A 57,671-nucleotide genomic window follows, 5' to 3' on the forward strand; every position below is an offset into this window, starting at 1 on the left:
GCCTGGGTGTCGGCCACCGGGATTCCGGTCTTCGTGGCGAAGGTGCGCAGCTGCTCACTGGCCTCGGAGTAGATGACGCCGCCACCGGCGATCACCATCGGCCGCTTCGACGCCTTGATCATCTCCGCCGCACGGGCCAGTGCGGCCGGCTCGGCCGGGGGACGGCGCACGTGCCACACCCGCTTGTCGAACAGCTCCACGGGCCAGGTCCATCGCTCCGCCTGGACGTCCTGCGGCATGGCGATGGTGACCGCACCGGTCTCGGCCGGATCGGTGAGCACCCGCATGGCATTGAGCAGCGACGGGATGAGCTGCTCGGGCCGGTTGATCCGGTCGAAGAAGCGCGAGACGGGCACGAAGCAGTCGTTGACGGAGATGTTGAGGTTCGTGGGGTCCTCCAGCTGCTGCAGCACCGGATCGGGCATCCGTGTGGCGAACTGGTCCGACGGGAAGAGAAGCACCGGCACCCGGTTGGTGGTGGCCAAGGCGGCTCCGGTGACCATGTTGAGCGAGCCGGGTCCGATGGACGCGGTGCACATCCAGGTCTGCATCCGGTTGGTGGCCTTGGCGAAGGCGGCTGCCGCGTGCACCTGTCCCTGCTCGTTGCGGGGCATGATGTACGGCATCGCGTTCTCGCCATCGGCGGGGTCGATCTCGTTCTGCAGCAGGGCCTGGCCGATGCCGGCGACATTGCCGTGGCCGAAGATGCCGAAGGCGCCGGGGATGAGGCGCTGCTCGACGCCGTCGCGCTCGGAGTACTGGTTGGACAGGAAGCGGATGGTGGCCTGGGCGACGGTCAGGTCGACGGTGCCGCGGTAAGCGTCATTGCTCACGATGTTCTCCTAGGGTCAGTTCGTGAAGGGCAGGCGAGGATCGATGTCCTGGTCCTCCCAGGTACTGCGAATCCAGTGGTGCTGGGGATCGTCGATCGCCAACCAGACCTGGTCCTCGGCGGGGCCGGCCATCACGTTGAGGTAGTAGAGGTCGTACCCGGGCGCCGCGACGCAGGGGCCGTGCCAGCCGTGCGGGACCAGGGCAATGTCCCGGTCGTGCACCTCGGCCAGCAGGTCGATGGGGCGCTCGGGCGTGCCGTAGGTGCGGTGCAGGGCGAAGCCGGGGCCGTCAGGGCCGGCGGTCACCTCGAAGTAGTAGACCTCCTCCAGCTCGCGCTCCACGTCGCTGAACTCCTCGTGCTTGTGCGCGGGGTAGCTGGACCAGTTGCCGCCGGGGGTCAGCACCTCACAGACCAGCAGGTGGCTGGTGGGCACGCCGTTGTTGAGGGCGTAGTTGTTGACCTGGCGGGAGCAGTCACCGGCACCGCGCAGGTCCGTGCGGACCTGGTCCTTCCCGTAGTGGGCGACGGGAAGGTCCTGGGTGGCACGCGCCGTCGGGATCGCGAAGCGGCCACCGGCCACCGAGGTGATGACCAGGCGCTTGTTGCGCGGCACGTAGACGTAGTCGGTGACGCCCTTGAAGACACTCTCCCGCCCGGCCAGCTCGAATCGCTGGCCCTCGACCTCGACGGTGCAGCCGCCCTGCAGCGGGAGGACCAGCACCTCGTCGGGACCGGTCTGCAGCTCCTGGCTGGCTCCGGCGTCGAGCTTGACGACCTTGATGCCGGACCAGGCCCAGCCGGCCCGCTCCGGGGTGACGTCGGCCTCGAACTGGCCGTGGCCGCTCTCCCCCGCGGGGATGTAGATGTCGGGATTGGTGTTCACAGCAGTCCTACCGCCTCGTCAACAGCCGCCGCCACGTCTCCGGACGGCGGGAACAACAGGGATCTTCCAATGACCAGACCACGCACGGTGGGGATGGCCAAGGCCTTCTGCCACAGTGCGAGACTCTCGTCATTGTCCTTCTTGACCTCGCCGCCCAGGATCAGGGCGGGCAGGGTCGTCGCCGCCATCACGCGCTCCATGTCGGCGACGGCGGGAAGCTTCAGCCAGGTGTGGGCGGACGTGCGCCCCAGGCCCGACGCGATGGCGATGGACCGCATCACCGCGTAGGGGGTGAGGTCATTGCTGATGTGCCCGGCCATCCAGGTGGACACGAAGGGTTCCACCATGGCCATCAGCTCGAGTTCGGCCAGCTCATCGACGGCCCGGGCGCAGGACTCCATGGTGGCGACGCTGGCCGGATCCGCATAGTTGATCCGCATCAGCATCTTGCCGCCGTCCAGACCGGATTCCTTGACACCGCGAGCGTCGTAGCCGGTAAAGCGGTCGTCCATCTCGAACTTGGCGCCCATCAGGCCACCGCGGTTCATGGAGCCGTAGACCAGCTTGCCGTCGAGTGCCCCCAACAGGGCCAGGTCCTCCACCAGGTCCGCGGTGCCCAGGAAGCCGTGCACGCCGGGACGCCCCAGGGCCTCCACACAGCGTCCCAGCAACTCCTCGCGGTCTGCCATGGCCGTCTCGTCCCGGCCAACCACGAGCGCGCCTCGCGCCGGGTGGTCACAGGCAATGATCATGAGCTTGCCGCCGTCGGCCGGCATGGTGCCCCGGGGGCGCTCAGCAAGCACCCGGGCAATCCGGTGGGGGTCCTGGGCACGGATCTCGACGATCCGTTCGACCAATGACATCGCTCGTCCCTTCAGCACACTCCCGGCTCTCCTGTGAACCGGACTGCCTCAAGCCTGCCCCGCACTCCACTGAAGTGTCAATAGATTGTCAGGACAAATTATCGTTGTGCCTTTCGGCACGAAATGTCACAAGAGCCGGACATGACAGGTACCGTTTTCCCAGAGTTCACCACGGAAGGACACTCCCATGAGCGGCGACGTCTACACACCGGAGATCAATCTCGACCGGAACAGCCCCATCCCGCTCTACTTCCAGATTGCCGAGCCGATCGCAGCCGCCATCAACTCCCACGAGTTGCCCAGCGGAACACGCATCGAGGACGAACTGTCCATGGCCAAGCGGCTGAAGGTCTCCCGACCCACCGCCCGCCAGGCCCTGCAGCGACTGGTGGACCAGGGACTGGTGGTCCGCCAGCGTGGCGTCGGGACTCGCGTCGCGCCGGCCCTGATCCATCGCCCCATGGAACTGACCAGCCTGCACAGCGACCTGACGCGCGGCGGCCACCAGGCCACCACCAGGCTCCTGGACTATGCGGACCGGGAGGCCACAGCCGAGGAGGCCGAGACCATGGGGCTCGCGGGCGCCGGCACCGAGATCACGGAGATCCGACGCCTGCGGCTTGCCGACGAACACCCCATCGCGATCATGCGCAACCTGATCCCCCGCGAGCTGGCTCCGTCAGCGAGCGAGCTGGAGACCGGCGGCCTCTACGAGGCGCTGCGCAACCGCCATGTGCAGCTCTTCTCCGCGCGCCAGTCCATCGGCGCGCGCAATGCGAGCCTCGAGGAGGCAAAGCTGCTCGAGGTGAAGCGGGGAGCCTCGCTGCTCACCATGCGCCGCGCCACCAACAACGAGGCCGGCCAGATCGTCGAGTTCGGTGATCATGTCTACCGGGCAGACCGGTACACCTTCGACTCGACCGTGTTCACCTCCTGAGGCACCGCATCTCACCGCGATCCGGCAGGAAAGACCAAACAAATTCAAATTGTCCGGACAATCTATTGACTTGAGGGCTGGCTCGCATTTGAATGGAGGGGACCCGGTCACACGACGCGCCACCGACGACGCGGAACCCGGCAGTGACCGCCCCGATCCATCAGGAGGACCCCTCATGGCCATCGAATTCACACCTGGACCGCTGCTCGAGGCGACCCGCCAGTTCCCCACCGCCCTGTGGAATGACTCGGCGGATCCCGACGAGCTGGCCCAGTCGATCAGCTTCGGTGCCGTCGGCGCGACGTGCAACCCGTCGATCGCCTACACCTGCATCAACATGAAGAAGGACAAGTGGCTGCCCCGGATCAAGGAGCTCGCCGCCGAGATGCCGGAGGCCAGCGAGTCCGAGATCGGCTGGACCGTCGTGCGCGAGATGTCCATCGAGGCCGCCAAGATGCTCGAGCCGATCTTCGAGGAGCACAAGGGCCGCAACGGGCGCCTGTCGATGCAGACCGACCCCCGCCTGGCCCGCAGCTGGAAGGCCCTGGCCGACCAGGCCGAGGAGTTCAGCAACCTGGCTCCCAACATCATCGTGAAGATCCCCGCCACCAGCGTCGGCGTCAAGGCCATTGAGGAGGCCACCTACCGTGGCGTATCGGTCAACGTGACCGTCAGCTTCTCCGTCCCGCAGTGCGTGGCCACCGGCGAGGCCATCGAGCGCGGCCTCCAGCGCCGCGAGGCCGAGGGCAAGGACGTCTCCACCATGGGCCCGGTCGTCACCCTGATGGGCGGCCGCCTCGACGACTGGCTGAAGATCGTCGCCGAGCGCGAGCAGCGCTTCGTCGATCCCGGCGTCTTCGAATGGGCCGGCGTGGCCTGCATCAAGCGCGCCCACCAGGAATTCCAGAAGCGCGGCCTGCGCGCCCGCGTCCTGGTGGCGGCCTTCCGCAATGTCCTGCAGTGGTCCGAGCTGCAGGGTGGCGACCTGGTCGTCTCCCCGCCCTTCAAGTGGCAGAAGCGGATCAACGCGTCGGACTACAAGCCGGTCAACAAGATCGACGAGCCCGTCGACGAGCGCGTGATGGCCGAGTTGCTGAAGATGCCCGAATTCGTCCGTGCCTACGAGCCCGACGGCATGACCCCGGAGGAGTTCGACAGCTTCGGCGCCACCGTGCGCACCCTGCGCGGCTTCATGGAGGCCGACAACGACCTCGACGTCCTGGTGCGCAACGTGATCATGCCCGCCCCGTGACGATGGCCTGACCACACCAACTCCACAAGCCCTGGAGGGGCGCTGACCGCACGCGGTGGCGCCCCTCCGAACCATTTTCCAATCCACTCAACGAAGAACAGCAGAGGAAGTACGCAATGTTGCGCATCGCCGTCATCGGAGCCGGACGCATCGGCCACGTCCACGCCCGTTCCGTGGCCAACCACCCCGAGGCCCAGCTCGTGCTGGTCTGCGACCCGATCGGCGACGCCGCCGAGAAGCTCGCCTCCCAGTACGGCGCCCGCTCCTGCAAGGAGGCCGACGAGGTCTTCGCTGATCCCGAGGTGGACGCCGTCATCGTCGGCTCCCCCACCCACCTCCATCTGCCCCAGCTGATCGCCGCTGCCAAGGCCGGCAAGGCCGTCCTCTGCGAGAAGCCGGTGGCCCAGGAGGTCAGCCAGGTGGAGGCCGTCCAGGAGGAGCTGGACCAGATCACCACCCCGGTGATGTTCGGCTTCAACCGCCGCTTCGACCCCTCCTTCGCCGCAGTGAAGAAGGGCGTCGACGAGGGTGCCATCGGAGACCTGGAGCAGCTCACCATCATCAGCCGCGACCCCTCCGCCCCGCCCGCCAGCTACATCAAGGTCTCGGGCGGCATCTTCCGCGACATGACCATCCACGACTTCGACATGGCCCGCAACTTCCTGGGCGACATCGTCGAGGTCAATGCCTCCGGCCAGAACTTCGTGCCCGAGATCAAGGCCGAGGGCGACTTCGACGCCGCCGTCGTCGTGCTGACCGCCGCCGACGGCAAGGTGGCCACCATCATCAACAACCGTCGCTGCGCCTCCGGCTACGACCAGCGCCTGGAGGCCGCAGGGTCCAAGGGCGCCCTCTTCGCCGAGAACGTCCGGCCGAACACGGTGCGCCTCAACAATGCCGAGGTCACCAATGCCGAGGCCCCGTACCTGGACTTCTTCCTGGAGCGTTACGAGGCCGCCTACACCAACGAGTTGGGCGCCTTCATCGAGGCAGTCAGCACCAGCCAGACACCCCAGCCCGGTCTGAAGGATGCCGTCGAGGCCCTGCGCATCGCCGACGCGGCCACCACCTCCGCCCACGAAGGGCACCCTGTCCGTCTGGACGGCTGAAACCACACACCCCGTCGGGGCCGGGCTGGGCCCGGCCCCGACTTCTCAAAGGGAGCAAGGCCATGGGCCTCACCACGACGACTTGGCTGATACTGGGGCTGGTCGCCGTCCTGGTGGGCCTCGCCAAGACCGCGCTGCCCGGCCTCGCCGTGCTGGCCGCCGCCCTGATCGCCAGCATCCTGCCGGCCAAGGAATCCACCGGCACCCTGCTGTTGCTCCTGCTCGTCGGCGACGTGCTGGCCATCGGGCTGTACCGACGTGATGCAGACTTCGGGACCCTCAAGAGGTTGGTGCCCACCGTCCTGGTCGGTATCGCCGCCGGCGGCGTCTACCTCAAGCTCGCCTCCGACCTGGCCACCAAGCGCCTGATCGGCATCATCCTGCTGTTGATGATCGGCCTGACCCTCGCCGACATGTACCGCAAGCGGGGCCAGGTGACCGTCCACCGCCCCGAGAACGAGACCTCCCCAGTCAAGCGGGGCGCCTACGGCTCCCTGGCCGGCTTCACCACGATGGTGGCCAATGCCGGCGGTCCCGTCACCAGCATGTACTTCATGCAGGCGGGTTTCGACGTCGCCAGGTTCCTCGGCACCACCGCCTGGTTCTTCTTCCTCGTCAACGTGATCAAACTGCCCGTCTCGATCGGCGTCGGAGTGATCAACCCAGACACCTTCCGCCTGGACCTGGTGCTGGCCCCCGTGGTGGTGGTCAGTGGTCTGCTCGGCTTCCGGCTGGCCAAGGTCATCCCAAAACGCATCTTCGATCCCATCGTCATTGCACTCACCGTGCTCAGTTCCTGCTGGCTGCTCGTCTGAGGGCAGCACGACCCCCGAACCACCCCTCGAAAGGAAACCCCATGACTCGCGAACTCGGCATCGGCGTTGTCTCCCTCGGCTGGATGGGACGGTTGCACTCGGCCGCCTATGCCGCCCTGCCCATGCGCTACCCCGAGCTGGCCGTGAAGCCGCGGCTGGTGGTCTGCGCCGACCCCGTCGACTCCAACCAGACGGCTGCCCTGGAGCAGTACGGCTTCGAGAAGGCCGTCGCCGACTACCACGAGGTGATCGACGACCCGCAGGTCGAGGCCCTGTCCATCTGCGCCCCCAACTTCCTGCACCACGAGATCGCCATGGCGGCCATCAAGGCCGGCAAGCCCTTCTGGATCGAGAAGCCGATGGGCGTCAACGCTGCCCAGTCACGCGAGATCGCCGAGGATGCCCAGCAGGCCGGCCTGGTCACCGCCGTCGGCTTCAACTACCGCCACGAACCCGCCGTCGAGCGGATGCGCCAACTGGTGCGCGAGGGCCGCCTGGGACGTGTCACCAATGTGCGGGTCTGGCTGATCGCCGACTACGCCTCCGCCCCCGACGGCCCGCTGACCTGGCGTTACAGCAGGGAGAAGGCCGGTGCCGGCGTGGTGGGCGACCTGATGTCCCACGGTGTGGACCTGGCCCAGTGGGTCACCGGCCAGCGCGTCACCTCCGTCTCGGGCCTGACCGACACCTTCATCAACGAACGTCCCATCCCGCTGACCGCCGGAGTGGGCCATGCGAAGGTGGAACTGTCCGACCAGAGCGGTCCCGTGGAGAACGAGGACTACGTGGCCGTGCTGGCCACCTTCGAGAACGGCATCGTCGGCACCTTCGAGTCCAGCCGCGTGGCCGTCGGCCCCCGCGCCGAGTACGTGGTGGAGGTCTACGGCACCGAGGGCTCCGCCCGCTGGAGCTTCAGCCATCCCCAGGACCTGCAGCTGCTGATCCGCGGTGAAGGGCCTGCCACTGGCTACACCACCGCCATGATCGGCATGGAGGACGGCGACTTCGCCCGCTTCCAGCCCGGCCCCGGCCAGACGATGAGTTTCGATGACCTCAAGGTGATCGAGGCAGCCCAGTTCGTGCAGTCCGTGCTCACCGGCACACAGCTGGCCCCCAGCGCCGGCGACGCCTGGCTGGCCGCCGCGGCCGACGAGGCCATCGTGGCCTCCGCGGCGCAGAAGAGCTGGGTGGAGGTTCCGGCGGTGAGTGCCCCCACCACCTTCGCCTTCCCGAAGGACTGACGAGCGCCGAAGTACTGGCCCAACCGCCCCCCGGCATCGACACGATGCCGGGGGCGGTGCATTCCGGGGGCCGGATCGGGTAGCAGGGTACGAGGCGTAGAATGGCGACGTCGAGGCGATTCTCGACAGTCAACTCACGATGGCCGTGCGGTAGGGGCCATCGGCTCCTCCTGCGGCGTGCCCTGGAGGAGCCGAACAGATGACCGCCGTCCTGACCGCCACCGAGTCCAAGAAGACCACCCTCCCCCGCGCGGAGGTGCACCAGCAGCCCCTGATGCTTTGCGCAGCCGTCGTCCTGCTGCTGCTGGCACTGGTCCTCGCCGCCATGCTGACCGAGGCACCGCTCGTCGCACTCGCCGTGGCCCTGCCCCTGATCGCCGGAAGCTTCGCGACCCTCGTCGCCTCCCTCCGACGACACTTCTGAGACACAGCACCTCACGAGAGGCGATCGCGGCCGATCCCCTTGGGGAGCCCGATCCGGGCGGCGAAGATCGCCATCCAGCCAGCTCCGGCAACGGCCACTGCCCCGATGGCCAGCACCGCGGCCTGGACGCTCGCCGTCGCCACCAGCAGGGAGATCAGCAGCGGGCCACCGAGTACGCCGACATTGCTGAACAGGGCCCAGACGCCCAGGAAGCGCCCTCGACCCTGAGCCGGGCTGAGGTCCGCACCGATGGTCATGTTCACCCCGGCGCCCAGGCCATTGCCGACGGCCATCACGACGACGGCGAGCACCATCCCCGGGATCCCCAGCCAGCGGGTGAGTGGCACCATCAGCAGGAATCCGGAGCCGTAGACCAGCAGGCAGGTGACCAGGATCACCGCCCGCCCCAGGCGGTCCTTGAGGTAGCCGCCGGGGAACATCAAGACGATCTCGATGGCCGCCCCCACGGCGATCAGCAGGGAGATGGATGACTCGTCCAGCCCGACGCTCACTCCCCACAGCTGCACGATGACGGGTTGGGCAACGCGCGCGACGGCCAAGGTCGTGATGGCGACGCCCGCCAAGATGACGGCACTCCAGCGCACCCCCACCATCAGCGTGGCCTCGACAGGCTCGGCCGGCGAGTCCCCGCTCCCGGCCAGCGAGCTCTCCATCCCGTTCCCCGAGCTTGTCGAGGGGCCCTCGGCCACCGCCCCCGTCGGGCTGTACAGGATGGCCACCGCGAGCACGGCGCACGCCACGCTCAGCACGTAGACGCTCCACAGCGGCAACCACAGCAGCAGGACTCCACCGACCAGCGGGCCGATCAGGTTCCCGACGCGCATCGTGCCGCCCAGAGCGGTCATGGCCCGGCCCACCTCATGGGCTTCGACGTGGTCGGCGGTATAGGCCTGCCGGGCCAGGCTCCAGACATTCATCGCGGGGGCGCGGCCGAAGGATGCCGCCATGAACAGGGCCAGTGCGCCGCGCCCACCCCAGGCCAGGGCCGCGACGGTGACCAGGGTGAAGGACCCGATCACGGTCGTCGCCAGCAACATCGCGTGCTTGTCGCCCACGCGGTCGATCAGCCGGCCGGCGTGCACCGTCGTCGCCAGACCAATGCCGCCCAGGATGGCGACGATGGCCGCGGCCAGCGAGGCCGAGGCCCCCAGCTGCATCGCGGCCAAGACCTGCACGGGGACCGTCGCCCCACCCGCGACGCCGATCAGCAGCGACGGTGCGAGGATCGGCCAGAAGAGCCGTCGGTAGAGGGTGGGTGCGCGCACTCCGCCAACTCTGCCATGAGCCGCGATGGAGGGATCAGACCTGCAACTCGTGGGCCAGGGCATCCAGCTCGGCGCCGCCGGCCATCTCCCCGGTCAGCTGGTTCAGCGTGATCGACTCCTTGGTGCCGTCCAGGCTCACCCTGCCCAGTTTCAGCACGACGAAGTGGTCCCCCACCAGCCAGGCATGGTTCGGGTTGTGGGTGATGAAGACCACCGCGACACCGGCCTCCCGAGCGCGTGCGATGTACTTCAGCACGACGCCGGACTGCTTCACGCCCAGTGCCGCAGTGGGCTCGTCCAGCACCAGCACCTTGGCGCCGAAGTGCACGGCCCGGGCGATGGCGACGCACTGCCGCTGCCCGCCCGACAGGGAGCCGACGGGAGTCTCCAGGTCCGGGATGTCGATCCCCATCCGCCGCATCGCGTCGGAGGTGATCTCCTTCATCCGGGCGATGTCCAGCCGCCCGAAGGGCCTGCGGGTCAGTTCGTTGCCCAGGAAGAAGTTGCGCCACACCGCCATCAGCGGGGCCAGCGCCAGGTCCTGGTAGACGGTTGCGATCCCGGCCGCCTGCGCATCGCGCGGCGAAGTGAAGCGCGTCGAGCTGCCGTTGACCAGCAGTTCACCCTGGCTGTGTTCGTGCAACCCGGCGATGATCTTGATCAGCGTGGACTTGCCGGCGCCATTGTCACCCAGCACACAGGTGACCTCGCCTGCGCGGGCGACGAGGTTCACCCCGCGCAGCGCCTCGACATTGCCATAGCTCTTCCCCGCGTCACGCAGTTCCAGGATGGGGGCCTCGACAGGCTCGGCCGCCGTGCTTGCGTCGGATGCCGGCGAAACGGCGTCTTCCTGAGACGAGCGCAGCTCCGAGCCTGCGAGGAGCGAGGCGCGCGAGTCCTGCGGGGGGTCCAAGGGGGGTCGTCCCCCCTTGCTTGGTACCGAGCTCATCGCTGTTCCGCCTTTCGCTTCAGCCAGACGTTCAGCAGCGTGGAGGCCAGCAGCATCACGCCGAGGAAGGTCTTGAACCAGTCGGGATTCCAGCCGGCGTAGTTGATGCCCAACTGGGTCATGCCGTAGATCAGGGCACCGACGGAGGCACCGACCACGGACCCGAATCCGCCGTTCATCAGGCAGCCACCGATCACCGCGGCGATGATGTAGATGAACTCCTTGCCGATGCCCTCACCGGACTGGACGACGCCGTAGCCGAAGAGCAGGTGCATACCGCTGAGCCAGGCGCAGAAGGCGACGAAGAGGTAGAGCGCCACCTTGGTGCGGCGCACCGGGACGCCCGAGGCGCGCGCGGCATCCTCGTCGCCGCCGACGGCCAGCACCCAGTTGCCCTGCCGGGTGCGCAGCATGATCCAGGCGCCCAGCATGGTCAGCAGCAGCCAGAAGAGCAGGGTGATGCGCAGCGTGATGCTGTGCCCCGCCACCTGCAACGCGAACTGCGAGGCGAAGACGCGACGGGCGGACTCCGAGCCCTGCATGTCCGCGATCTGGTGGGTGGACACGTTTCCGGTGACCCACCGTGTCAGGCCGAGGTTCATGCCCTGGAGCACGAAGAAGGTGCTCAGGGTGGTGAGGAAGCTGGGCAGTTTGGTGCGCACCAGAAGGAGCCCGTTGACCAGCCCGACGGCGAGGGTCACCAGCAGGGCAAGGCCCACCGCGGCCCAGACATTGAGGTTGAACCACCAGCCCAGCAGTGCGGCGGCCAGACCGGCCGTGGTGACCAGGACGCCGGCCGACAGGTCGAACTCGCCACCGATCATCAGCATGGCGATGGGCACGGCCATCATGCCGATCGTCGAGGCCTGGTAGAGGATCGTGCCGATGTTGTCGAGGTTGCGGAAGCTGGGCGCGACGGCCAGGAAGAAGACCATGATCGCGAAGCCACCCACCAGCGAGCCGATCTCCGGACGCACCAGCAGCCTGGTCATCATGCTCCGGCGGCGAGTCCGGTCGTCGGCGTCACCAGTCCCCGTTCCCCGAGCCTGTCGAGGGGCCTCGACAGGCTCGGCCACCGTGGTGGCACTGGACGTGTCCGCACTCATCGCTTGCCCGCCGCCGCGTAGGTGGCGATGGCGTCCACATTGGACTTGTCGACGAAGGCCGGCCCGGTCAGCGTCGCCGTACCGCCACCGATGGAATTGCCGTTGGTCTTGTACAGCCACAGCGCGTCGACGGCGAGGTATCCCTGCAGGTAGGGCTGCTGGTCGACGGCGAAGGCGACGCTGCCGTCCTGGATGGCCTTGACCAGTTCGGCATTGGTGTCGAAGGTGGCGATCCGTGCGCTGGAGCCGGCCTCCTTGACGGACTTCACGGCGGTCAGCGCGACGGCGGCCTTGAGCCCGAGGACGGTGTCGATCTGCTTGTCCTGCTGGAGCTTGGCGGTGACCTTGGTCTGGACGTCGGCGATGTCCGTGCCGGTGACGTAGAGGTTCTCCGTGGTCGGCATCACCTGCTTGACGCCGGCACAGCGCGACTCATTGCCCACATTGCCCTGCTCGTGCAGGATGCACAGCACCTTCTTCGCGCCGTCGGCCTTCAGTTTCTCGCCGGTCTTCTGCCCGGCGACCTTGTCCTCCTGTCCGAAGAAGCCCTGCACGCCCAGGCCCTGCCAGACATCGACGCCGCCGTTGATGGCGGTGACGGGGATCCCGGCCTTGACTGCGGACTTCACGGCCGACGACATCTGTTCGGGCTTGCTCAGGGTCACGGCGATGCCGTCCACCTTCTTGTCGACGGCGGCGTTGACCAGGTTGGCCTGCTCGGCACCCTCCGGGCTGGCTTGGTACTCCAGGGCGATGCAGTCCTTCTTGGCGGCATCCTCGGCACCCTTGCGGACGAGGTCCCAGAAGTCGTCGCCGGGGGCGGAGTGGGTGATCATCGTCACCGTCATGGTGGTGCTGGTGCAGCCGCCCGCCGAGGCCGACTTCTCGGCGGCGGCGCGCCCGCCGGTGGCGGAGCAGCCGGTGCCGAGCAGCAGGGCGGCCACGGCGATGGCTGTGGTGACGAGGTGTGACTTCACGGGTCCTCCGACGATCAGGGGTGACAAAGGTCCAACATTGTCACCTTACCCGAGGACGCTGCTAGCTTGATGCCCATGCCCAGGACCCTCCCGGTGGTGGTGGACCGCAACAGCCCCGTCCCGCTCTACCATCAGCTCGCCGAGCAGTGGGCCAGTGCCATCTCCAGCGGCGCCCTCAAACCGGGCGATCCCTTCGAGAACGAACTCGCCCTGGTAGCGCGCCTGCACCTGTCGCGTCCCACCATCCGCAAGGCCATCAACGAGCTGGTCCGTCAGGGCATGCTCGTGCGACGTCGCGGGGTCGGGACACACGTCGCGAGCCAGGTGGTGGGCAAGCAGAACTCCCTGACGACGCTCTTCGACGAGTTGCAGGGCGCCGGCCGCAAGCCCCGCACCCAGGTGCTGCGGATGCAGGCATCCCGCCCCAACCGGACCGCAGCCGAGGCGCTGGGGCTGCGCCCCGGAACCCCGCTGGTCTACCTGGAGAGGCTGCGTTTCAGCGACGGGCAGCCGTTGGTGCTGCTGCGCAGCTGGTTGCCGCCGGTCTTCCACGACGTGTGTGCCGACGACTTCGCGGACCGCAGCCTGTACTCCGTGCTGTCCGAGCGTGGACACGAGAAGGCGGAGGCACGGCAGCGGATCGGAGCCCGGATGGCCACCGCCCGGGAGCGGCACCTGCTGGACCTGACCCGGGCCGATGCGGTGCTCACCGTCGAGTGGCTGAGCCGCGACGCGGACGGGATGGCCCTGGAGTTCGGTGAACACTCCTACCGCGGCGACTCCTACGTTCTGGACATGGACCTGCGACGGGATTGAGCCTCAGGCGAAGGTCTTGTAGACGTCATTGGTGAGCTGGGCCAGCTCCGCGGGCTTCGACAGGTCAGTGCCCTGCACCCACAGCACGCCGCCGTCGAGCGGGGCGAAGCAGCTGGTCACGCCCTCCGCCTTGCCACAGGTGGACATTCCCTCGGTGCTCTTGCCGGTGAGCTTTGCCGTGACGGTGTTGAACTTCAACGCCGGGGACAGGGTCATCATCACCATGGCGTCCTCGGAACCGGCGGTGTACATGCCATTGCTACCGGTGTACTTGCCCACCGTGGCGGGCAATTTCGCGGTGGCGTACTTCTTGGTGCCGGCGGGCAGGCTGGCCGCCACGCTGGCCTCGACGGAAGCGCCGGCAGTGGCGGTGGCGGATGCGGGGCCGCTGGATTCGGCGGTGACGGCCGATTCCGGGGTGCTGGCGACGCTGACCTCGTCGCTGGGGCTCTCGGAGGAGCCGGCCTCAGGTGAGGCGCTGTCGACGCTCACCGTGGTGACCTCGCGGGGACTGGCGGCGTCGGAGCCCTTCTCATCACTGCCACAGGCGCTCAATGGGGCCAGGGCCAGCAGGGCAACCAGGGGGAGGGCTGTGGTGCGACGCAGCGTCATGGGTTCTCCTTGAAAGCGTGCCGGGCGAGTCTTCCCGGGCCGGGCTGGTGGCCCCGATCCACCCACACTAATGGCCTCGCGGGGCGACGTGAATGCGGCACGAGGCGCGGTGCCGTAAGTTTGGGGCATGGCTCAAGCACTCGTGACCGGCGGCACCTCCGGCATCGGCAAGGCCTTCGTGGAGGCATTGGCCGCCCGGGGGGATGACGTCGTGATCGTCGCACGGGACGCCGAACGGATGCAGGAACTGGCCGAGGAACTGGGCACGAAGCACGGCGTCCACATCGAGTGGATCACGGCGGACCTCGCAAAGGCCGAGGACGTGACCCGCGTCGCGGACTGGATCGAGGACCCGGCGCACGAGCTGGACCTCGTGGTCAACAATGCCGGCTTCGGCCTGCACGCGAAGCTGCTGGACAAGAACCAGCTGGGCACCCAGCGGCGCGCCTTCGACGTGATGGCCTGGGCAGTGCTGGAGCTCTCCGGCGCCGCCGGGCGCGCGATGGTTGCTCGTGGCCACGGCCGCATCATCAATGTCAGCTCGACGAGTTCATGGATCTTCAGCGGCAACTACTCGGCGCTCAAGGCGTGGGTGCGCAGCTACACCGAGGCCCTGAACATCGAGCTGCGCAAGAGCGGCACCGATGTTCGAGCGACGGCCCTGTGCCCAGGCTGGGTGCACACCGAGTTCCACCAGCGCGCCGGTGTCAGCTCGGACAACCTGCCCGGCTTCGTCTGGGTGGACCCGGACCAGCTGGCCCGCGAGGCGCTGGCCGATTCGGCGGCGGGCAGGGCCATCTCCATCCCGTCGGCCAAGTGGAAGGCGGCCATCTTCGTGGCCAAGCTCCCGATCGCCACCCCCATCATCCGTACCTTGTCCAGCAAGCTCTCCTCGAGCAGGCAGAAGAAGTGAACATGTTCGACCGCGTCAAGTTCCCCGGCGGAGAACGCGCCCGTTACCGTTCCAAGCCGATGGCCGCCACCCGCAGCAGCGCCCAGTTGTTGCTGCTCAAGCCCGCCATCTGGCGGCTGCTCGACGTGCACGTCATCGGCCAGGAGAACCTGGATGACCTGGATGGCGCCTTCATTGCCGTCGCAAACCACTCCAGCCACTTCGACGCTCCGCTGATCATCGGTTCGCTGCCGCGCCGGCTGTCCCAGTTCCTGTCCGCAGGTGCCGCCGCGGACTACTTCTTCGATGCCTGGTGGAAGGCCGCCCCCACGGCGCTCTTCTTCAATGCCTTCCCCGTGGACCGCAAGGGGACCCGCGGACGCAAGGGGCTGGCCGGCAACCTGCTCAGCGACGGCGTGCCGCTGATGCTCTTCCCGGAAGGAACCCGTTCCCGCACCGGAGCCATGGCCCCCTTCAAGCCGGGTGCCGCGGCCCTGTGCATCAGCCGCAATGTGCCGGCGGTGCCGATCGCCCTGGTGGGTGCGTACGCGGCATGGCCGTCGACCCAGAAGACGCTGCCGTTGAACCGGCCGACGGTGCACGTGGTGATCGGTGCGCCGATGCACCCGCACCCCGGCGAGATCGCCCACCAGTTCAATGAGAGGATGCGACGTCAGGTGCTCGAGCTGCACGACTCCACTGCCCGCGCCTACGGCATGAAGACCCTGGCGGAGTACGCACACACCGCCGCCCTGGAGAAGGCGAAGACCCAGGCCCCCCAGGACTCGACCCCCCAGCCCCCGACCATCCAGGAGAAGCAGTGAGCCAGAACAAGTCCAAGGCCCCGGCCAAGTACCAGAAGTGGTGGGGTTGGGGAGCAGACGGGGACAAGCCCTATGCCGTGGCCAACAAGCCCAAGTTCCCGCCCTTCGCGATGGACAAGCTGGGCGTCGACATCCTGGCCAAGGACCTGACCGAGCCCCGGCTCGCAGACATCGACGTGCCCGCCAGCATCCTGGGCGACGAGCTGCGCGAACAGCTGCTGTCCACCGTCGGCGCGGACAATGTGCGCACCGATGACGAGATGCGCGTCGTGCACTCCTATGGCAAGGGTGTTCGTGACCTCGTGCGGGTCCGCCGCGGCATCCTCGGCCGGGTTCCCGACGTCGTCGTCTACCCCGGCAGCGGCGACGAGGTGCAGGCCGTGATGGAGGCCTGCTTGCGCGCCGATGCCGTGCTGATCCCCTATGGCGGTGGCTCGAACATCGTCGCCGCGCTGGAGGCCGAGCCCGGCGAGCAGCGGGTGGTGGTCAGCGTCGACATGGGCCGGATGAACAAGGTCCTGGAGATCGACGAGCAGGCGGAGATCGCCCTGATCCAGGCCGGCGCACTGGGCCCCGACATGGAGGAGCAGCTCAACGCGAAGGGCTGGACGCTGGGCCACTTCCCGGACAGCTTCATGTGGTCCACCGTCGGCGGCTGGATCGCGACGCGCTCCACCGGTTCGCAGTCGGACAAGTACGGCGACATCGCCGACATCACCCGCGGTCTGGAGATGGTGATGCCCGCGGCCGAGGGTTCGGAGCAGCGCACCCAGGTGCTGAGCCTGCACCCGCTGCCGTCGTACTCGTCGGGCCCCAGCGTGCGCGAGATGGTGCTGGGTTCGGAGGGCCGGCTGGGCATCATCACCCAGGCGTGGATGCAGGTGCACCGGATCGCGGAGGCCCGCGAGATCCAGGCCTACTTCTACCCGAACTACGACGCGGGCCTGAAGGCCGCCGAGCTGATCGCCCACAGTGACGCCAAGCCGATGATGTTGCGCGTCTCCGACGCTGCCGAGACCGAGTTCTCGATGGCCAATGGCAAGAAGTCCAGCACCAAGAGCCACTACATCAACAAGGCGATGCAGAAGCTGATGACCGCCAAGGGCTGGAACCTGGAGGAGATCTGCATCTCCTTCGTCGGTTTTGAGGGCAGCCCCGTGCACGTGCGCTACGCGAAGAGCGTGGTGAACAAGATCGTGCGCGCCCAGGGGGGCATGAATGTGGGCAAGGGCCCCGGCACCCTCTTCGACCAGAAGAAGTACGACATCCCCTACATCCGCGACTTCCTGCTGAACATGGGCATCCCGGCCGATGTGAGCGAGACGGCGACGCCGTGGAGCCGCACCAAGGAGATGCACGACGAGACCGTGAAGGCCGCCGAGCAGGCCTTCGCCGAGACCGGGCACAAGGGCTTCATCATGTGCCACGTCTCGCACAGCTACCACGCGGGCGCCTGCCAGTACTTCACCTTCGCCGTCGCCGACGGTTCCGAGGACAACATGGCCACCTATGACCACGTGAAGCGTGCGGTGCAGCAGTCCTTCATGGAGCACGGCGGCACGGTCAGCCACCACCACGGTGTGGGCGAGGAGCACTCGCCGTGGATGGAGCAGGACATCTCCCCCGCTGGCGTGCACATCCAGCGCAAGCTCTTCGAGGGCGTCGACCCGGGCGAGAACCTGAACCCGGGCAAGATCGTCCACGACGGGAAGCCGGGCATCAGCTCGAACTCCGCCGAAGCCTGAGGCCTGGACCTGGGCGAAGGGCCGCCGCGGTTGGTTTCCCAACTGCGGCGGCCCTTCGTCATGTGCGGGGCCCTGTCCCCAAAACTGAGAACCCGCAGGAGCCCTCGATGAATTTGGAACGTGCCAACCCCTGTTTGGGCTCTCAGTTTTGGAGCCGGGACCCCTGCAATCAGGCCTCGGCCTCGGCGACGGCCCGGGTGGCCGCCAGCTGGCGCTCGTAGGCGTCCAGCACGTCGTGGCAGACCTGGTCCTCGTTGTAGGAGATCAGGTCGTAGCCGGCCAGACCGGGCAGGGCCACCTCGACGCGGGTGGAGGTGTCGTCGGCCTCGATCATCCGCGCACCGTAGGTGGGGGCGGGGACCCGACGGATCTGCACGGGGTAGCTGAACCACGGCTCGGCCTCGTCCTCACCCACCTCCAGCCGCACCCGTCGCGTGACACGCAGCTCGGGGATGCCGTCCTCCTGCACCAGGCGGACCTGCGCACCGCGGGCCTCCAGCTCCGTCGCGACGGCGTGCAGCGCCGGCAGCACGACGACGTTCAGGTGGCGTTCGGCCTGCCGGACGCTCACCGCACCGAAGGTGACCCCCAGGCGCTTGCGCCAGGAACCCGGCGCCGCGGGGGACTCGCGGCCCACCAGCGAGGAGGTGATGGAGGCACGCGCCGCGTCGCGACGGGCCCGCTCCCCCTCCAGCGCCCGGTTCAGCCCCACCATCACCATCACCATGACGAAGGCGAAGGGCAGACCCATGATGATCGTCGCATTCTGCAGCGCCGCGATCCCGTCGACGGCCAGCATCGCGATGGTCAGCACGCCGGTGGCCAGCGCCCAGAAGATGCGCAGCGCCGGGTGGGCGTCGCTCTCGCTGTCGGGCAGGTGGCTCGACAGGTTGGCCATCACCAGGGCGCCGGAGTCCGCGCTGGTGACGTAGAAGAGCAGCCCGACGAAGGTGGCCAGCCCCACCATGAACAGCGGCAGCGGGTACTGCTGCAGCAGGTAGAAGAAGCCCAGTTCGGGGCTCTCCAGCGCCATCGTCGCGAACTCCTTGTCCCCCTTGTCGCGGATCTGGCTGACCGCGGCATTGCCGAAGATGGTCACCCACATCACGATGTAGCAGAAGGGGATGGTGAGCGTGCCCAACACGAACTGGCCGATGGTGCGCCCCCGGGAGATGCGGGCCAGGAACATGCCCACGAAGGAGGCCCAGGCAATCCACCAGGCCCAGAAGAAGAGCGTCCAGGCGCCCATCCAGTCGGCCGGGTGGTCATAGGCCATCGTGTCCAGCGTCATGCCCGGGAACATCGAGATGAAGTCGCCGATGTTCATCGTCATGGCGCGCAGCAGGAAGGTGGTGTCCCCGGTCACCAGCACCCAGGCGGCCAGCAGGATGGCGAGCGCCACGTTCAGCTGGCTCAGGATGCGGATGCCCTTGTCCACGCCGCTGACGGCGGAGATGGTGGCCACACCGACGGCCAGGGCAACCAGGGCGGCCTGTGCCGTCAGGCCCTGTTCGATCCCGAACATGATGTCCAGGCCGACGTTGAGCATGACGACGCCGATGCCCAGGCTGGTGGCGACACCGAAGATGGTGCCGACCACCGTCGCGATGTCCACCGCGTCACCGGCCGGCCCGTTGATCCGACGACCCAGCAGCGGGTGCAGCGCGGAACGCACGGCCAGCGGCAGGCCCTTGCGGTGGGCGAAGTAGCCCAGGGCCATGCCCATCAGCACGTACATGCCCCAGCCGGTGATGCCGTAGTGGAACATCGTCCACACGGTCGCCTTGCGGGCAGACTCCAACGACTCGGCCTGCACCTGCGGCGGCAGCATGTACTGGCTGACCGGTTCGGCCACGGCGAAGAACATCACGTCGGTGCCGATGCCGGCGGCGAAGAGCATCGACGCCCAGGCGAAGGTGCTGAACTCGGGCCGGTCGGTGTCCTGCCCCAGCCGCACCCGGGAGTGCCGCACCCCCATCACGATGACGAAGGCCAGGACCGCCGTCGCGAGGGCGATGTAGAACCAGCCGAACCAGTCGGAGATCAGGGTCACCACGCGGCCCAACACCCGCAGCGCATGATCCGGAGCGCCCAGACCCCAGCCGGCGATGACGAGGGTCAGCAGGGCGGAGACGCCGAGCACCGGCCACTTGGGGCGCGGCTTCTCGACGACTCCACCGTCCGGACCGGCCTGCTCGCGTCCGACGGTCGCGGTGCTCATGCCCTTGCTTCCGTCTGACCTGCCCGCTCGATCGATGCGACGGCGGTCGGGATGTCCTGCACCGCATTCCATGCACTGTTGCGGGGATCACCCTCGGGGAAGACGGGCATGCCCTGACCGGCGCGGTAGACCGGCACGTCGGCCGGGGCCAGCGGGGTGTTGCCCAGGATCAGGTCGGCCGCCTTCTCCGCCACCATCATCACCGGCGCATAGATGTTGCCATTGGTGATGCTCGGGAAGACCGAGGCGTCGACCACGCGCAGGCCCTCGACGCCGTGCACCTTCAGGCTGTTCGGATCGGTGACGGACATCTCGCCGGTGCCCATCGCCGCGGTGCACGACGGGTGCAGCGCGGTCTCGGCATCCTTGGCCACCCAGTCGATGATCTCCTGGTCGGTCTGCACGTCGGCGCCGGGCGAGAGCTCGCCACCGTCGAAGGGGGCGAAGGCGGGCTGCGCCAGGATGTGGCGCGCGGCGCGGATCACCTGCACCCATTCCTGGCGGTCACGCTCGGTGGACAGGTAGTTGAAGCGGATCGACGGGTGGTTGAAGGGGTCGGCGTCCTTGATGGTCACGTCGCCCACCACGTCGGAGTTCATCGGCCCGACGTGCACCTGGTAGCCGTGGTCGCCGCCGGCGGCGGTGCCGTCGTAGCGGACCGCGATCGGCAGGAAGTGGAACATCAGGTTGGGGTAGGCCACCTTGTCGTCGGTGCGGATGAAGCCGCCGCCCTCGAAGTGGTTGGAGGCGCCCACACCGGTCTTCGCGAAGAGCCACTGGGCGCCGATCACGGGCGCCTTCCAGTAGGCCAGCCACGGCGCGATGGACACGGGCTGGGTGGAGGCGTGCTGGATGTAGACCTCCAGGTGGTCCTGCAGGTTCTGCCCGACGCCGGGCAGCTCGACGCGGGTCTGGACGCCCGCCTTGGCCAGCGCGGCAGGGTCACCGATGCCGGACAGCTGCATCACCTGCGGGCTGTTGAAGGCGCCGCCGCACAGGATGACCTCGCCGGCCTCGACGCTCTCGGGGCGCTTGCCGGGCATCTTCACGTAGTCGACGCCGGTCACCTTGTTGCCGTCCATCCGCAGGCCGGTGACGTGCGCCAGGGTCTCGACGAAGAGGTTCTTGCGGTTGCGAACCGGGGTCAGGTAGGCCCGCGACGCGCTCCAGCGACGGGTGTCCTTCACATTGCGGTCGAAGGGCGCGAAGCCCTCCTGGCGGTAGCCGTTGACGTCGTCGGTGGCGGGGAAGCCGGCCTGATTGGTGGCCTCGAAGAAGGCCTGGAAGAGCGGGCTGGTGGCCGGGCCGCGCTCCAGGTGCAGCGGGCCGGAGCCGCCGCGCCAGTCGTCGGCGCCGACGGTGCAGGTCTCCATCCGCTTGAAGTAGGGCAGGCAGTGCGCGTAGTCCCAGTGCTCCATGCCGGGCTGGGTGGCCCACTTGTCGTAGTCGCCGGCATTGCCGCGCTGGAAGATCATGCCGTTGATGGAGCTGGAACCGCCCAGCACCTTGCCGCGGGCGTGCTTGACGCGGCGGCCGCCCATGTGGGGCTCGGGCTCGGACTCGTAGGCCCAGTCGTAGAGGGGGTTGCCGCTGGGGAACATCAGGGCGGCAGGCATGTGGATCAGCGGGTCGACGCGCCAGTCTGCGCGGCCGGCCTCCAGCACCAGGACGGTGGTCTTCTTGTCTGCCGACAGGCGGTTGGCCATGACGGAGCCGGCGGATCCACCGCCGACGATGACGTAGTCGTAACGCTTCATGGGTTTCCTCATCTCGTTCGTACTGGTCAGGTCGTGAAGGTCAGGTCGTGGCCCCTCGACAGGCTCGGGGACCATGGAAGGGGGTCTCGTGGACCGTGGAAGGCGGTCTCGGGGACCGTGGAAGGGGGTTCAGGCGCGGCTGTCGGCGAACCAGCCGGCGCGGGCGGGCGCGGTGTTGTGCCAGATGTGCTTGGTCTCCTGGTACTCGTGCAGGCCGGCCAGGCCCAGTTCGCGGCCGATGCCGGACTGCTTCATGCCGCCCCACTCGGCGCCCGCGACATAGGGGTGGTAGTCGTTGATCCAGATGGTGCCGTGGCGCAGCCGCTTGGCCACCCGCTCGGCGCGGCCCGCATTCTCGGTCCACACGGCGCCGGCCAGGCCGTAGATGGTGTCATTGGCGATGGCGACGGCGGCGTCCTCGGCCTGTTCGCGGGTGGCGCCGGAGAAGGTCTCGACGGTGAGCACGGGCCCGAAGGACTCGTCCTGCACGCAGCGCATGTCACTGGTGCAGCCGTCGAGGATGGTCGGCAGGTAGTAGAAGCCCTTGTCCAGCTCGGGATCCTCGGGGCGCTTGCCACCCACCAGGAGCTTGGCGCCCTCGGCGACGGCGGCCTCGACGTAGGCCTCCACCTTCTCGCGGTGCGGCCCGCTGATCAGGGGGCCGGTCTCCGCATCCTCGTCGAAGGGGCCACCCAGCCGGATCTCGCCGGCGCGGCGCACCAGCTCGTCGACCACCTGGTCATGGATGGACTCCTCCACCACCAGCCGGGCGCCGGCGGAGCAGACCTGGCCGGAGTCCAGGAAGATCGCGGTCAGCGCATTGTCGATGGCGGCGTCCAGGTCCGCGTCGGCGAAGACCACGTTCGGATTCTTGCCACCCAGCTCCAGGGCGACGCGCTTCACGGTGGGGGCGGCGGCGGCCATGATGCCCCGGCCGGTCTGCAGGCCACCGGTGAAGCTGACCAGGTCGACGTCGGGGTGGCTGGTCATGGTGGCACCGACGGTGGCGCCGGGCCCGAGCACCAGGTTGGCCACGCCCTTGGGCAGGCCCAGGCGCTCCAGCGCACCCATCAGCCAGATGGCGGTGGACGGGGTGAGCTCGCTGGGCTTGAGGACGAAGGTGTTCCCGGCCGCAAGGGCGGGGGCGACCTTCCAGGAGGTCTGCAGCAGCGGGTAGTTCCAGGGGGTGATCATGCTGCACACGCCCACCGGCTCGGCGACGACGCGCGAGGAGACGCCGGGCATTCCGGGGTCCACGACGCGGCCCTGTTCTGCGGCGGCGAGGGTGGCGAAGTGCCGGAAGACGCTGATGATGTCGTCCATGTCGAGGCGGGCCTCGAGCATGCGCTTGCCGGTGTCGAGGGCCTCCAGGCGGGCCACCTCCTCCTTCTCCTGCTCAAGCAGGTCGGCGAGGCGGTGCAGCAGGAGACCACGCTCGGGGCCGGGGGTGGCGGGCCAGGTTCCCTCGTCGAAGGCCTTGCGAGCCGCGGCAATGGCGAGTTCGGCGTCGGCCTCGGCGCCCTCGGGGACGCTCGCGACGACGGTCTGGTCGGCGGGGCAGGCGATCTCCCGCACCTCGCCCGAAAGCGCGTCGACCCACTGTCCGTCGATGTACATCTGCGGCATGGCTGCTCCTCAAGCTGATGACGTGTTCCGTAACGACCGTTTCACTGAAACGGTCGTTACGTCAAGGTCTAGGATGACGACATGGCCACCAGGACACCCGTGCACGACCGCCTGCTCGACGCAGCGGACGAGCTCTTCTTCCAGGTGGGAGCCGTCGCAACCCCCGTCGATGCGATCCTCGGAAAGGCCGGCGCCTCGCCGGCCAGCCTCTACGCCCACTTCGGCAACAAGGACGGGCTGCTCGCCGCCGCCCTGGAACGACGGCTCACCGAATGGACCGAGGTCTGGGACGCCGCGATCGAACGTTCCGCCACCCCTCAGGAGCGGCTGCTGGCCATCTTCGCCGCGCTGCGCACCTACCAGGCCGAGCGAATGACCGAACGCTGGTGCTCCTTCAGCGGCACAGCGGCAACCCTGCCCACCCCGACGAAGGCCATCGCCGACATCCTGCGCCGGGAGACCACCCTGCTCCAGGAACGTTGTCTGTGCTTCGCCACCGAGGTCACCGCAGAACACGCCGAGGAGCTGGCCCGCGGCATCGTGATCAGCTACACCGGGGCGCTGGCCATGATGCTGCGCGTGCCGTGGCAGCAGGCGATCGACGACGGCGAGGCCACCGCCCGGCTGCTCGTCGGGGCCCTCACCCAAAACTGAGAGCCCACAGGAGCCCTCGCGGGAATTGGAACGTGCCAAGCCTTGTTTTGGCTCTCAGTTTTGGAGCCGGGCGGCCGCCATCAGGAGCCGGGCCACCCCGGACCCATCCGGTAGCCTCGAAGGGTGACCATCACCGTGCGCCAGATCACCGCCGCCGAGCACCTCGCCTTCGTCGAGGCCAAGGCCGCGGACCAGGACTTCCCCACCACCGTGAGCTTCCTGCAGCTGCCCGCCTGGGCGAAGGTGAAGCCGGAGTGGGGCCACGAGTCGCTGGGTTTCTTCGACGGCAGTGAGCTGGTGGGCGCCGGCCTGGTGCTCTACCGCGAGATGCCCAAGGTCAAGCGATCCCTCGCCTACCTGCCCGAGGGCCCGGTGATCGACTGGCTGCGTCCCGACCTCGACGGGTTCCTGACCGCACTGGCCCAGCACGCCAAGGCCAAGGGCGCCTTCGGCGTGCGGATCGGCCCGACGGTCGTCGAGCGCACCTGGGGCCCGGACACCATCAAGACCGCCATCGCCGACGAACACCTCACCACCCTCAGCCAGGCAGCCCCGGATGCCACCCACCGCGACGTGGTGAGGGTCTCGGACACCCTGCACCGGCTCGGCTGGAAGGCCCCCAAGGACGGCGAGGGCTTCGCCGCCGGACAGCCCAAGTTCAACTTCCAGCTGCCGCTGGCCCACGAGGACGGCACACCGAAGAGCGCCGACGAGGTGCTCAAGGGCATGAACCAGCTGTGGCGCCGCAACATCAAGAAGGCCGACAAGGCGGGCGTCGAGATTGTGCGCGGAACCCGTGACGACCTGGCCGCCTTCCACGAGGTCTACCTGGTCACCGCCGAACGTGACGGCTTCCACCCCCGCCCGCTGGGCTACTTCCAAACCATGTGGGACGCCCTCAACGGAGAGAGGGAAGACCGGATGCGCGTCTACCTGGCCCGCCACGAGGACGACGTGGTGGCCGCCACCACCTGGATCCAGGTGGGCAGGCACGCCTGGTACTCCTACGGCGCCAGCTCCAACGAGAAGCGCGAGGTGCGCGGCAGCAACCGCATCCAGTGGCAGATGATCCAGGACTCCCTGGCTGTGGGCACGAGCGTCTACGACCTGCGAGGCATCACCGAGGGCATCGCCGCCGACGACCCGGAGATCGGCCTGATCCAGTTCAAGGTGGGCACCGGCGGCCAGGCCGTCGCCTACCCCGGCGAGTGGGACCTGCCGATCAACAAGCCGCTCTACCTGGCCTTCGACGCATACATGAACCGACAGAAGATCAAGGGGGCCGTGGCCAGCAAGGCATCCTCCGTGAAGGCGCTGGTCAAGGGCCTCGACAAGCTCGGCCGTCGGAGCGGGCGATGAGCGTCGCGCTGACCATCGAGACCGAGGCCTGGCGCAAGCACCTGCGCAGCATCGCCGACGCCACCCCCGGCCTGGTACCCGTCGCCAAGGGGAATGGCTACGGCTACGGCCTGGAACGCCTGGCGCAGGAGGCGATCCTGCTCGGTGCCGACGTGATCGCCGTCGGCACCCAGCCGGAGGTCGCGAAGGTCCGCGCCGGTGGCTGGTCCGGCAGCATCGTCGTACTCACCCCGTGGAGCCCTCACGACGGCGACGAGGTGCTGCGCGAGGAGCAGGTGATCAGCACCATCTCCCGGCTGGACGACCTGGATGCCGCGCGTGCCGTGAACCCGCAGGCCCGGATCGTGCTGGAGGTGATGACCTCCATGCGTCGCCACGGGCTGGCCATCGAGGACCTTCCGCGCGTCGCCGACCGTCTCGGCGAGATGCACGTCGAGGGGTGGACCGTCCACCTGCCGATGGTGGCCGATGACCGGCTCGGAGAGGCGCGGGCCCTGGCGGCCGCCGCCCTGGCCGCGCACCGCGCGCCGCTGTGGCTGTCCCACCTGCTGGCCGCCGAGTACGACACCCTGCGCGAGGAGGTCAGCGTCCCCACCCGCCTGCGGGTCGGCACCAAGCTGTGGCTCGGCGCCCCGAAGACCCGTCGCACCACCGCCCGCGTGCTGGACATGCACAAGGTGCGGCGTGGCGAACGGATCGGCTACTGGCAGCGCCGGATGCCCACCGACGGCTGGGTGGTGGTGGTCAGCGGCGGCACCGCCAACGGCATCGCCCTGGAGGCCCCGACCTCGGCCGCGAAGCTTCGCCAGCGCGCCATCACCCTGGTCTCAAGCTCCATGGAGGCCCTGGGCTTTGCGCTCAGCCCCTACACCGTGTCCGGCAAGAAGCGCTTCTTCGTCGAGCCCCCGCACATGCAGTCCTCGCTGGTCTTCCTGCCCGGCGCCGGCTCGGTGGCAGTGGGCGACGAGGTTCCCGTCGAGCTGCGCCTGACGACGGCGACGGTGGACGAGATCCGCGGCTGAGTCACTCGTCCCGCACGGTGGGGACCCTCACGGGTTCCGGGTTGCGGTCCCGCAGGATCGCCAGGGCACTGAAGACCAGGCCCACTGCAAGCCACAACATCAGGGCCAGGAAGCTGGTGACGGTGCCGGGCGCTCCGGTCATCACGCCCCGCACGGTCTCGACGGCCGGTGTCAGCGGCGAGAGCAGCCGCAGGACCTCCATGGCCGGGGGGTAGGCCCGGGTGAGGATCGTCGCGCCGGCAACCAGGGCGCAGACCGCGGCCACCAGCCGGCCGAAGACCCGTAGGAAGGCCACCAGGCTGTGGTTGATGGCCGCGAAGGTCAGGCTGGCGATGACGAGTACTGCGGTGACTGCCGCCCAACGCCCCGCCGACATGTGAAGGGCAGCCTGTCCGACGGCGCTGACCGCCAGCGCCTGTGCGACGGCGGCCGTGGCGGCGGGCGCCATCTCCTGCACCAGCAGGGCACCGGGGCGGGCCGTCGAGGTGCGCACCTTGGTGCTGACCGGGTTGAGGGCGCTGTGCAGGGCCATCGCACCCGCCCACAGGGACAGCAGCATCAGCATGCTCACCCACCCGACATTGCGGAATTGCTGGCTCTGGGCCGTGTCGATCGGCTTGCCGACGACGTCGGTCAGGCGCTGGCGCTCCCCCATGTCATAGGTGGGCATGTCCGCCTTGGCAGTGGACACCTTGCGGGCCACGGTCTGGGTGCGGCGGGTCTGCTCCCTGGCGTCCTGGGCGACGGCGGTGGTGCTGCCGTTGACCAGACCGCTGGCCTGCTGCAGGCCACTGATCTGGCGCTGGAGCTCCGCACTGCGGCTGGCGGCGGTCTGCGCATCGGTGGCGGCCTGACCCGCCGCCGTCGACAGCTCGGCGATGGTCCGGTCCAGCGTCGCGGCGCGGGTGGCCAGACGGGTGGCATTGTCGCTGATGGCGCCGGTGTCCTCGCCCAGCGAGCTGGCCTGTCCCTGGAGGCCGGTCATCGTGGTGCCGAGACCGGTCATGCCGTCGTTGAGGATGCTCAGGCTGGTCTGCAGCTGCTTGACGACGTCGGCCTGGGCGAGAGCCGCGGTGGTCATGGCATCGGCGCCACCGGTGAGGTCCTTCGCGGCATCGGAGCCGGTACCCACCTCGGTGAGCGCCTCGCGGCTCCTCCCGGCGGTCTCTCCCAGTGAGCTGAGCTGCGCGGAGACGGTGCTGCTCGACTCATTGAGCTGCTCCAGCGCGGCGGTCACTTCGCGCGAGGCGAGCTCTGGCACGGCCGGGGTCTGGGAGGACGTCGGCGCCGGGACCGAGGGTCCGGAGCTGGAGGGCTCGGGGGACGACTGTGACGGACTTTCCTGCGGGGCACTGGGGTTCTGGGACGACGGCGGTGCCGTGACGGTGACGGTGGACGTGGGCCCCGGAGTGGTCTGCTGGCTGGGTGCGGGCTTCGTGACCGTCACCGTCGCGGTCGGAGCCGGGGTGGCTTCGTGGTCCGCCGACAGGTCCAGGGCAGCCAGACGGTCCGCCAGGCTGGTGAGGGTGGCCGCGAGCTGCTGGGTGCCGATCTGCAGGCCGTCGACCTGCTTGGCCGTCGCAGAGGTCTGTTCCACCACGACGTCGATCCGCGCGTTCACGGTGCTGGCTCGCAGCGCGGCCACCACCTTCGCCACGGCCTCGTTGTAGCCGGCCTCGTAGCCCGCCTTGCAGGCACGGACCGCGGCCTTGTCCGCGAAGGCCTGGCACGCGGCGGGCACGGAGCCGGCACCGACGCCGTTGTTCATCCGGACCTCGCCGGTGGGCAGCGCCTTCTCCAGGGAGTCGTAGGCGCCCTGGAGCTGCTGGGCCGCCGTACTGGTTGCTGCGGCCCGCACCTTGAGGGATTCCAGTTCCTTCACATCCGAGCCGAGCTGCCCGGCGGCCACCTTCAGTTCCTTGACCATCGCATCGCGTTGGGCGACGGGATCGACAGGCGCGGCTGGCTGCACCGCAGCCTGCTGCGCCGGGACGGCGGGGGCTGCGATGATCGCCTGCGCTCCGAGTGCTCCGGCACCCTGGACCAAGGCGGGCTGCGTGGTGGCGTTCTCGTTGGCCTGGGGCGCAGGCTCTTGTGTGCCTCGTGTGGCCGCCGCCTGGGGCTGGGCCGTGGCCGGCTCCGGCGCGACGTTGCTCTGCTGGGCCGGCTGCTGCGGGCTGGCCGGTTGCGCCGTCTCACTGGTGGGCGCGGGAGCCGCTGTCGCGGTGGCTTCGGGTGCGGGAGCCGCTGTCGCGGGGGCTTCGGGTGCGGGGGCTTCGGGTGCGGGAGCCGCTGTCGCGGTGGCTTCGGGTGCGGGGGCTTCGGGGCTCACGGCAGTGGTCTGCGACGCAGGGCCCGATGGGGCCGGCTGTGCGGACTGAGCGGACTGGGCTGGCGCGGCCGCCTCCCGGCTCGAGATGGCCCGGGGGAGTCCACCCTGGCCCGTGGCCTGCTGCCCTGTGCCCTGTTGCCCCGTCGCCGCCCCGGCCAGACGCTTCGAGGCGGGAACCGACTGCTCGGTGATGGTGCGGCCCGTGGTCTTCTGGACGGCGGTGGTCACCACCTGCACATTCTTCACGTAGCTGTCCAGGGACTTCTGGATCTCCACCAACTGCTGCTGCAGCTCCGCCTGCTGGCTCGCGGCGGCGCCCATCTGACCGGTGTACTTCTTTGCTGCCTCCCGGTTGGCGGCAGCCGCCCTGGCCATCGCAGCCGAGGAGTCAGCCGTCTGCTTGCCCTGCTTCCCGGCGGCCTTGGCCTGGGCTGCCGCGGTCTCCGATGAGGTCTTCGCCTTGTCCGCGGCTGCCTGGACGCCCTTGGCCTTGGCCGCGGTGTCCTTGATGGCGGCCTCGGCCCGGGCGGCGACCTCGGCATCCGCAGGAGATGTGGTGGCCCGGGAACCGGCAGCGTCCAGGCTCGCCGCGCTGCTCGCGGCCTTGCTCGAACCCGCGGCCGCCTCGTCGGCGCTGCGGGAACTCGCCACGGCCTGACGGTCGAGCTCCGCGGAGGCGCGCTGCGCGTCGCCGGCCTGGCGCTGCAGCTCGCCCGAGGCCAGATAGGCCTCCTGGGCAGCCGTCGAGGCATCCCCCAGGGTGGCTCCGACTCGTGTGGAGGCGACGAAGATGTTGTCCAGGTACTTGCGGCTGACCGAGCTGGACAGAGAACGCGTGGCGGCATCGGAGAGTTGCCCGAAGACCACGTGGTCATTCACGCCGGAGACCGGGGACTGCTCGACGACGAGGGTCGCACGGTCCTGCGAACCGGCATCGCTGGTGCCGGTCAGGACGCGGGAGAAGCCACTGGGGATCACCACTGACGCCGAGTAACGGCCCGAGGCGAGCCCTTCCTGGGCGTCGGCGACGGAGACGCCATAACGCCAGGTGAAGCTGGGGCCGTCCTGGGCCTTGAGCGCAAGGGCGTACTCCTGACCCAACTGCATGCGGTCACCGCCGACGCTGGCACCCTCGTCGAGGTTCACGATCGCCGCCTCGGAGCGACTCAGCCGGCCCTCGGCGCCGGAACTGACCCACAGTGCACCCGAGGCCATCAGCACGGGCAGCAGGACCATGCCCACCAGGCTCATCAGCTGGCGGCGCAGGATGCTCCGGCCCTTGCCCACGCCGTCGCCGGAGGGGTTGGTGGAAGGACTCATCCACGCACCTCCATTCCGTCATGACTCCCCCACGGGCACGTCATATGGCGCATTCCCTTGCCCGGCTGAAAAATGTGCCATCCGAAAGGTGATTGGTCCAGCTGCCCACCGTCGAGATCCGGACAGCAACGGCAGTCCAGGTGCGCACTGACCCACGGCGAGGCCCAGGGCCTGACCGCCTGGGACGCTGCCTGCCGGCGTGCGCACTTCACATGGGTTCCCGTCATCCACTCAGACCCATGGCCTGCCACCAAGAGCAGACCGCGGACCACAACTTCTCAAGGCTACCGGCCCCGCCGACGTTCCATCCGCCCCAGTGAGGGCCGAATGAGAGTCCCAGATACCCAGATCTACTCCCACCACGATGCCCCACGCGCGCGTGCCCGTACGGACGCCTTCAGGCAATGCACAGTCGACACGAACACCGCGCGGGCCCACCGGATCCAAATTCCCAAGCCAGAAGGATTTCCATGCTGATCAGATGACCAACCCCTTCAGCTGACGATCAGCTTCGGGGAGGCTCGAAGCCTCTGACGGGCCACCACCAGACATCCCGAGCCGCGGCCATCACCCCCGATAGACTGTTGGCCTTGCAGCATGCAGGAAGACGCGAGGATGAAGGGACCGTCCATGGACCAGCTTGACCAGAACACCCCCCAGGGCAAGCGCCGGGCGCTGGCGATCAACCAGTACGCCTTCCCCCGCGAGTACGGTGGCATCACCCGCACCTTCGACATGTTCGACCGCCTCAAGGGCTGGGACTTCCGCATCATCTCCAGCAAGCGGCACCACACCACCGGTGAGGTGATGAGCTCCGTGGACCGGCGCTTCAACCTGGTCCCGGTCCCGGCCTATGCAGGCAATGGTGGCAAGCGCATCCTCGGCTGGGGTGTCTTCGCCGCCGAGGCCTTCGCCACCGGCCTTGGCAAGACCTGCGATCTGGTCTTCGCCTCCTCCCCCCAGCTGTTGGCTCCCGTCGCGGGTCTGGCACTGGCCAAGGTGCGCCGCAAGCCCTTCGTCATGGAGGTGCGCGACCTGTGGCCCGAGAGCCTGGTCAGCGGAGGTTCCCTCAAGGAGGGCAGCCCCCTGCACAAGGCCTTGGTGGCCGTCGAACGCACCCTGTACAAGAACGCCGAACAGATCATCGTCGTCACCGACGGCTGGGAGGACCACTTCGCAAGGCTGGGGATCGACGTCGCCAAGCTGAACGTCGTGGGCAATGGCGCCGACCTGGCCGAGTTCGACATTCCCCAGACCAAGGAGGAGCTGCGCCAGGAACTGGGGTTCACGCGTTTCACGGCCATCTTCAGCGGGAACCACTCCAGCTATGTCGGACTGGACCTCATCCTGGAGGCAGCGGAGAAGCTGCCCGACGTCGACTTCTTCCTGATCGGCTCCGGATCCAACAAGCAGTGGGCCGTCGACGAGGTGACCCACCGCAAGCTCACCAATGTCCGTTTCCATGACCAGGTGGACAAGGCGGGGCTGGTGCGGCTGCTCAAGGCCGGCGACGTCGGCCTGCACACCGTGAGCCCGCAGAGCGTCTTCAACAAGGGCATGAGCCCGAACAAGCTGTACGACTACATGGCCTCCGGCCTGGCCGTGGTGTCCAATGCCAAGCAGCCGCTGCGCAAGGTGATCACCGATGACGAGGTGGGTGCCGTGGTGGAGCCCCTGGACCTGGCCGAGGGCATCGCCCGGGTGCGTGACGCGGACCCGGCCACCATGGAGCGTTGGCATGCCCGTGCGCGCCAACTGATGACCGATCGCTTCAGCCTGGAGGCCAGCGCCGCCAAGCTGGAGGCGGCCTTGGACAAGGCCATCGCCTCCTACCGGGCCTGAACCGGTTCGCGCACGTAGACTGACGTGCGATCCCGCGGGCCTTGACGATGCCCGCGATCCCCACGGCAGATGACGGAAGGACGTTCGTGGCCCGCAAGGACAACTTCGCCAAGGCGGAGAAGCTGATGATGGTGCTTGCTGACGCCGTCGCCTTCACCGCCTGCCTCTTCCTGTCGGTGTGGTTGCGGTTCGGAGGCGGCTTCCCCAAGCGCAACATGGCCGACATCTCCAGCGCCTTCGGCTGGGCGCTGCTGGGCTTCGTGGTGGTGAGCGTCTTTTCCGGCGTCTATGTCCTCTACAACAAGACCAAGCTCGACCTGGTGATCATCACCCTGATCGACCAGATCATCGTCACGGCACTGATCGCGGCGGCGACCTTCGCGGGCAGCTGGTTCGCCTTCCCGCGCGGTGTGATCGTCATCAACCTGCTGATCAGCTTCGTCGCGCTCTCCCTGGTGCGGGTCCTGGTCTACGGCATCTACCGCAAGGTGCGTGGCAACAACCGGGTGATGTGCCTGACGGTCCCGGACCACGAGTCCCGCGCGGTGCGCAACTTCCTGTCCAACCGCAGCCCCCGCCACCAGCTCACCCACGTCGTCGACGGCAACTACGTGACGCATCTGCGCGATCACCTCGACGAGTACGACTCCGTCCATGTCAGTGACCAGATCGACGACGACACGCGTCGCGATGTCTACGACTACCTGCTGGAACAGAACAAGGAGATCTTCCTCACCGCGGACTTCCAGCGCCTCCTGATGATCAACCCGAACATCATGAGCATCGAGGACGAGTCGATCGTGCTGGTCAGCCCCTTCAGGATTCCCGGCGAGTACGACCTGCTCAAGCGCGTCGGAGACTTCCTGGTCGCGCTGGTGGGCCTGATCCTGGTCAGCCCCATCATGCTCATCACCGCACTGCTGGTGAAGCTCACCTCCCCAGGCCCCGTCTTCTACAAGCAGGTACGCATCACCAAGGACAACAAGGAATTCGAGATCCTCAAGTTCCGCTCGATGGCCGCCAATGCGGAGGCCACGTCGGGCCCAACCCTGGCCACCAGCAATGACGCCCGCGTCACCCCGCTGGGCAAGTACCTGCGCAGCATGCGCATCGACGAGCTGCCGCAGCTGATCAATGTGCTGCGTGGCGACATGAGCCTGATCGGTCCCCGCCCGGAGCGTCCCTTCTTCGTGGAGCAGTTCACCCAGATCAACCCGCACTACCCGCTGCGCCACAATGTGCGCGCCGGCGTGACGGGCTATGCGCAGGTCTACGGCAAGTACGCCAGCGACTTCCAGGCCAAGCTGAACTTCGACCTGCTCTACATCAAGACCTATTCGCCGATGCTCGACCTCAAGATCGGGCTGCAGACGGTGAAGATCCTGTTCGACAAGGTTTCCAGCCAGGGCGCCGAGGAGGAGGGCAGCCAGGAGCTGTTGCTGCCCCCCGGCACCGCCGTACTGCACTGAGGTGGCAGCCATGGCACGACGTGTCACGTCGCATGACGTGGCCGCCCTGGCGGGCGTCTCCCGCAGCGCCGTCTCGCTCGTGCTGAACGGGCGCGCCGAAGGGGTCATCTCGGCCGAGAACCAGGCCGCAGTGCGCGCCGCCGCCAAGGAACTGGGCTACCGACCCAATGGCATTGCCCGGAGTCTGCGCAATGCCGCCACCCACACCATCGGGGTGATCACCGACTCGATCGCCTCCGGTACCTACGGCGGCGCCATGATCTCCGGAGCCACCGACGTGGCCGCTCGCAAGGGCTACCTGCTGCTGGCCATCGACTCCCATCAGGACCGCGAGCTGGAGGTGGAGGCCGTCGACATGCTGAGGGCCCGGCAGTGCGATGCCCTGCTCTTCGCGGCAGAGGGGCTGCACTCCTGGCAGCCGCCGGAGTCCTTCCTTGCCGAGAAGTGCCTGCTGCTCAATGCCTTCGATCCGCAGGGCCGGGTAGCGGGCGTCGTCGGTGACGAGGAGGTTGGTGGAAGGCGGGCCACCGAACTCCTGCTGGAGGCCGGCCACCGCCGGATCACCTACCTGACGGGCACCGACGAGGTCATCGCCAATGGGCGTCGCATCACCGGCCACCGGGAGGCCATCGAGCGCTCGGGCGCGCACTCCACCCTGGTGCCGTGTGGTTGGGAGATCGACGCCGGGCTGGAGACGGGAACGCGTGTCCTCGACGTCGCCGAGCCGCCCACCGCCATCATGTGCGCCAATGACCGCGTGGCCGCCGGGGTCTTCCTGGCCGCCGCCCGGCTGGGCCTGAGGATTCCCGAGGACCTGTCGGTGGTTGGCTATGACGACGATCCGAACGTGGCGCCCCAGCTGGGCTTGAGCACGGTGCTCCTCCCCCACCGGGCCATGGGAGAACGGGCCGCCTCGTTGCTGCTGGAGGCCCTGGACGGCAAGGAACTGCCCACCGGGGAGATCCCGGTGGACAGTCCGATGGTCCGACGCGAGTCGGTCGCCGCGCCGCGTTCCTGAGCTCAGCCCAGACGGCGGACCCGGACGCCGTCGGCCTCGACGCGCCACACGGAACCCGTGGTCGGGTAGATCCTGGTGGTGAAGGCGGCGCCGTCGGTGAAGACCTCGACAAGGCTGCCGTCCACCACCACGGTGCTCGCACCGGCAAACTCCACGGCATCGGGTCCCTCGGCGTCGGAACAGACCAGGCGCCCGGGCCCAGTGGTCGTGACCACCCTGGCTCCCTCACCCGCCGACCAGCCGTCCGATGGCTCGTCGGTGAGCGCCGCCAAGACCTCCGGCGCCGGCTCGCTGACCAGTCGCCCGTCGCGAAGGTGCAGTTCGCGAGCGGTGGTGAGCACACCAGCCCAGCCGTGCTGGTCGAGCCAGGCCTCGTCGCGGTCGAGTTCCCAGGACCAACCCCACATCAAGACGCGGGGATCTCCTGCGTGGTCCACGTCGGGCAGCAGTTGTGGTGCGTAGAAGGCCGGGCCCTCGTCCACCACACCGCCGTCGCGAGCGGTGAAGCGGGGCACCCCGCCGGCCAGCGCGATGTCGCCCACCAGCCAGCGAACCCCGGACAGCTCACCCTGGACGCCGTTGTGGCGCCACAGGCTCAGGACGAGGACCCACTGCCCGTCCACCTGCACCAGGTTGGGGCACTCCCAGATGTCGGCCGCCGCGTGTTCTGCGGCTACCGGGTCCGTCATCTCGAGCAAGGGGCCGAGCAGCTTCCAGTCCGTCAGGTCCGTCGCGTCGTAGACCAGGACCTGCGCGGCGACGCCGAGGCCTCCGTGGCCCTGCACGATGTAGCGACGGTCCTCGATCCAGACGACGAAGGGATCCCGGGTCTCCGCCACCGCGGCCCCCACCCGAGGAGCGCTGGGTGTCTCGGCCTGCTGCCAGCGGAGCAGGTCATCCGTGCCGGTGGCGATCGCCCCCACCGCATCGGCGGGGTTGGTTGCCACCGCCGTGTAGCAGAAGGTGGGTGTCCCGGCATCGTTGGTGAAGCAGCCGCTCCAGCAACCCACCTCGTCGAGCTGGCCGGGCCGGGGGCGCAGCGCCACCGTCTCCTCCCGCCAGCTCACCAGGTCCTCGGAGCTGGCGTGTCCCCAGTGGATCTGGCCGTGACGGGGCTCGTCGGGGTTGAACTGGTAGAAGACGTGCCAGCGGCCATTCCAGCGGCACACTCCATTGGGGTCATTGACCCACCCCTTGGCAGGGCGAACATGACACACGGGCAGACAGGGATCACACATCACTTCACACTTCCTGCGGTGAGGCCTTCGCGCAGCGGTCGCTGCCCGAAGACGAAGACGACAAGGGCGGGAATCATGGACAGGACGACGCCGGCCAACACGGTGCTCATGCTTCCGGTGCCCAACTGACCCTGCAGGCTCACCAGGCCCAGCGGCAGGGTGAAGTTCTCGGAGCTGATCGTCATGATCAGCGGCCGGAAGAACTCATTCCAGATGGCGTTGAAGGCCAGGATGCCGACGATCGCCAGGCCGGGCGTGCTGAGCGGCAGGTAGACCTTCCAGAAGACCTGCCACGGGGTGGCACCGTCGATCTGCGCGGCCTCGGCCAGGCTGTCCGGGATGCCCAGGAAGTACTGGCGCATCAGGAAGGTGCCGAAGGCCGTGGGGATGGCAGGCAGGATCAGGGCGAGCAGCGTGTCCGACAGCCCCATACCCCGGATCAGCATGAAGACCGGGACGATGGTGACCTGCATCGGCACCATCATCGTCGCCAGGATCACGGCGAACAGGGCGTTGCGGCCACGAAAGCGCAGCCGTGCAAAGGCATAGCCGGCCAGTGCCGCGGTGAACATCTGGCCGACGGCGCACAGGGCCGTGACCAGGATCGAGTTCCAGAACAGGCGCATCATGTTCACCTTGGCGAAGGCGTCGCTGAAGGCCGCGAAGCTGAGGGTGCGACGGCCGGCCTCGTCGGTGGGGGTGAAGGCCACCCACAGGGTCCACACGACGGGACCAAGCGTCAGGAAGAGGGCCACCAACAGGACGAGGATCCGTCCAGCCAGCGGGGCAAGGTTGCCGCGTCGCGAGCGCCGAGCAGGGGTCCCCGTCAGGTCAGGGGCAGTGGTTGTTGCAGTGGACATGTCAGGCCCCTCACATGTAGAAGACGAAACGCTTGGACAGGCGGAACTGCAGCCAGGTGACCAACATGATGATCAGCATCAGCACCAGGCCGATGGCGGCAGCGAGGCCGAACTGCAGTTCTTGGAAGGCCGACTGGTAGATCACCATGACGGCGGTGCGGGTGGAGTCCCCGGGGCCGCCCTTGGTGAGCACATAGGGCTGGTCGAAGATCTGCAGCGCGGAGATGATGGCCATCACGGTGGCAACCAGCATGGTGGGACTGACCAAGGGCATCGTGATCTGCCAGAAGCGCTTCATGGGCGAGGCTCCGTCGATGTCGCTGGCTTCGTAGATGTCCTGCGGGATGGATGCCAGACCACCGATGAAGAGCAGGAAGGTGAAGCCGAAGTTCTGCCACACGTAGACCAGGACGGTGACCACCATGGCGCCCGTGGTGCTGGTGAGCCAGTGGACCGGGCTCATCCCCAACAGCCCGAGCAGCTTGTTGATGGTGCCGAAGTCCTCGTTGAACAGGTAGCTCATGATCAACGAGACCGAGGCGGCCGAGAGGATCAACGGGAAGAAGAAGACAGAGCGGAAGAAGGAGCGCAGCCAGCCCGGCATCTTGGACTGCACCAGGACGGCCAGCGTCATGGCGACGGCGATCTGCAGCGTGACGGCGATGAGCACGAAGCCGAAGGTGTTGAGGAAGCTGACCCGGATGGTGGGCGAGCTGGCCAGGGTCTGGAAGTTCTTGACGCCGACGAACTTCGGTGTGGAGATGATGTCCCAGTCGAAGAAGGCCAGCACGATGGATCCGATGATGGGCACCAGGGTGAACAGGGTGATGCCGATGACCGTGGGGGCCAGCAGCAGGGCGGCCAGCTTGCCCTCGCCACGGCGCCCCGGGGCCGCGGGGATGCTGGGAACGGGGGTCTCGGCCGCAGCGGCGGGATTCACGGGGACGCCCATCATGACTCCTTCATGGCGAGTTCGAGGTCACGCTGGAGCGTCGCCAGCGCACGCTTCACATTGGACCGGGAGCCGGTGACGGCGCCCAGCACGTTCTTGATCAGGGCGGTCTCCACTGCGGCCTCCTGCGGCGGGGCGGGCACCGGTGCCGTCGTCGGGTACCTGTCGAGGGTCTCGTAGAAGACCTTCCAGTGGGCGGGGCCCGTGTCCTTGTAGAGCTTGGTGTTGTGCGAGCGGCGGGCGCTGTTCGAGTCGGGATTCTTTTGCGCGATGCCCATCCCTTGGTTGCTGACGCAGAACTTCAGCCACTCCCAGGCGGCGTCCTTGCGCTTGGAGGCACGCATGATCGCGTACCCGGCGGTGCCGAACTGGTGCTGCTGGGTGCGGCGCTTGGGGAAGAAGGCGACGTCATAGTCGTCGCGCTTCATGCCCGCTTGGTTGAGCCCGTGTACCCAGTAGCCACCCGACGGGGTCATCCCAATCACGCCGGAACCGAAGCGGCTGACCAGTTCATTGCCACCACCCTGCACCGGCGAGGACCCGAGGTTCTCTGCCACCAGCTCCTGCAGGAATTCGAAGGACTCCAGCACCTTGGGGTCGTCGGCATTGGGTTCGGCCCAGCGGTAGCCACCGCTGCGCCCCTTCTCCCCCGGGTAGAACTGCTGCCAAAGCCATTCGCCTCCGGCGTAGCGGCTCGGCTTCAGGAAGGAGGTGTCATTGCTGTAGAGCCACGGCACCACGCCACCCCACAGGCGATTGGTCCAGAAGAAGGGCCGGAAGGTTCCCGTCGACGCCTTGCGCATCTGGCGCAGGTGTCCCTGGAAGTCGCCCCAGGTCCAGTCCTCGCGGGGATAGTCCAGCCCGGCCCGCTCCATGGCCTTGGACGAGAAGTACATGTTGGCGGCATTCCAGCTCAACGGCAGCTGAAAGAGGTTTCCCTGGTACATGAAGGCCTCGATCAGCGAGGGGTGCACGTCCTCGAAGAACTCGCGCATCTCCTCCTTGTCCCGCATCACGAACTCGTCGAGTGGGTGGGCGAGTCGTTCCGCGAAGAGCTGGGTCCCCTCCGTGGCAACCATCACCACGTCGGGCGGTGTCCCGGCCGCCACCAGGGTGAGGATCTTGGCGAAGAAGTCGCTCCAGTCCGCGCCCTGGATGGGCACGATGCGGACCTTGATGTCAGGGTGGAGGGCACTGAAGGCGTCGATCAGGCCCTGGTTGGCCGCGGCGTCCTGCGCCGTTCCGTTGATGGCGATGTTCAGCTGGTCGGCGCCGCGGCCGGGGATGTCGAGGCCGGTGAGCCTCTTCCAGGACAGGGCGGTCCCGGCCGCGCCCAAGCCGGCTGCACCGAGCACTGCCCGGCGTGTGATGTCAGTCATGTCTGGCTCCTCATTGAGTACCTAACACGTGTTAGGTTACGTCAGCATGCCGCCCACACGCAATGGGGGTCCAGACTTTCTCGCCGGTGCGCTGGTCAGGCGGTGAGCAGGCGCTCCACCAGCGCGACGAGCTTGACGGACTCCGCCTCGAAACCGAAGCCGTCCTCCACCGCCCTGCGCCCGTTGCCGCCGAGGACCGCACACCGCTCGGGGTCATCCAGCAGCTCGCCCAGGGCGCGGGCGATGGCGCCCCGGTCGTCCGGGTCCACGAAGACCCCCGCGTCGAGGCCACCGAAGAGGTCACGCCAGTAGGCGAAGTCACTGGCCAGGAAGGGAACCCCACAGGCCATGTACTCGAAGACCTTGGTGGGCAGGGAGTGCTCGTAGTTCGGCAGGCGGCTGAGCAGGACCAGACCCACCTGTCCCTCACCGATGATCCCGGGCAGCTCCGCGGGTGGCACCAGACCCCGGTGCTCCACCCTGGGGCTGGAGGTCAGGCGTGACTCGTCCACCAAACAGCGCCCTGCCGTCACGAGCCGCGCGTCGGCCACCTCGACGGCATCCAGCATCCGCTCCAGGCCGCGTTCGACGCTGATGTCACCCGTGTAGACGACGGTGCGGTCCCCCGCCGCCCATTCACGGGCAGGGAAGTCCGCCGCCCAAGGCAGGTTCTTGACCACCACGACGGGCCGTTCGTCCCCGTCGCGCTGCGCGACGAAGGTGTCGGCGATCTCGTCGATCACCGTCACCACGGCGTCACAGCGCCGGTCCGCCATCTGCACCAGCCGCCCCGCGGCCGCCCTCGCCAGGTACTTGGCGACACCACGCAGGTAGGGCTTGGTCTCGATCTGCTTGACCAGGTCCTCGTGGGCGTCGTAGACGACGGGGATCCGGCGCCGACGGCCATAGGCAAGGGCCATCGGGATCAGCTCCGGATCATGGAAGTGCAGCAACTGCGGCCGGATGCGGTCCAGCGCCCGCCATGCCTCGGCCTGGGAAACCAGCAGCCTGGCGAAGCGGCCACGCCGCCTGATGGCGTGCACCTGCACCCCGTGGGTGACGCGGTCCTGCTCTGCCGAGACCACCAGATGGACCTCGAAACCCGCCTCGGACAGGGCTCGGCATTCCTTGTTCAGGATGCGGTTGTCCCAGGACTGGTGGACGGTGCTCAGGTGGGCAATCCTCCCGCGCACCCCAGCCGGATCCCCCTTCACGCCGTGGGGCCCACCAGGTTCCCTGCCGCGTCGACGCGGTAGGCCTGCAATGCCTTGGCGACCTCCTCGGCCGCGTGACCCGTGCCGTAGGGGGTACCACGATCGGAGGTGGGCCGCGGACGCACGGCCGTGGTGGCCACCCGGGTCAGGTCCGGATCAAGGATGTTCCAGCCACCCTCCAGCGTCTCCACCCACTCGGTCTCGGTACGCAGCGTGGTGCACGGAGCGCCCAGCAGGTAGGCCTCCTTCTGCAGGCCGCCCGAATCCGTGACGACGCCGACGGACTTCACGACGGCATTGACCATGTCCGGGTATGCCAGCGGGTCGACGGCCACCAGGTTGCCGGCCTGGATGTCCAGGCCGAACTCGGCGGCCTTGGCCCGCAGGCGGGGGTGCACCGGGAGGATGGTCTTGACCGGGAGCGACGCGAGGCTCTCCAGGATGGTCTTGAGGCGCGCCGGATCGTCGGTGTTGTCGGCGCGGTGGATGGTGGCGAGGATGAACTCGTCGCCGTCGTTTATTCCCTCGATGGCCACCGGACGGTCCTTGACGGCGTCGCGCACCTGGAAGCAGACGTCCACCATCACGTCGCCGACGAGCACTGCGCGCTCCTTGAGACCCTCCTCGGTCAGGTGCTGCACGGCCACCTCGGTGGGGGCCAGGCAGATGTCCGCGGCGTGGTCGGTCATCACCCGGTTGTGCTCCTCCGGCATCCGGCGGTTGAAGGAGCGCAGCCCGGCCTCGAGGTGGGCGGTGGGGATGTGCATCTTCACCGCGGCCAGGGTTCCGGCGATGGTGGAGTTGGTGTCGCCGTAGACCAGCACCCAGTCGGGCTCGAGCTCGGCGAAGGCTGCATCCATCTGGGCCAGCATGGAACCGGTCTGCGCGCCATGCGTGCCGGAACCCACCCCGAGGTGCACGTCGGGGTTCGGAATGCCGAGGTCGACGAAGAAGGCGTCGGACATGTTCACGTCGTAGTGCTGTCCGGTGTGCACGATCTTGTGGTCGATCCCGGCGGCCGCGAGTGCCTTCGCGACGGGGGCCAGCTTCACGAACTGGGGACGGGCTCCGACGATGCTGACGACGCGCATGGATCTCCTCTGGGGTGTAACGGCAGGTTCATCCTAGTGCCAAGGCGACGGCTCAGCGGGAGGCGAGCTCGTCGTCGAGGACGCTTCCCGCGGACCGCACACGCCGCGTCACCACGAGCCCCAGCGCCAGCAGCACCGCGACATAGGGCAGGCCGGCGGGCAGGGCGATCGACAGGCCCTTGATGGAGGCGAGCTTCACGAAACAGGCGACGATGACCACCAGCGCCAGCGCCGCCGGCACCACCCCGCCGATCATCCGGGCCGGGGAGTCCGGCAGCGCCAGCCGGGCGCGCGTGCGGCGGAAGACGATGAACAGCACGCACACCATCAGCCAGGTGAACAGGGTGCCGAAGACCAGGATGCCGAACAGGGCCATGAAGGCGTCATCGGGCCGGGTGATGGCCAGGACCGATGCGACGACCATGCCGAGCGTGGCCAGCGTGACGGCCAGACGGGGGGCACCCTGGCGCGAGGTCCGCGCGAAGACACGAGGGGCCAGGCCGTCGGAGGCCAGCGAGTGCAGCATCCGCGCGGAGCCGTAGAGGCAGCCATTGGCGGAGCTGAGAGCCGCAGTGATCAGGACGAAGTTCATCACGTCCGCGGCGTGCGGAACGTTGACCAGACTGAGCACCGTCACGAAGGGGCTCTCTGTGACACCACCCGAACCGGCGGCCGTCTTCTGCCAGGGCTGCAGGGTGACGACGATGGCCACCGCCCCGATGTAGAAGAGCACCAGGCGCAGGATCATGGCGCGGGCCGCGCGCGGGACGTCGCGCCCCGGGTTCGCACTCTCCGCCGCAGCGACGGAGACGCTCTCCACGCCGCCAAAGGAGAAGATGCCCATCACCGCGGCGGTGAGGATGCCGCCCAGACCGGCCGGCGCGAATCCGGCCCAACCCTTGCCCTGGGTCAGGTTCCCGGTGCCGATGGCCGCAGTGCCGGGCAGACCGAAGAAGATGAGCACCACACCAAGGGCGATGAAGAGCACCACCATGGCCACCTTGATGATGCTGAACCAGTACTCGGAATGGCCGTAGGCCTTCACCGTGGCCATGTTGATCAGGATGATCACCACGCTGGACAGCACGGTGCCCAGCCCAACCCCGAGCTGGGGCCACCACCAGGTGAGGTAGGTGCCGGTGGCCACCACCTCCGCCCCGACGGCGATGCACAGCACGATGGCGGCATTCCAGCGCATCAGCCAGCCACCCAGCGGGCCGAGGTAGCCATGGGCGATAGCGCCGAAGCCACCGGCGACGGGGTGCACCACGGTCATCTCCGCCAGGGCCCAGACCACCACCAGAGAGAGCAGGCCGGTCAGCGTGTAGGACAGGATCACGCCCGGACCGGCAACGCCGATCATCGAGCCGGAGCCCAGGAAGAGCCCGGTCCCCAGGGCCCCGGACAGGCCGATCATGGACACTTGTGCGCTGGTCAGGCCGCGCTGCAGACGAGTCTCGTCGGTGCTGGTGGACGACATGGTGGGTCCTGTCGGGTAAGGGATGGGATCAGTTGAGAGGAGCTGGGGGGATCTGGCCGTCGTTCGCGGCGGCCTGCATGCCGTGCACCCGCTCGATGCGGACCAGGGCGTGTTGCGACCGTGCGCGGGCCTCGGCATTGTCCGGCAGGGTGCCGGCCTGGGCGCGTTCGACCAGTTCGTCGTCGAGGACACTCGGGCCGAAGGCGCGCACCTTGATCCGGACCAAGAAGTACGCGACCGCCAGGAAGATGACGTAGGCCAGGCCATAGGGCAGGGCGAAGGACAGGCTCTTGATGAAGCCGATCGCCACGTAGATCGCGGCCATCAAGGCCAGCGCCACGAAGGCGGTCAGCTCGCCACCGAAGAGACGTGCGCTGGCCTTGGGCAGCCCCAGGCGGATCCGGCCTCGACGGAAACCGACATAGGTGACCATGATCAGGAACCAGGTGGTGAGCAGACCGAAGATCAGGATGCCGTAGAGGATCATGAAGGCGCTGTCCGGATACTTGATGGAGATGAAGGACGCCGAAGACCATGCCCAGCGCCGCCAGGGCCACCGCATAGCGGGGAGCGCCGTGGGCGGAGGTCCTGGCGACGAAGCGGGGTGCGAGCCGGTCCAGCGCCAAGGAGTGCAGCATGCGCGTCGACGCGTACAGGCAACCATTTCCGGCGCTCAGCGCGGCCGTGATCAGGATGAAGTTCATGATGCCGGCGGCGTGCGGCACGTTGACCAGACTCAGCACCTTCACGAAGGGGCTCTCGCTCACGGTGCCACCGCTGGCGGCCGAGAGCTTCCAGGGCTGCAGGGTGACGACGATGGCGATGGCACCGACGTAGAACAGCACCAGGCGCACGACCATGGCCTTGGCGGCGCGCGGGACGTCGCGCTCGGGGTTCTCACTCTCCGCCGCGGCCACGGCGACGTTCTCGGCGCCGCCGAAGCTGAAGACGGCCATCACGGCGCCCACCAGGATGCCCGAGATGCCATGGGGAGCGAAGCCCTTCCATCCCTGACCCCCGGTGAGGTTCCCCAGCCCGGTCTTCGGCTGGTGGGGCAGGCCGAAGAAGATCAGCACCAGACCCAGCGCGATGAAGACCACGACCATGGCCACCTTGACCATGCTGAACCAGTACTCGCTCTTGCCATAGACCTTCACGGTGGCGAGGTTGATGGCGACGATCAGCAGGGAGGCGAGCACCGTGCCCAGGCCGATGCTCATCCCCGGCCAGTAGTACTTGAGGTAGGTGCCGGTGGCCACCACCTCGACGCCGACGGCGATGCACATCACCACGGCGACATTCCAGCGCATGAACCAGCCGCCGATCGGGCCCAGATAGGCGTGGGCGGTGGCACCAAAGCCTCCGGCGACGGGGTGCACGACGGTCATCTCCGCCAGGGCCCAGATCACGGCCAGCGAGAGCAGGCCGGTGAGGGTGTAGCTGAGGATGACGCCGGGTCCCGCCTCGGCGATCATGGACCCCGATCCGAGGAAGAGTCCGGTACCCAATGCACCGGACAGCCCGATCATGGCCACCTGGCCGCTGGTCAGCCCCCGATGCAGGGCATTCTCATCGCTGTGGGCGTCGACGAGCTGAGCATCGGCCGGGATGGTGCTGGTTTCATGTGACACGAGGGCAAATGCTACCGCTCTCGTCTCACCATTCGGCACACTCATCCAAATCTTGGTTACGGTGGGATGTCCGGCCGCGAGATCTCTTGCCAGATGGCAGTTGGCCAACCCCACCCCAAGGGAGGTGTCCGACAGGTGGGATGGGCGCCCCTCAGAAGGAGGGCTTGATCACCTGGAACATGCCGCCCTGGGGGTCCGTGACGGTCGCGAGCCGTCCGAAGGGAGAGTCCATCGGGCCGTCCAGCAGCGTGCCGTCCAGCTCCTGGACCTTCGCCGCAGCGGCGTCACAGTCCTCCACGGCCAGGTACATCCGCCAGTAGCTGGGGACGCCGTCGGGCAGGAAGGTGGTGGCCTCGCAGATGCCCGCGGAAGCGGCGCTGCCCTCGCCATTGGTGGCATAGCGCGGCTGCCCCTCCGGAATCTGCCCCATCGGGGTGATGGTCCAGCCGAAGACCTCGGTGTAGAAGGCCGCGGCAGCGTCATAGTCCTTGCTCATGGTCTCGAACCAGACGGGGCTCCCGGGCTGGCCGGTGAAGTCGTAGCCCTCGAAGTCCTTGGGCTGCCACAGGCCCACCACCGCACCGTCCGCGGCGGTCACGACGGCCATCTTCCCCGCGTCGCCCACCTCCATGGCCGGCACCATCACGGACCCGCCGTGGGGCTCCACCTTGGCCAGCGCCGCGTCGATGTCCTCGACGCGCAGATAGATGGTCCAGCTGGTGGGGAACTGCGGCTCGTCGACCGGACCCTCCGGGGTCATCCTGGAGCTCATCGCGGCGCCGACTAAAGCGTCGCCCTGCTTGATCATCAGGTAGCCGCCGAAGTCGGGACCCTGGTCCAGGAAGTCCCAGCCGAACAGGGCGGTGTAGAAGGCCTTGGCGCCCTCCACGTCGTCGGTGCCGAGGTCCATCCAGGTGGGGCTGCCGGGCTGGGTCATGTCGTCCTCCAGGGAGATGCGACGCACCTGTTGCGTCAGGACCCAGAGTAGGGCCAGCCACTGACATTGTTGGCCCAACCGTAGGCATGAGCCGCCGCCACGGTAGAAGGAAGACCTTGGGCCCGTCCCCCGCAGAAGGAAGTCCCGCTGACAACGCCGCCGGGCCGCCCGACAGCGGGCGGCCCGGCGGTGTTCAGGCTTGTTCAGGAGGCCAGCAGCTGCCGGATGAAGGCCGCGAGACCCTCGGCCTCCTTCTCGAAGGCAAAGCGGGTCTCCACCGCCCTGCGCCCATTCCTGCCCAGCCTGTGGCGGAGCTCATCGTCCTTCACCAGGGTGCGGATGGCCTCGGCCACCTCGTCGACATCGTTCGGGTCCACGAACAGGCAGACATCCTGACCGTCCAGCAGCCGGCGCCAGTGCGCCATGTCAGACGCAACGAAGGGGATCCCGGCCGCCATGTACTCGAACATCTTGGTGGGCACGGACTCGGCATAGTGCGCCAGGTTCGGGAAGAGCACGGTGCCGATGGAACCGGTGGCCACCAGTGCGGGCACGTCGCGGGTCTCTACGACCCCGCGGTAGTCGATCCGAGGGTCGTCCTCCACGCTGTCCAGGAGCTCCTTGGTGGGCGCATCCGGCCAGCCGGCCAGCACAAGATGCGCCTCGGGGACCTGCTGCACCGCTCGCACGATCGTCTCGATGTAGCGGGGCTTCACCAGTCCGCCGGCGTAGATGACGCGGCCAGGGACCTCACTGGTTCCGTCGGGAACGCCATACTCCCGCACCCACGGGTAGTTCTCCACAACCTGGATGTGGTCATTGGCGAACTGCTTGCCGATCACGGGTGTGGCCGCGACGATCCCGTCGCAGAATCGCGAGGCGCTGTTCAGCAGGAAGCGGGCGTAGTTTCGTACGACCACCTTCATCACAGGATTGAGATAGCTCTTGTCGGCCACCTGGTCCACGAGGATCTCGTGGGAGTCGAAGACCAACTTGTTGCGGTGCAGGAGCTTCCATGCGATGCCCAGGGGAATCAGCTCCGGGTCGTGGATGTGCAGCAGGTCGGGCTTGACCTGCTGCAACTTGCGCCATGCGTTGACCTGCGCGAGGACCAGTCGCTGGGCGCGGCCCTTGACCCGCGGGAGCTCCACCATGTGCACCCCATCGACATCCTCGGTGCCCGCGTCGGTGGCAATGAGCGTCACGTCGAGGCCATCGGCGGCCAGGGCACAACACTCCTTGTTGAAGATGCGGTTGTCCCGCGGCCGGTGGACGGTGGTGAGATGCGCGATTCGCTGGGTCATGCCGAGGTCTCGCCGTCGCCGATCACGAAGCGCTTGACGCCTTCCCACTTGCTGGCGTCGGTGCAGTTGCGGCCGTCGACCAGCACCTGCACGCCGGGGAAGGCGTCCTTGCCGACGCTGCTGAACTCGGGGTGGTTGGCCTGCACGATCACGGCATCCACCTGGTCACCCTCGGTGTAGGGGTTCAGGTTGAGCTTGGCCAGCTCATCGGCGGTGTACATCGGATCGGACACGGTGGCCACCGCGCCACGGGCGCTGAGCACCTGGAAGGTGGGGAAGACACCGCTGAAGGCGGTCTCCTTGACCTTGCCACGGTAGGAGGCACCCAGGATGAGGACCTTCTTGCCCTCCAGACCACCCAGCGCACCCTCCACCAGGGTCACGGCGTGCTCCGGCATGGTCATGTTCGCCTCACGCGCGGTCCGCACGATCGTCGCATCCGGATCCGTGTAGAGGTACAGGCGCGGGTAGACCGGGATGCAGTGCCCACCCACGGCGATACCGGGCAGGTGGATGTGGCTGTAGGGCTGCGAGTTGCTGGCCTTGATCACCTTGAAGACGTCGATGCCATTCTTCTCGGCGAACTTGCCGAACTGGTTGGCCAGGCCGATGTTGACGTCACGGTAGGTGGTCTCGGCGAGCTTGGCCATCTCGGCGGCCTCGGCGGTGCCCAGGTCCCAGACACCATTGGGGGTGTCGAGGTCGGGACGCTCGTCGAAGTCGAGGACCTGCTCGTAGAAGTCGATGGCCTTCTGGGTGCCCTCCGGGCTCAGGCCGCCGACCAGCTTGGGGTACTTGCGCAGGTCGGCGAAGACGCGACCGGTCAGCACACGCTCGGGGCTGAAGACCAGGTGGAAGTCGGTGCCCTCGCTCAGGCCCGACAGTTCCTCGATCATCGGCTTCCACCGGTTGCGGGTGGTGCCGACGGGCAGGGTGGTCTCGTACGAGATCAGCGTGCCAGGGGTCAGGTGCTCGGAGAAGGAGCGGGTGGCGTCCTCCATCCACGCGAAGTCGGGCTGCCAGGTCTCGTCGTTGACGAACAGCGGGACCACGATCACGATCGCGTCGATGCCGGGGATGGCCTCGGAGTAGTCCGTGGTGGCCTTCAGCTTGCCAGCGGGCACCAGCTCGTTGAGCTTCTCCTCCAGGTGGGCCTCGCCCGGGAAGGGCTCGTGGCCGGAATTGATGACATCGACAACCCTCTGCTGCACGTCGACACCGAAGACCTCATGGCCCTTGGACGCGAACTGGACGGCGAGCGGAAGGCCAATCTTGCCCATCCCGATGACAGCGATCTTCATGGAGGTCCTTTCATGTGACGCGGGGGCGCGCCGGAAGTCTTCAGCGAGTCTACCGGCGCACCACGAGCATCACGGTAATGACGTGCGTCATGGCTGGACGAGGATAAGGATCGGCTTTCCCTCCCGCGTACGCAGCATCTCGATGCCCCGCTCCACCTCGGCCAGGGGCACCAGGCGGTGATCGACTCCGAGAGGTCGAGGCGGTCATGGGCGACCAGCTCCGCGAGCATGGCGATGTCCTGCACCTGGTAGCCCAGGTGGCCGATCACGTGCTTGCGTCGCAGTCCCATCTCCATGAAGGTCCCCACCGACTCTCGACATAGAATCGTTCTGCGAGCATCGTCATGGGCGTGGCATTCTCCAGGGGAATCGCCATGGCCCGTTTCTACTGGCTCGACGGGTCAGGGATCCGGCCGCGGCAGACGAAGGGCCCGCCGGACTGCTCCGACGAGCCCACCCCCTCGACAAGCTCGGGGAACGTTCTTGCGTTGTCCGCGTGCTCAGCTGATCTTGACGAACTCGTTGGTCTTCGAGCTCTCGATCATGGCCTCGCAGACCTGCACCACGCGGGCACCCTGTTCCAGGGTGACGATGTCCGCGTCCTTGCCCAGCACCGCGTCACGGAAGTTCTCGTGCTCGGTGCGCAACGGCTCCGGCTTGGCGATGGCGAAGCGGGTGACGTCGCCCTCGGACACGCCCCGGAACTGCGCCAGGCCGTCCCAGGTGTCCACCTGCAGCCCGTTGCCGTAGAAGGTCAGGTCTGCGGTCAGGGTGTCCGCGACGAACATGCCCTTCTCACCGGTGACGATGCACAACCGCTCCTTGGTGGGCGTCAGCCAGTTCACCAGGTGGTTCGACATCAGACCGCCGGACATCTGGCAGGTGGCCGAGACCATGTCCTCGTACTGACGGCCGGACTTGAACATCGAACGGGCCGCAACCAGCTCGTAGTCACGCTGGGTCACCCACGCGGTCAGGTCGATGTCATGCGAGCCGAGATCCTTGATCACGCCGACGTCGGCGATCCGGTTCGGGAAGGGACCCTGACGACGGGTCGCCACCTGGTACAGGTCGCCCAGCTCGCCGGCCTCGAGGCGCTTGCGCAGGTTCTGCAGCGCCGGGTTGTACCGCTCGATGTGACCGACAGCACCCACCAGGCCCTTGGCCTTGAACAACTCCGCCAGGCCCTTGGCCGACGCGGTGTCCTTCGCCAGCGGCTTCTCGATCAGCGCGTGCACACCGGCCTCGGCCAGCTTGGTGCCGATCTCGTCGTGGTAGACGGTCGGGGCAGCCACGACGCAGTAGTCCAGGCCCACCTGGATCAGCTCGTCGATGGACTTCTTGATCTCCAGGTCACCGGCGACGCCATGGGGATCACCCATCGCGTCCGCGACGCCCACCAGCTGCACGCCGTCGATGGCGCGCAGGTTGCGGGCATGGTGACGGCCCATCATGCCCAGGCCGATCAGGCCTGCACGAAGATCTGCCATGCTCACGAACCTGCCTTGGCGAGGGTGTTCACGGCGGTGACGATGCGCTCAAGATCAGCCTGGCTCAGCGACGGGTGCACCGGAAGACTCAGGCACTCCTTGGCGGCCCTCTCCGTCTCCGGCAGGTCCACGGCGCTCTGGAAAGGCTGCAGACGGTGGTTCGGCACCGGGTAGAACATGCCCGAACCAACACCGAACTGCTCCTTCAACGCGGCGGAGAAGACGTCGCGGTCCTCGGGGACGCGCACCGTGTACTGGTGGTAGACGTGCACCGCACCCTCGGCCACCGGCGGCGGGGTGACACCCTGCAGATTCAGCGACAGGAAGGCCGCATTCTCCTGACGCTTCTTGGTCCAGTCACCAACCTTGGTCAGCTGCACCCGGCCAATGGCGGCGTGGATGTCGGTCATCCGGTTGTTCAGGCCCACGACCTCGTTGTGGTACTGCTTCAACATGCCCTGGTTGCGGTACAGGCGGCAGCGACGCTCCACCTCGGCATCACCGACGGTGATCATGCCTCCCTCACCCGAGGTCATGTTCTTGGTCGGGTACAGGCTGAACGCACCGAAGGTGCCGAAGGAACCCACCGGGGTGCCGTGCAGCGACGCACCATGCGCCTGCGCGGCATCCTCGAAGAGCTGCAGACCATGCTTGTCGGCGATCTCCCGCAGGGCCTTCATGTTGGCCGGGTGGCCGTACAGGTGCACCGGCATGATGGCCTTGGTCTTGTCCGTGATCGACGCCTCCACCGACGCGGGATCCAGGCAGAAGCTGCCCGGCTCGATGTCCGCGAAGACGGGGGTGGCGCCGGTCAGCGCCACCGAGTTCGCCGTCGCCGCGAAGGTGAAGGACGGGACGATGACCTCGTCGCCGGCCTGGATACCGGCGGCCAACAGGCCGATGTGCAGGGCGGAGGTGCCAGAGTTGACAGCCACGCTGGCCCGGCCCAGGCCGAAGTGCTCGCTGAACTCGGTCTCGAAGGCCGCGACCTCCGGGCCCTGGGCCACCATGCCGGACCGCATCACACGGGTCACGGCCTCGATCTCGTCCTCACCAATGATCGGCTTGGCCGGCGGGATGAACGCTTCAGTCACTTTGTTTCCTCCGTGTTGGTGGTGACGGAGGCTTCCGACACCAGAGTCAGGGTTTCGTTGTCCTCGACGAAGACGTCGCCGGTCTTCTCGTCGCGGAACTGCTTCTTGCCATTCTCGTCGGTGCCGTCCTCGACCAGCGGGAAGCCGGAACGGCCCACCCACTTGATCCGCCGCGCCGGCACGCCGGCGACCAGTGCGTAGTCAGGGACGTCCTTGACGACGACCGAACCGGCCGCGACAGTGGCCCACCGGCCCACGGTCACCGGGGCAACGCAGGTGGTGCGGGCGCCAATGGAGCAGCCCTCCTTGAGCGTCACACCCACGGGCTCCCAGTCCGACGCGCTCTTGACGGTGCCATCGGGGTTGATGGCGCGCGGGAAGTGGTCATTGGTCAGCACCACCGCAGGGCCGATGAAGACACCGTCCTCCAGATACGCCGGCTCGTAGACCAGGGCGTAGTTCTGGATCTTGCAGTTGTTGCCGACGTGGACGCCCTCGCCGATGTAGGCACCGCGCCCGACGATGACGTTCTCACCGAGCTCCGCACCGTGACGCACCTGCGCCAGGTGCCAGATGGACGAACCGTCACCGATGGTGACGCCCTCATCCATGTCGGCGGTGGGTTGAATGCGTACGTTGCTCACTGGGCCTCCACGGCAAGTCGGTTCCTCGTCACAGGCTATCGCGCGTTGGTTCCGTGACTGGCTGCCCGCGCCAGAAGTCGCGGCAACCGTTGCGGGCCGGACGGCTGCGAACTCCACCGAGGAAGTGGTTCGGCCCGGTTGACCAGCAGCACGTGGGTGGCCAGGCAGATGCCCGCCAACTGGGCAAAGGCCGTGGACGAGTCGAGCCAGGTCGAGTTCGCGAAACTCATCGGCAGGCACACCACGACGAGGGCCAGCAGGCTCCAGCGCATCGAGTGCTGCATGGGGTCCTGCCACCTGCGCTGTACCGCGGGCCAGGTCAGGATCCCGACGACGAGCAGCAGCGCCAGCCCCAACGCGGCGATCCCGACACCGTACTGGCTGGCGGTCTCGAAGAGTCCGGAGTGTGGATTGACGGGGCCGCCGTAGGTGTCGAAGGGAGCGACGCCCGAACGCAGGTCCTCCTCGAACCGTCCTGGGCCCGTTCCCAGGCCCAGGGTCCGCCACAGCAAGTACCAGCCGTTGCGGTACAGCGCCTCGCGTTGGGCAGTGGAACCTACGTCGGGCTTGGGCTCGCTGCCCGGCGTCGTCATGACGGTCCAGGCAAGGCCCAGGATGGCAACCACCACGAGGGGGGCCGCGCGTCTGGCCCAGGTCCAGAATGCGGGGAACTGGGCGAGGAACCACAGCAACAGGACAGGCGAGACCAGCTGCAGGAGCCTCGAGTTCGTGGGGAAGCAGATGGCCGGCGTCAAGCAGATGGCCAGCGCGTACGCCCGGCGCCACCACCCCCGCTCAAGTGCGTGGCCCACCATCAACATCGCCATCGCGGAGACGAGGAAGAAGGCGAACAGGTTGGGATTGACCATGTAGGAGGCGATGTCCGTGGCTGATTCGCGAATCCACTCCGCGGCATCCGAGCGGTAGTTCCACAGGTGCTTGCCCGTGGCGATCTCCCAGACGGCCGGGACGCTGGTGCACAACCAGGCCAGGAACCAGCCACGCGTGTAGACCCGCAGCCAGTCGGCGGCACTGTCCCGCTCCCCACCGGCAGCTCCGCCGGCGACTGCCACGACCGCGACGGCGGTCAGCATGCCCACCGCGACTGACAGCAACTCCTTGGCCCCCTCGCCCGATGTTTCCCGGGCAAAGCCCCAGCCGAGCCACAGACAGGTGTAGGTCAGCGTCCAGACCGCGACATGGGGCAGTTCGCGGCGACGTAGGACGATCAGACCCGCCAGGCCCACCAGGGCGAGGGTGACCACTCGCGCGACGGCGAAGGGTCCGACGCGCACGATCGGCCCGAGCGAGGTGGCCAGGGGGAAGAGGAAGACCAGCAGGAGGGCGGCGCGGCGGGTCACGGGCGGGCCACGCGTTCCAGGACGTCGCTCACGAAGGCCGGGAAGTTGCGCGCGGCATCGAAGCGCTCCTCGACGATCTCCCGCACCGCAGTGCGGCGCGCGGCGCTGCGGGCATCCTCCAACAGGTCCAGCACGCGGCGTCCAATCTCCTCGGCGTTCGCGTCCGACGGGACGAGATAGGGAGAATCCTCACCCAGCACTTCTCGCGTCGCGCCGACATCCGTTGCCAGACAGGGGATGCCCCGCACCTGAGCCTCCATGATGGAGACCGGGACACCCTCGGAGGAGCTGAGATTCAGCATCAGGTCCACGGGCTGGTGGGCCAGGGCTTCGAGCAGGTCCTCGTGCGGGACCAGGCCCATGAACTCCGTCCGAACACCAAGCGGCTCAAGCACCTCGGCGACCCGTCGTTCGATCTGGTCCTGCTGGAAGCCGCTTCCGTAGTGACGCCAGCGGACCACGGCCCGGCCCTCGACCCCGCGGGCAACATGGGCAATGGCATCGACCACCAGGTCCAGGCGCTTGACAGGGGTGATGCTGCTGACCGACAGCAGGCTCACCTCGCCGGGCTCCCCGGGAGCCACCTCGATCCGGGGACTCGGGATGCGGGTGCCCAGACGTCCCCGACGAACCCGCTCCGGACGAATCCCATAGGTCTGCTGCACATAGCCGCAGCCCTGCTCACTGATGGGGTACAGGCAGTCGAGGCCGGCACCCACTGTGCGCACCAAGGGGTTGTAGTGGGCGGGCCTCGTCTCCTCGTACAGGTCACTCCCGTGCGCGCGGGAGATGACGTGCCGCACGTGTCCCTCGTCCCGGGCGCGCACCGCGCCACTGGTGTGCGGCTTGAGCCAGTACGTATAGGCGACGTCGATGGTGCCGCGCCGTGCCGCGAGGTCCGCCAGTGCTGCCTGCACGATCCGGGCCTGCGCGACCGCACGCAGGGCGATCACGGCACTCCTGCGCGTCAGGACGCCACGAGCGCGCAGGTCCGCGAGTTCGGTGCGCAGCGCAGGGTCCCGCATGGCTGCCGCGGCCGCGCGCAGCAGCGTGGCCCGCGAAGCCCAGGCGCGAGTCAGCACGTCGTCGACCTCGAAGCCCTCGGGCAGTGGGCGGGCCGGGCCTCCCATGGCACCGGGAACGATGACCACCCGGGCGTCGGCATCGCGCCACGCGTCGATCTCTGCAGTGATGAACTGCTCACCGAGCCCATGGGGAAAGCGGGTCGTCACCCACGCAACAAGCGGTTTGGCCATGGTCGTCATCCTACGAGACGGAATCGAGCGGACAGCTATCATACGAACACCCTGCGTGTAAGGGCTGCCCCACACGACATCCGGAAGCGAATCCATGAAGCTCAATCGAATCCTGCGTTCCCTGCGACGAAATGTGGTCCCGGCCCTGGTGGCCGGCGCCGTGCTCGGCCTCCTGACGACTTTGGGGAGCTACCTCCTCGTCAAGCCCACGTACACGGCCTCCAACCAGATCCTCTTCCAGGTAGCGGGCATGGAGAAGGTGCAGGATCCCAGTCTGGCCACGAACTACGCCACAACACTGGCCAGCAGCTACACCAGCATGGTGAACCAGCCCGTGATCACCGTCCCGCTGGCGGAGACTGTGAAGCTTGGGCAGCCCGCGCTGGCGGCAAACCTCACCGTCGTGTCCCCGCGGACCAACATGCTCGCCACGATCTCCTACAAGGACGCCGACGAGGCCAAGGCAACCCAGGTGGTCACCGAGGCCGGCAAGCTCCTGGAACAGGCCGTCGACCAGACCACGGACAAGGTGGGCACCCAGCCGCGCATCTCCGTGGTGCAGCAGACCGTGAACACGCTGGAGACCCCCGGAAGCGCCCCCACCCCCATCTCCTCCCTGATGAAGGGCGCGATGGTGGGGCTGATGACCCTCATCGCCTGGCTCCTCGTGCGCGCGCTGCTGGACAACAAGGTGCGCGTCGCGTCGGACCTCTCGGAGCTGGACGATTCCTCCGTGCTGGCCGAACTGCACGAGCCCCAGGACGCGGCCCTGCTGGCCCGCGCCATCCCCTTCCTGCAGCTGGGCGAGCCGGCCCGGATCCTGCTGGCCGCCGCCCGCGACGACGACGGCGCGGAAGCCACAGCCGTCGCCACTGCACAGGCCCTGGCAGCCGACTCCCGCAACCGGGTCCTGCTGGTGGACGCCGACCTGCGCCATGGTCTGATCACCCGTCAGCTCGGCGTCAGCGGCCCCGGGCTGTCCGAATTCCTCAGCGGCCAGACCGATGTCCCCGAGATCTCGCGCACTGACGGACTGTCCGTGCTGAGCAGTGGGGCCCTGCCTCCCAACCCGGCCGAGCTGCTTTCCGCTGATCGGTTTGCGACCCTGCTCGGGCAGGCTGGCGACCACACGCACATCGTCGTCGCCAGTTCCGGTCTCCTGGACCACTCCGATGCTGCGCTGTGCGCCACCGCCGTCGGGGGCACGGTCCTGGTGACCCGGGCCGGCAGCTCGCGCGAGTCGGACGTCCGGGAGGCCGTCGCCCTGCTGGACTCCGTGCACGCTCCCTTCGCGGGGCTGGTCCTGGACCACCAACCGGCGAAGGTCAGCTCTCGTCGGAAGTGATCACCGCGTCGGTGCCGCGCGGACCAGCGGCACCGACGGCGGCGAAGAGCATCAACCACCACCAGAAGCTGACGCCAAAGTTCTTGAGCAGGTAGGTGTCGAAGAAGAAGGCCAGCAGGCTGGCCACCAGGGCCAGGGACACGGCATGTCCGATCCGGTCCTTGCCGGTCCACAACCGCAGCATCCGCCAACCGAGCAGGCCCAGAACCGCCAGGAGCACGACGAAGCCCACCAGGCCCAGCTCCACCAGCACCGCCAGCAGCGTCGAGTGTGGGCTGTTCAGGGTCTTGCCGTAGGCGGTCACCACCATCATGGAACCCGGCGCAGGGATCATCTTGATGTCCAGCGAGTACCAGGGCCACAGGTGTCCGGACCCGACACCCAGCACCACCGATCGCAGAGATTCACGCCACACCCGGAGCGCCACCACCAGGTTCGCCTGGCGGCGGGGTTCGGAGAAGAGCAGCAACCGCTGGAGCGAAGGAACCGTGGCGATCAACACCGCCAGGACGCCCACGCTGACCACGGTCAGTCGGCCGACCCATCGGCCGAAACCCTGCTGCAGCCCCCACGCTGCGGCCAGGCAGCCGAAGGCCATCATGCACATGAAGCCCGCCCGGGAGCCCACGGCCACCACCAGCGCCGCCGAGGCCACGGCACCGACGACACTGGGGATCCGGCGCCAACCCTGGAGCGCACAGCCGAGGAAGAAGGCGAGGCAGGTCAGCAGCACCACGTGGTAGACCGCCGCGCCCCCCATGCCCGTGGAGATGCGGACGGACTCATGGACGCGAACGGCTCGAGGCCAGGTGGCCACCGAGGCCACCAGAACCACCCAGCAGGTCACCCACAGCTGGATCCGACGCACCACAGCCGCCATCCCAAAGGCCGCGAGCATCGTGACCACCGCCGTGACGACGGGGACGACCAACACGCCGCGCGTCATCCGAGTGCGTTGGATGATGGGTGGCGTCATGGTGGATGCAGTGCACATCGCATAGGCCATCAGCGTCAGGAAGCCGAGAGCCATCCAGCGCACCTCGCGGCTCATTCGCCGCCAGGCCGCGACACTCCACGGCAGACAGACCAGTGCCAGCAGCGCGAACCCCACTAGGAAGGCGCTGATCAACGACGGCCGTCCGTTGACCCCGCTACGGAGGTCGAAGACCTCCATCACGAGGACAGTGGGCACCAGGAGCCACCCAAGCCAGTCGCGGATCCTGTTCATGCGAGCCGTGTCCATGATGTAGAAGTGTAGGCTTCGTGGACGTCTGGGCCGCCGGACCCGGCCGAGCGAGCATCCAGGAGTCCCACCCGTGTCACAGTCCCCAGCGCCACTCCAGACCCAGGGCCGTGCGGCACGACTCAGGTCGAACACCTTCCTCAAACACGTCCTGACCCTGATGACGGGCACTGCCGTCGCACAGTTGATCCCGCTGGCGGCGACCCCCTTCCTCGCCCGGATGTACACCGATCATGAGTTCGGCATCTACACCCTGTTCATGGCCCTGGCCCAAGGCATCACCACCGTCGCCGCGCTGCGCTATGACATGGCCGTCGTCGTGCCGGAGAAGGACTCGGACGCCCGCGGCCTGGTGAAGCTGGCGAGCCGCATCGCCTTGTGCACAAGTCTCCTGGCCAGCCTGGTCTTCATCATCTGGGCGGGACCGCTGTCACGAGCCATGGGTCAGCCGGACATCAAGCCCTATCTGCCTCTGGTCGGCCTGCTGGCCCTGGGCATGACACAGATCTCCAGCCGCCAGTACTGGCTGAACCGCCGCCAGCGCTACAAGGAGATGGCGCGCAACCGGATGGGTCAGTCGATCGGCACCAATGGTGTCCAACTTGGTGCCGGGCTGCTCCCCCTGCCCGGCCCATTGGGCCTGGTGCTCGGCCCCATCGTGGGCCAGTGGTTCAGCTTCCTCAACCTGTACCGCCTCACCCGCCACGAGACGAAGCCACAGCCCGAGGACTCAGCCTTGGCGATGGCTCGCGAGCACCGCAAGATGCCTTTGCTCAATGGGCCGAATGCCCTGGTGGACACGGTTCGCCTGCAAGGCATCAATGTGATGATCGCCATGTTCTTCAGCGGGGCTGTCCTCGGCCAGTTCGGTCAGGCTTGGCGCTTGTTGTCCATGCCGATGGGTCTCATCAACCAGGCCTTGTCCCAGGTCTTCTTCCAGAAGCTCGCGACCACCCGCCGGGGGTCCATGTTCGCCGTGGTGCGCAACGCCATCCTGCGCTCATTGGCCATCGGGGTCATCCCCTTCGGACTCATCTGGCTGTTGGCACCCTGGCTGTTCCCCTTCGTGCTGGGTGCCCAGTGGGCGCCAGCTGGTCAGATCGCCCGAATTCTTGTCCCGTGGCTCTATCTGAACTTCGTCACGTCACCGGTGGCGACGCTGTTCATCACCGTGCGACGACAGGGCGTCCTGCTGGCCCACGCCATCGTCTACATGGCGGTGCCGCTGGCCCTGATCTGGCGCTTCCACAGCAGGCTCACACAGACCCTGACCTACGTCTCCTGGTCCATGGCAGGCCTATTGCTGGTCTTCCTGATGCTCGCCCTGATGGTGGCCAGGCAGTACGACCGTGGCATCGGGATGCGCCCGGGCGAGGACGCCGGAAGCGAGGTCACCCCCGACGAGAAGGCGGGCGAGGCTGCGGTGGAGGTCGAGGGCCGCTGACCGTCAGCTGGCCCAGGCGCCGGTGAAGAACTGCCAGGCCCACCACAGCATGACCGCGGCACTGGCCACGCCGAAGACGGCCACGGCAGTACGGGCGGCCACCTGCTTCCCCTGATGTGCCGGGCGCGCCGGCCCCCAGCCGAAGCGGGCCAGCTCCCCCGCCAGGAGCCACAGCGGGAACCACAGCAGGACGGCCCGGTTGACGCTCATGAACCACCACG

48 protein-coding genes and 2 pseudogenes (2 of these 50 only partly in view) are annotated in these 57,671 nt (G+C 67.8%); 18 read left to right on the plus strand and 32 right to left on the minus strand.

All coding sequences use genetic code 11. The features are described 5' to 3' along the window. The 3 genes in view from iolD to EDD41_RS09295 are tightly spaced (at most 15 nt apart) and all read right to left on the minus strand, a layout consistent with a single transcriptional unit that may run on beyond the window. Positions 1–833 carry the 5' portion of a 3D-(3,5/4)-trihydroxycyclohexane-1,2-dione acylhydrolase (decyclizing) gene (gene iolD / locus EDD41_RS09285; RefSeq protein WP_123575697.1) on the minus strand. 1,075 nt of this gene lie to the left of the window's left edge, so 833 of the gene's 1,908 nt are visible here — the first part of the coding sequence; it begins with the start codon at positions 831–833; its stop codon lies off the left edge, out of view. Positions 834–848: 15 nt separating this feature from the next. Then, a complete protein-coding gene (iolB, locus tag EDD41_RS09290; RefSeq protein ID WP_123575698.1) occupies positions 849–1,718 on the minus strand; it encodes a 5-deoxy-glucuronate isomerase in 870 nt (289 codons plus the stop codon). Next, positions 1,715–2,581 carry a Cgl0159 family (beta/alpha)8-fold protein gene (locus EDD41_RS09295; RefSeq protein ID WP_123575699.1) on the minus strand — a complete coding sequence of 289 codons (867 nt, stop codon included), beginning with the start codon at positions 2,579–2,581 and terminating at the stop codon, positions 1,715–1,717. Before EDD41_RS09295 ends, iolB begins: the two co-directional genes overlap by 4 nt. A gap of 187 nt (positions 2,582–2,768) precedes the next feature. Here EDD41_RS09295 and EDD41_RS09300 point away from each other — a divergent pair, with 187 nt between their 5' ends. The 6 genes from EDD41_RS09300 to EDD41_RS09325 all read left to right on the plus strand — a co-directional run bounded on the left by EDD41_RS09300 (position 2,769) and on the right by EDD41_RS09325 (position 8,359). After that, positions 2,769–3,518: a GntR family transcriptional regulator gene (locus EDD41_RS09300; protein WP_123575700.1), complete on the plus strand. Its 750-nt coding sequence runs from the start codon at positions 2,769–2,771 to the stop codon at positions 3,516–3,518. A gap of 175 nt (positions 3,519–3,693) precedes the next feature. Then, positions 3,694–4,770, plus strand: coding sequence for a transaldolase family protein (locus EDD41_RS09305; RefSeq protein ID WP_123575701.1), 1,077 nt, complete (start codon positions 3,694–3,696; stop codon positions 4,768–4,770). A 116-nt stretch (positions 4,771–4,886) separates the two neighbouring features. Beyond that, complete coding sequence (gene iolG, locus EDD41_RS09310; protein ID WP_123575702.1) at positions 4,887–5,879, plus strand: inositol 2-dehydrogenase; 993 nt, start codon at positions 4,887–4,889, stop codon at positions 5,877–5,879. A gap of 62 nt (positions 5,880–5,941) precedes the next feature. Next, positions 5,942–6,694 carry a sulfite exporter TauE/SafE family protein gene (locus EDD41_RS09315; RefSeq protein ID WP_123575703.1) on the plus strand — a complete coding sequence of 251 codons (753 nt, stop codon included), beginning with the start codon at positions 5,942–5,944 and terminating at the stop codon, positions 6,692–6,694. Positions 6,695–6,735: 41 nt separating this feature from the next. Beyond that, a complete protein-coding gene (locus tag EDD41_RS09320) occupies positions 6,736–7,935 on the plus strand; it encodes a Gfo/Idh/MocA family protein (RefSeq protein WP_123575704.1) in 1,200 nt (399 codons plus the stop codon). Between the two features lie 199 nt (positions 7,936–8,134). Then, positions 8,135–8,359 (plus strand): hypothetical protein, encoded by a 225-nt coding sequence (locus tag EDD41_RS09325; RefSeq protein WP_123575705.1) that lies wholly within the window; start codon positions 8,135–8,137, stop codon positions 8,357–8,359. An 11-nt stretch (positions 8,360–8,370) separates the two neighbouring features. On the opposite strand, the gene EDD41_RS09330 is transcribed toward EDD41_RS09325, so the two are convergent. From EDD41_RS09330 to EDD41_RS09345, 4 genes are all read right to left on the minus strand, one after another. After that, entirely contained in the window at positions 8,371–9,645 is a 1,275-nt protein-coding gene (locus EDD41_RS09330; RefSeq protein ID WP_211336623.1) for an MFS transporter, read from the minus strand. A 34-nt stretch (positions 9,646–9,679) separates the two neighbouring features. Next, positions 9,680–10,558, minus strand: coding sequence for an ATP-binding cassette domain-containing protein (locus EDD41_RS09335; protein WP_245995597.1), 879 nt, complete (start codon positions 10,556–10,558; stop codon positions 9,680–9,682). 32 nt (positions 10,559–10,590) lie between these two features. Then, positions 10,591–11,586: an ABC transporter permease gene (locus tag EDD41_RS09340; protein WP_245995598.1), complete on the minus strand. Its 996-nt coding sequence runs from the start codon at positions 11,584–11,586 to the stop codon at positions 10,591–10,593. Positions 11,587–11,696: 110 nt separating this feature from the next. Next, positions 11,697–12,677: a substrate-binding domain-containing protein gene (locus tag EDD41_RS09345; RefSeq protein ID WP_245995599.1), complete on the minus strand. Its 981-nt coding sequence runs from the start codon at positions 12,675–12,677 to the stop codon at positions 11,697–11,699. Positions 12,678–12,752: 75 nt separating this feature from the next. Between EDD41_RS09345 and EDD41_RS09350 the strand changes: the two genes are divergently transcribed. Next, on the plus strand, positions 12,753–13,493 hold the full coding sequence (locus EDD41_RS09350) for a GntR family transcriptional regulator (protein WP_094765652.1): 741 nt from the start codon (positions 12,753–12,755) through the stop codon (positions 13,491–13,493). A 3-nt stretch (positions 13,494–13,496) separates the two neighbouring features. On the opposite strand, the gene EDD41_RS09355 is transcribed toward EDD41_RS09350, so the two are convergent. Further along, positions 13,497–14,105 carry a hypothetical protein gene (locus EDD41_RS09355; RefSeq protein WP_123575709.1) on the minus strand — a complete coding sequence of 203 codons (609 nt, stop codon included), beginning with the start codon at positions 14,103–14,105 and terminating at the stop codon, positions 13,497–13,499. Between the two features lie 127 nt (positions 14,106–14,232). Between EDD41_RS09355 and EDD41_RS09360 the strand changes: the two genes are divergently transcribed. Genes EDD41_RS09360 through EDD41_RS09370 form a run of 3 tightly spaced genes read left to right on the plus strand, consistent with a single transcriptional unit; the run spans position 14,233 to position 17,566 of the window. Beyond that, positions 14,233–15,018: an SDR family NAD(P)-dependent oxidoreductase gene (locus EDD41_RS09360; RefSeq protein WP_123575710.1), complete on the plus strand. Its 786-nt coding sequence runs from the start codon at positions 14,233–14,235 to the stop codon at positions 15,016–15,018. 2 nt (positions 15,019–15,020) lie between these two features. Then, positions 15,021–15,821: a lysophospholipid acyltransferase family protein gene (locus tag EDD41_RS09365; RefSeq protein ID WP_094765655.1), complete on the plus strand. Its 801-nt coding sequence runs from the start codon at positions 15,021–15,023 to the stop codon at positions 15,819–15,821. Further along, complete coding sequence (locus EDD41_RS09370; RefSeq protein WP_245995600.1) at positions 15,818–17,566, plus strand: FAD-binding oxidoreductase; 1,749 nt, start codon at positions 15,818–15,820, stop codon at positions 17,564–17,566. The genes EDD41_RS09365 and EDD41_RS09370 overlap by 4 nt, the downstream gene beginning before the upstream one ends. 169 nt (positions 17,567–17,735) lie before the next feature. Here EDD41_RS09370 and betT read toward each other — a convergent pair whose 3' ends face one another. The 3 genes from betT to EDD41_RS09385 form a co-directional block, all read right to left on the minus strand. Continuing rightward, entirely contained in the window at positions 17,736–19,787 is a 2,052-nt protein-coding gene (gene betT, locus EDD41_RS09375) for a choline BCCT transporter BetT (RefSeq protein WP_123575711.1), read from the minus strand. After that, a complete protein-coding gene (gene betA, locus EDD41_RS09380) occupies positions 19,784–21,544 on the minus strand; it encodes a choline dehydrogenase (RefSeq protein WP_123575712.1) in 1,761 nt (586 codons plus the stop codon). Before betA ends, betT begins: the two co-directional genes overlap by 4 nt. Positions 21,545–21,673: 129 nt before the next feature. Beyond that, a complete protein-coding gene (locus EDD41_RS09385) occupies positions 21,674–23,170 on the minus strand; it encodes an aldehyde dehydrogenase family protein (RefSeq protein WP_123575713.1) in 1,497 nt (498 codons plus the stop codon). An 81-nt stretch (positions 23,171–23,251) separates the two neighbouring features. On the opposite strand from EDD41_RS09385, the gene EDD41_RS09390 reads away from it, so the two are divergent. From EDD41_RS09390 to EDD41_RS09400, 3 genes are all read left to right on the plus strand, one after another. Then, on the plus strand, positions 23,252–23,824 hold the full coding sequence (locus EDD41_RS09390) for a TetR/AcrR family transcriptional regulator (RefSeq protein ID WP_123575714.1): 573 nt from the start codon (positions 23,252–23,254) through the stop codon (positions 23,822–23,824). A 123-nt stretch (positions 23,825–23,947) separates the two neighbouring features. Beyond that, positions 23,948–25,183, plus strand: a complete 1,236-nt coding sequence (locus EDD41_RS09395; protein WP_094763572.1) for a lipid II:glycine glycyltransferase FemX — start codon at positions 23,948–23,950, stop codon at positions 25,181–25,183. Further along, positions 25,180–26,205 (plus strand): alanine racemase, encoded by a 1,026-nt coding sequence (locus EDD41_RS09400; protein WP_123575715.1) that lies wholly within the window; start codon positions 25,180–25,182, stop codon positions 26,203–26,205. Before EDD41_RS09395 ends, EDD41_RS09400 begins: the two co-directional genes overlap by 4 nt. Before the next feature lies 1 nt (position 26,206). Here the strand turns inward: EDD41_RS09400 and EDD41_RS16850 are convergent, their stop codons facing one another. Continuing rightward, a complete protein-coding gene (locus EDD41_RS16850) occupies positions 26,207–29,857 on the minus strand; it encodes a YhgE/Pip domain-containing protein (RefSeq protein WP_170165307.1) in 3,651 nt (1,216 codons plus the stop codon). Between the two features lie 630 nt (positions 29,858–30,487). On the opposite strand from EDD41_RS16850, the gene EDD41_RS09410 reads away from it, so the two are divergent. From EDD41_RS09410 to EDD41_RS09420, 3 genes are all read left to right on the plus strand, one after another. Next, complete coding sequence (locus EDD41_RS09410) at positions 30,488–31,699, plus strand: glycosyltransferase family 4 protein (RefSeq protein ID WP_123576982.1); 1,212 nt, start codon at positions 30,488–30,490, stop codon at positions 31,697–31,699. A 125-nt stretch (positions 31,700–31,824) separates the two neighbouring features. Continuing rightward, positions 31,825–33,168: a sugar transferase gene (locus EDD41_RS09415; RefSeq protein WP_342769284.1), complete on the plus strand. Its 1,344-nt coding sequence runs from the start codon at positions 31,825–31,827 to the stop codon at positions 33,166–33,168. Positions 33,169–33,178: 10 nt separating this feature from the next. Further along, complete coding sequence (locus EDD41_RS09420) at positions 33,179–34,186, plus strand: LacI family DNA-binding transcriptional regulator (RefSeq protein WP_123575717.1); 1,008 nt, start codon at positions 33,179–33,181, stop codon at positions 34,184–34,186. 2 nt (positions 34,187–34,188) lie between these two features. Here EDD41_RS09420 and EDD41_RS09425 read toward each other — a convergent pair whose 3' ends face one another. The 18 genes and pseudogenes from EDD41_RS09425 to EDD41_RS09500 form a co-directional block, all read right to left on the minus strand. Next, positions 34,189–35,424, minus strand: coding sequence for a glycoside hydrolase family 32 protein (locus tag EDD41_RS09425; protein WP_123575718.1), 1,236 nt, complete (start codon positions 35,422–35,424; stop codon positions 34,189–34,191). Next, entirely contained in the window at positions 35,424–36,284 is an 861-nt protein-coding gene (locus EDD41_RS09430) for a carbohydrate ABC transporter permease (RefSeq protein ID WP_123575719.1), read from the minus strand. The genes EDD41_RS09425 and EDD41_RS09430 overlap by 1 nt, the downstream gene beginning before the upstream one ends. Before the next feature lie 10 nt (positions 36,285–36,294). After that, positions 36,295–37,239, minus strand: coding sequence for a carbohydrate ABC transporter permease (locus tag EDD41_RS09435; protein ID WP_245995602.1), 945 nt, complete (start codon positions 37,237–37,239; stop codon positions 36,295–36,297). Further along, complete coding sequence (locus tag EDD41_RS09440) at positions 37,236–38,615, minus strand: ABC transporter substrate-binding protein (RefSeq protein WP_123575721.1); 1,380 nt, start codon at positions 38,613–38,615, stop codon at positions 37,236–37,238. The genes EDD41_RS09435 and EDD41_RS09440 overlap by 4 nt, the downstream gene beginning before the upstream one ends. A gap of 95 nt (positions 38,616–38,710) precedes the next feature. Continuing rightward, entirely contained in the window at positions 38,711–39,829 is a 1,119-nt protein-coding gene (locus EDD41_RS09445) for a glycosyltransferase (protein WP_245995603.1), read from the minus strand. Then, positions 39,826–40,920: a non-hydrolyzing UDP-N-acetylglucosamine 2-epimerase gene (wecB, locus tag EDD41_RS09450; RefSeq protein ID WP_123575723.1), complete on the minus strand. Its 1,095-nt coding sequence runs from the start codon at positions 40,918–40,920 to the stop codon at positions 39,826–39,828. The genes EDD41_RS09445 and wecB overlap by 4 nt, the downstream gene beginning before the upstream one ends. A gap of 52 nt (positions 40,921–40,972) precedes the next feature. After that, positions 40,973–42,400: an amino acid permease gene (locus EDD41_RS09455; protein WP_123575724.1), complete on the minus strand. Its 1,428-nt coding sequence runs from the start codon at positions 42,398–42,400 to the stop codon at positions 40,973–40,975. 28 nt (positions 42,401–42,428) lie between these two features. Continuing rightward, complete coding sequence (locus EDD41_RS17525; protein ID WP_245995604.1) at positions 42,429–42,887, minus strand: hypothetical protein; 459 nt, start codon at positions 42,885–42,887, stop codon at positions 42,429–42,431. A gap of 91 nt (positions 42,888–42,978) precedes the next feature. Further along, positions 42,979–44,076: pseudogene (locus EDD41_RS18175) on the minus strand (amino acid permease); the annotation flags it as partial. Between the two features lie 106 nt (positions 44,077–44,182). Next, positions 44,183–44,968 carry a VOC family protein gene (locus tag EDD41_RS09465; protein ID WP_123576984.1) on the minus strand — a complete coding sequence of 262 codons (786 nt, stop codon included), beginning with the start codon at positions 44,966–44,968 and terminating at the stop codon, positions 44,183–44,185. A 203-nt stretch (positions 44,969–45,171) separates the two neighbouring features. Next, positions 45,172–46,272 carry a glycosyltransferase family 4 protein gene (locus tag EDD41_RS09470; RefSeq protein ID WP_123575725.1) on the minus strand — a complete coding sequence of 367 codons (1,101 nt, stop codon included), beginning with the start codon at positions 46,270–46,272 and terminating at the stop codon, positions 45,172–45,174. Further along, entirely contained in the window at positions 46,269–47,573 is a 1,305-nt protein-coding gene (locus EDD41_RS09475; protein ID WP_123575726.1) for a nucleotide sugar dehydrogenase, read from the minus strand. The genes EDD41_RS09470 and EDD41_RS09475 overlap by 4 nt, the downstream gene beginning before the upstream one ends. Before the next feature lie 87 nt (positions 47,574–47,660). Beyond that, positions 47,661–47,857, minus strand: a pseudogene (locus tag EDD41_RS18180) (zinc-binding dehydrogenase); the annotation flags it as partial. A 216-nt stretch (positions 47,858–48,073) separates the two neighbouring features. Next, a complete protein-coding gene (locus tag EDD41_RS09480; protein ID WP_123575727.1) occupies positions 48,074–49,063 on the minus strand; it encodes a Gfo/Idh/MocA family protein in 990 nt (329 codons plus the stop codon). A gap of 2 nt (positions 49,064–49,065) precedes the next feature. Continuing rightward, positions 49,066–50,157, minus strand: a complete 1,092-nt coding sequence (locus tag EDD41_RS09485; RefSeq protein ID WP_123575728.1) for a DegT/DnrJ/EryC1/StrS family aminotransferase — start codon at positions 50,155–50,157, stop codon at positions 49,066–49,068. Further along, complete coding sequence (locus EDD41_RS09490) at positions 50,154–50,768, minus strand: acyltransferase (RefSeq protein WP_123576986.1); 615 nt, start codon at positions 50,766–50,768, stop codon at positions 50,154–50,156. The genes EDD41_RS09485 and EDD41_RS09490 overlap by 4 nt, the downstream gene beginning before the upstream one ends. 68 nt (positions 50,769–50,836) lie before the next feature. Continuing rightward, positions 50,837–52,162, minus strand: coding sequence for an O-antigen ligase family protein (locus EDD41_RS09495; protein WP_123575729.1), 1,326 nt, complete (start codon positions 52,160–52,162; stop codon positions 50,837–50,839). After that, entirely contained in the window at positions 52,159–53,418 is a 1,260-nt protein-coding gene (locus EDD41_RS09500) for a glycosyltransferase (protein ID WP_170165308.1), read from the minus strand. Before EDD41_RS09500 ends, EDD41_RS09495 begins: the two co-directional genes overlap by 4 nt. A 94-nt stretch (positions 53,419–53,512) precedes the next feature. Between EDD41_RS09500 and EDD41_RS09505 the strand changes: the two genes are divergently transcribed. Next, on the plus strand, positions 53,513–54,763 hold the full coding sequence (locus EDD41_RS09505) for a hypothetical protein (protein WP_123575731.1): 1,251 nt from the start codon (positions 53,513–53,515) through the stop codon (positions 54,761–54,763). Here EDD41_RS09505 and EDD41_RS09510 read toward each other — a convergent pair. Further along, a complete protein-coding gene (locus EDD41_RS09510) occupies positions 54,744–56,006 on the minus strand; it encodes an O-antigen ligase family protein (protein ID WP_123575732.1) in 1,263 nt (420 codons plus the stop codon). The genes EDD41_RS09505 and EDD41_RS09510 overlap by 20 nt on opposite strands. 73 nt (positions 56,007–56,079) lie before the next feature. Between EDD41_RS09510 and EDD41_RS09515 the strand changes: the two genes are divergently transcribed. Then, positions 56,080–57,450, plus strand: a complete 1,371-nt coding sequence (locus tag EDD41_RS09515; protein WP_123575733.1) for a lipopolysaccharide biosynthesis protein — start codon at positions 56,080–56,082, stop codon at positions 57,448–57,450. Positions 57,451–57,453: 3 nt separating this feature from the next. Here the strand turns inward: EDD41_RS09515 and EDD41_RS09520 are convergent, their stop codons facing one another. Further along, on the minus strand, positions 57,454–57,671 hold the 3' portion of the coding sequence (locus tag EDD41_RS09520; RefSeq protein ID WP_123575734.1) for a hypothetical protein. It continues 883 nt past the right edge of the window; 218 of the gene's 1,101 nt are visible here — the last part of the coding sequence; its start codon lies off the right edge, out of view — the gene reads right to left on this strand; it ends in the stop codon at positions 57,454–57,456.

The sequence above is a fragment of the Luteococcus japonicus genome, from assembly GCF_003752415.1.
Taxonomy (GTDB): Bacteria; Actinomycetota; Actinomycetes; order Propionibacteriales; family Propionibacteriaceae; genus Luteococcus; species Luteococcus japonicus.

What these genes read in the sequence shown, in the direction of transcription:
- EDD41_RS09455 (WP_123575724.1), bottom strand. Translation starts at nt 42,400, where the DNA reads ATGTCGTCCACCAGCACCGACGAGACTCGTCTGCAGCGCGGCCTGACC.
- EDD41_RS09465 (WP_123576984.1), bottom strand. Translation starts at nt 44,968, where the DNA reads ATGACCCAGCCCGGCAGCCCCACCTGGATGGACCTCGGCACCGACGAC.
- EDD41_RS09475 (WP_123575726.1), bottom strand. Translation starts at nt 47,573, where the DNA reads ATGAAGATCGCTGTCATCGGGATGGGCAAGATTGGCCTTCCGCTCGCC.
- EDD41_RS09300 (WP_123575700.1), top strand. Translation starts at nt 2,769, where the DNA reads ATGAGCGGCGACGTCTACACACCGGAGATCAATCTCGACCGGAACAGC.
- iolG (WP_123575702.1), top strand. Translation starts at nt 4,887, where the DNA reads ATGTTGCGCATCGCCGTCATCGGAGCCGGACGCATCGGCCACGTCCAC.
- EDD41_RS16850 (WP_170165307.1), bottom strand. Translation starts at nt 29,857, where the DNA reads ATGAGTCCTTCCACCAACCCCTCCGGCGACGGCGTGGGCAAGGGCCGG.
- wecB (WP_123575723.1), bottom strand. Translation starts at nt 40,920, where the DNA reads ATGCGCGTCGTCAGCATCGTCGGAGCCCGTCCCCAGTTCGTGAAGCTG.
- EDD41_RS09470 (WP_123575725.1), bottom strand. Translation starts at nt 46,272, where the DNA reads ATGACCCAGCGAATCGCGCATCTCACCACCGTCCACCGGCCGCGGGAC.
- EDD41_RS09480 (WP_123575727.1), bottom strand. Translation starts at nt 49,063, where the DNA reads ATGGCAGATCTTCGTGCAGGCCTGATCGGCCTGGGCATGATGGGCCGT.
- EDD41_RS09315 (WP_123575703.1), top strand. Translation starts at nt 5,942, where the DNA reads ATGGGCCTCACCACGACGACTTGGCTGATACTGGGGCTGGTCGCCGTC.
- EDD41_RS09340 (WP_245995598.1), bottom strand. Translation starts at nt 11,586, where the DNA reads ATGACCAGGCTGCTGGTGCGTCCGGAGATCGGCTCGCTGGTGGGTGGC.
- betA (WP_123575712.1), bottom strand. Translation starts at nt 21,544, where the DNA reads ATGAAGCGTTACGACTACGTCATCGTCGGCGGTGGATCCGCCGGCTCC.
- EDD41_RS09320 (WP_123575704.1), top strand. Translation starts at nt 6,736, where the DNA reads ATGACTCGCGAACTCGGCATCGGCGTTGTCTCCCTCGGCTGGATGGGA.
- EDD41_RS09440 (WP_123575721.1), bottom strand. Translation starts at nt 38,615, where the DNA reads ATGACTGACATCACACGCCGGGCAGTGCTCGGTGCAGCCGGCTTGGGC.
- EDD41_RS09360 (WP_123575710.1), top strand. Translation starts at nt 14,233, where the DNA reads ATGGCTCAAGCACTCGTGACCGGCGGCACCTCCGGCATCGGCAAGGCC.
- EDD41_RS09490 (WP_123576986.1), bottom strand. Translation starts at nt 50,768, where the DNA reads ATGGATGAGGGCGTCACCATCGGTGACGGTTCGTCCATCTGGCACCTG.
- EDD41_RS09435 (WP_245995602.1), bottom strand. Translation starts at nt 37,239, where the DNA reads ATGATGGGCGTCCCCGTGAATCCCGCCGCTGCGGCCGAGACCCCCGTT.
- EDD41_RS09365 (WP_094765655.1), top strand. Translation starts at nt 15,021, where the DNA reads ATGTTCGACCGCGTCAAGTTCCCCGGCGGAGAACGCGCCCGTTACCGT.
- EDD41_RS09505 (WP_123575731.1), top strand. Translation starts at nt 53,513, where the DNA reads ATGAAGCTCAATCGAATCCTGCGTTCCCTGCGACGAAATGTGGTCCCG.
- EDD41_RS17525 (WP_245995604.1), bottom strand. Translation starts at nt 42,887, where the DNA reads ATGATCCTCTACGGCATCCTGATCTTCGGTCTGCTCACCACCTGGTTC.
- EDD41_RS09390 (WP_123575714.1), top strand. Translation starts at nt 23,252, where the DNA reads ATGGCCACCAGGACACCCGTGCACGACCGCCTGCTCGACGCAGCGGAC.
- EDD41_RS09295 (WP_123575699.1), bottom strand. Translation starts at nt 2,581, where the DNA reads ATGTCATTGGTCGAACGGATCGTCGAGATCCGTGCCCAGGACCCCCAC.
- betT (WP_123575711.1), bottom strand. Translation starts at nt 19,787, where the DNA reads ATGAGCACCGCGACCGTCGGACGCGAGCAGGCCGGTCCGGACGGTGGA.
- EDD41_RS09355 (WP_123575709.1), bottom strand. Translation starts at nt 14,105, where the DNA reads ATGACGCTGCGTCGCACCACAGCCCTCCCCCTGGTTGCCCTGCTGGCC.
- EDD41_RS09410 (WP_123576982.1), top strand. Translation starts at nt 30,488, where the DNA reads ATGGACCAGCTTGACCAGAACACCCCCCAGGGCAAGCGCCGGGCGCTG.
- EDD41_RS09425 (WP_123575718.1), bottom strand. Translation starts at nt 35,424, where the DNA reads ATGTGTGATCCCTGTCTGCCCGTGTGTCATGTTCGCCCTGCCAAGGGG.
- EDD41_RS09420 (WP_123575717.1), top strand. Translation starts at nt 33,179, where the DNA reads ATGGCACGACGTGTCACGTCGCATGACGTGGCCGCCCTGGCGGGCGTC.
- EDD41_RS09325 (WP_123575705.1), top strand. Translation starts at nt 8,135, where the DNA reads ATGACCGCCGTCCTGACCGCCACCGAGTCCAAGAAGACCACCCTCCCC.
- EDD41_RS09430 (WP_123575719.1), bottom strand. Translation starts at nt 36,284, where the DNA reads ATGTCCACTGCAACAACCACTGCCCCTGACCTGACGGGGACCCCTGCT.
- EDD41_RS09350 (WP_094765652.1), top strand. Translation starts at nt 12,753, where the DNA reads ATGCCCAGGACCCTCCCGGTGGTGGTGGACCGCAACAGCCCCGTCCCG.
- EDD41_RS09400 (WP_123575715.1), top strand. Translation starts at nt 25,180, where the DNA reads ATGAGCGTCGCGCTGACCATCGAGACCGAGGCCTGGCGCAAGCACCTG.
- EDD41_RS09500 (WP_170165308.1), bottom strand. Translation starts at nt 53,418, where the DNA reads ATGGCCAAACCGCTTGTTGCGTGGGTGACGACCCGCTTTCCCCATGGG.
- EDD41_RS09305 (WP_123575701.1), top strand. Translation starts at nt 3,694, where the DNA reads ATGGCCATCGAATTCACACCTGGACCGCTGCTCGAGGCGACCCGCCAG.
- EDD41_RS09415 (WP_342769284.1), top strand. Translation starts at nt 31,825, where the DNA reads ATGATGGTGCTTGCTGACGCCGTCGCCTTCACCGCCTGCCTCTTCCTG.
- EDD41_RS09385 (WP_123575713.1), bottom strand. Translation starts at nt 23,170, where the DNA reads ATGCCGCAGATGTACATCGACGGACAGTGGGTCGACGCGCTTTCGGGC.
- EDD41_RS09510 (WP_123575732.1), bottom strand. Translation starts at nt 56,006, where the DNA reads ATGGACACGGCTCGCATGAACAGGATCCGCGACTGGCTTGGGTGGCTC.